Origin of the sequence: Actinomadura sp. GTD37, assembly GCF_041951365.1 — a bacterium.
Lineage (GTDB): Bacteria > Actinomycetota > Actinomycetes > Streptosporangiales > Streptosporangiaceae > Spirillospora.
This window is the reverse complement of the sequence record NZ_JBGNUS010000015.1, coordinates 56,172-105,428: the sequence shown is the minus strand read 5'-3', so window position 1 is coordinate 105,428 and position 49,257 is coordinate 56,172. Positions and strand designations below refer to the sequence as shown.

48 protein-coding genes and 1 rRNA gene (1 of these 49 cut by a window edge) are annotated in these 49,257 nt (G+C 73.4%); 25 read left to right on the top strand and 24 right to left on the bottom strand.

Going from position 1 to position 49,257, the window contains the following annotated elements:
- Nucleotides 1-116, top strand: a 5S ribosomal RNA gene (gene rrf / locus ACA511_RS39850).
- Between the two features lie 307 nt (nucleotides 117-423).
- Here the strand turns inward: rrf and ACA511_RS39845 are convergent.
- Nucleotides 424-885, bottom strand: a complete 462-nt coding sequence (locus ACA511_RS39845; RefSeq protein WP_375029940.1) for a tetratricopeptide repeat protein — start codon at nucleotides 883-885, stop codon at nucleotides 424-426.
- Between the two features lie 434 nt (nucleotides 886-1,319).
- On the opposite strand from ACA511_RS39845, the gene ACA511_RS39840 reads away from it, so the two are divergent.
- Nucleotides 1,320-1,727 (top strand): hypothetical protein, encoded by a 408-nt coding sequence (locus ACA511_RS39840; RefSeq protein ID WP_375029939.1) that lies wholly within the window; start codon nucleotides 1,320-1,322, stop codon nucleotides 1,725-1,727.
- Nucleotides 1,728-1,868: 141 nt separating this feature from the next.
- The gene (locus ACA511_RS39835) at nucleotides 1,869-3,080 is read left to right on the top strand and encodes a lipase family protein (RefSeq protein WP_375029938.1); all 1,212 of its coding nucleotides are present in this window, start codon (nucleotides 1,869-1,871) and stop codon (nucleotides 3,078-3,080) included.
- 89 nt (nucleotides 3,081-3,169) lie between these two features.
- On the opposite strand, the gene ACA511_RS39830 is transcribed toward ACA511_RS39835, so the two are convergent.
- The 3 genes from ACA511_RS39830 to ACA511_RS39820 all read right to left on the bottom strand — a co-directional run bounded on the left by ACA511_RS39830 (nucleotide 3,170) and on the right by ACA511_RS39820 (nucleotide 5,521).
- Nucleotides 3,170-3,838, bottom strand: coding sequence for an NADPH-dependent F420 reductase (locus tag ACA511_RS39830; protein WP_375029937.1), 669 nt, complete (start codon nucleotides 3,836-3,838; stop codon nucleotides 3,170-3,172).
- Nucleotides 3,839-3,909: 71 nt separating this feature from the next.
- On the bottom strand, nucleotides 3,910-4,845 hold the full coding sequence (locus ACA511_RS39825; RefSeq protein ID WP_375029936.1) for an SDR family oxidoreductase: 936 nt from the start codon (nucleotides 4,843-4,845) through the stop codon (nucleotides 3,910-3,912).
- Nucleotides 4,846-4,897: 52 nt separating this feature from the next.
- On the bottom strand, nucleotides 4,898-5,521 hold the full coding sequence (locus tag ACA511_RS39820; RefSeq protein ID WP_375029935.1) for an NADPH-dependent F420 reductase: 624 nt from the start codon (nucleotides 5,519-5,521) through the stop codon (nucleotides 4,898-4,900).
- Between the two features lie 149 nt (nucleotides 5,522-5,670).
- On the opposite strand from ACA511_RS39820, the gene ACA511_RS39815 reads away from it, so the two are divergent.
- Complete coding sequence (locus ACA511_RS39815) at nucleotides 5,671-6,564, top strand: LysR family transcriptional regulator (protein ID WP_375029934.1); 894 nt, start codon at nucleotides 5,671-5,673, stop codon at nucleotides 6,562-6,564.
- 188 nt (nucleotides 6,565-6,752) lie between these two features.
- Here ACA511_RS39815 and ACA511_RS39810 read toward each other — a convergent pair whose 3' ends face one another.
- Together ACA511_RS39810 and ACA511_RS39805 are read right to left on the bottom strand one after the other, a co-directional pair.
- Nucleotides 6,753-7,133 (bottom strand): VOC family protein, encoded by a 381-nt coding sequence (locus tag ACA511_RS39810; RefSeq protein WP_375029933.1) that lies wholly within the window; start codon nucleotides 7,131-7,133, stop codon nucleotides 6,753-6,755.
- 139 nt (nucleotides 7,134-7,272) lie between these two features.
- A complete protein-coding gene (locus ACA511_RS39805) occupies nucleotides 7,273-8,049 on the bottom strand; it encodes a class I SAM-dependent methyltransferase (RefSeq protein WP_375029932.1) in 777 nt (258 codons plus the stop codon).
- 332 nt (nucleotides 8,050-8,381) lie between these two features.
- On the opposite strand from ACA511_RS39805, the gene ACA511_RS39800 reads away from it, so the two are divergent.
- The gene (locus ACA511_RS39800; protein ID WP_375029931.1) at nucleotides 8,382-9,257 is read left to right on the top strand and encodes a DUF6597 domain-containing transcriptional factor; all 876 of its coding nucleotides are present in this window, start codon (nucleotides 8,382-8,384) and stop codon (nucleotides 9,255-9,257) included.
- Nucleotides 9,258-9,399: 142 nt separating this feature from the next.
- Here ACA511_RS39800 and ACA511_RS39795 read toward each other — a convergent pair whose 3' ends face one another.
- The 4 genes from ACA511_RS39795 to ACA511_RS39780 all read right to left on the bottom strand — a co-directional run bounded on the left by ACA511_RS39795 (nucleotide 9,400) and on the right by ACA511_RS39780 (nucleotide 11,862).
- On the bottom strand, nucleotides 9,400-10,356 hold the full coding sequence (locus ACA511_RS39795) for a PHB depolymerase family esterase (RefSeq protein WP_375029930.1): 957 nt from the start codon (nucleotides 10,354-10,356) through the stop codon (nucleotides 9,400-9,402).
- A gap of 20 nt (nucleotides 10,357-10,376) precedes the next feature.
- On the bottom strand, nucleotides 10,377-10,637 hold the full coding sequence (locus ACA511_RS39790) for a hypothetical protein (protein ID WP_375029929.1): 261 nt from the start codon (nucleotides 10,635-10,637) through the stop codon (nucleotides 10,377-10,379).
- Nucleotides 10,638-10,777: 140 nt separating this feature from the next.
- Nucleotides 10,778-10,990 carry a DUF397 domain-containing protein gene (locus tag ACA511_RS39785; RefSeq protein WP_375029928.1) on the bottom strand — a complete coding sequence of 71 codons (213 nt, stop codon included), beginning with the start codon at nucleotides 10,988-10,990 and terminating at the stop codon, nucleotides 10,778-10,780.
- The gene (locus ACA511_RS39780; RefSeq protein WP_375029927.1) at nucleotides 10,987-11,862 is read right to left on the bottom strand and encodes a helix-turn-helix domain-containing protein; all 876 of its coding nucleotides are present in this window, start codon (nucleotides 11,860-11,862) and stop codon (nucleotides 10,987-10,989) included. The genes ACA511_RS39785 and ACA511_RS39780 overlap by 4 nt, the downstream gene beginning before the upstream one ends.
- Before the next feature lie 212 nt (nucleotides 11,863-12,074).
- Between ACA511_RS39780 and ACA511_RS39775 the strand changes: the two genes are divergently transcribed.
- The 6 genes from ACA511_RS39775 to ACA511_RS39750 all read left to right on the top strand — a co-directional run bounded on the left by ACA511_RS39775 (nucleotide 12,075) and on the right by ACA511_RS39750 (nucleotide 20,327).
- Nucleotides 12,075-12,476, top strand: coding sequence for an ATP-binding protein (locus tag ACA511_RS39775; RefSeq protein ID WP_375029926.1), 402 nt, complete (start codon nucleotides 12,075-12,077; stop codon nucleotides 12,474-12,476).
- Nucleotides 12,477-12,515: 39 nt separating this feature from the next.
- Nucleotides 12,516-13,817, top strand: a complete 1,302-nt coding sequence (murA, locus tag ACA511_RS39770) for a UDP-N-acetylglucosamine 1-carboxyvinyltransferase (RefSeq protein ID WP_375029925.1) — start codon at nucleotides 12,516-12,518, stop codon at nucleotides 13,815-13,817.
- Nucleotides 13,818-13,897: 80 nt separating this feature from the next.
- Complete coding sequence (locus tag ACA511_RS39765) at nucleotides 13,898-14,056, top strand: hypothetical protein (protein WP_375029924.1); 159 nt, start codon at nucleotides 13,898-13,900, stop codon at nucleotides 14,054-14,056.
- Nucleotides 14,057-14,105: 49 nt separating this feature from the next.
- A complete protein-coding gene (locus ACA511_RS39760) occupies nucleotides 14,106-14,969 on the top strand; it encodes a hypothetical protein (protein WP_375029923.1) in 864 nt (287 codons plus the stop codon).
- A gap of 109 nt (nucleotides 14,970-15,078) precedes the next feature.
- On the top strand, nucleotides 15,079-16,680 hold the full coding sequence (locus ACA511_RS39755) for an acyl--CoA ligase family protein (RefSeq protein WP_375029922.1): 1,602 nt from the start codon (nucleotides 15,079-15,081) through the stop codon (nucleotides 16,678-16,680).
- A gap of 107 nt (nucleotides 16,681-16,787) precedes the next feature.
- Entirely contained in the window at nucleotides 16,788-20,327 is a 3,540-nt protein-coding gene (locus tag ACA511_RS39750) for an aconitate hydratase (RefSeq protein ID WP_375029921.1), read from the top strand.
- Here the strand turns inward: ACA511_RS39750 and ACA511_RS39745 are convergent.
- Nucleotides 20,321-20,728 (bottom strand): DUF2795 domain-containing protein, encoded by a 408-nt coding sequence (locus tag ACA511_RS39745; RefSeq protein ID WP_375029920.1) that lies wholly within the window; start codon nucleotides 20,726-20,728, stop codon nucleotides 20,321-20,323. The genes ACA511_RS39750 and ACA511_RS39745 overlap by 7 nt on opposite strands.
- Before the next feature lie 94 nt (nucleotides 20,729-20,822).
- On the bottom strand, nucleotides 20,823-22,223 hold the full coding sequence (locus tag ACA511_RS39740) for a cytochrome P450 (RefSeq protein WP_375029919.1): 1,401 nt from the start codon (nucleotides 22,221-22,223) through the stop codon (nucleotides 20,823-20,825).
- Between the two features lie 146 nt (nucleotides 22,224-22,369).
- On the opposite strand from ACA511_RS39740, the gene ACA511_RS39735 reads away from it, so the two are divergent.
- A complete protein-coding gene (locus ACA511_RS39735; RefSeq protein WP_375029918.1) occupies nucleotides 22,370-22,558 on the top strand; it encodes a DUF5302 domain-containing protein in 189 nt (62 codons plus the stop codon).
- Between the two features lie 51 nt (nucleotides 22,559-22,609).
- On the opposite strand, the gene ACA511_RS39730 is transcribed toward ACA511_RS39735, so the two are convergent.
- The 3 genes from ACA511_RS39730 to ACA511_RS39720 form a co-directional block, all read right to left on the bottom strand.
- Entirely contained in the window at nucleotides 22,610-23,248 is a 639-nt protein-coding gene (locus ACA511_RS39730; protein ID WP_375029917.1) for a pyridoxamine 5'-phosphate oxidase family protein, read from the bottom strand.
- Nucleotides 23,249-23,317: 69 nt separating this feature from the next.
- The gene (locus ACA511_RS39725; RefSeq protein ID WP_375029916.1) at nucleotides 23,318-24,355 is read right to left on the bottom strand and encodes an MBL fold metallo-hydrolase; all 1,038 of its coding nucleotides are present in this window, start codon (nucleotides 24,353-24,355) and stop codon (nucleotides 23,318-23,320) included.
- A gap of 81 nt (nucleotides 24,356-24,436) precedes the next feature.
- A complete protein-coding gene (locus tag ACA511_RS39720) occupies nucleotides 24,437-25,357 on the bottom strand; it encodes a hypothetical protein (protein ID WP_375029915.1) in 921 nt (306 codons plus the stop codon).
- A 102-nt stretch (nucleotides 25,358-25,459) separates the two neighbouring features.
- Between ACA511_RS39720 and ACA511_RS39715 the strand changes: the two genes are divergently transcribed.
- The 3 genes from ACA511_RS39715 (at nucleotide 25,460) to ACA511_RS39705 (ending at nucleotide 28,027) form a co-directional block, all read left to right on the top strand.
- Nucleotides 25,460-26,104 (top strand): PadR family transcriptional regulator, encoded by a 645-nt coding sequence (locus ACA511_RS39715; RefSeq protein WP_375029914.1) that lies wholly within the window; start codon nucleotides 25,460-25,462, stop codon nucleotides 26,102-26,104.
- A gap of 157 nt (nucleotides 26,105-26,261) precedes the next feature.
- Nucleotides 26,262-27,239 (top strand): ABC transporter ATP-binding protein, encoded by a 978-nt coding sequence (locus ACA511_RS39710; RefSeq protein WP_375029913.1) that lies wholly within the window; start codon nucleotides 26,262-26,264, stop codon nucleotides 27,237-27,239.
- A complete protein-coding gene (locus ACA511_RS39705; RefSeq protein WP_375029912.1) occupies nucleotides 27,236-28,027 on the top strand; it encodes an ABC transporter permease in 792 nt (263 codons plus the stop codon). The genes ACA511_RS39710 and ACA511_RS39705 overlap by 4 nt, the downstream gene beginning before the upstream one ends.
- A gap of 21 nt (nucleotides 28,028-28,048) precedes the next feature.
- Here the strand turns inward: ACA511_RS39705 and ACA511_RS39700 are convergent, their stop codons facing one another.
- Complete coding sequence (locus tag ACA511_RS39700) at nucleotides 28,049-29,365, bottom strand: M20/M25/M40 family metallo-hydrolase (RefSeq protein WP_375029911.1); 1,317 nt, start codon at nucleotides 29,363-29,365, stop codon at nucleotides 28,049-28,051.
- A gap of 450 nt (nucleotides 29,366-29,815) precedes the next feature.
- Between ACA511_RS39700 and ACA511_RS39695 the strand changes: the two genes are divergently transcribed.
- From ACA511_RS39695 to ACA511_RS39660, 8 genes are all read left to right on the top strand, one after another.
- Entirely contained in the window at nucleotides 29,816-31,423 is a 1,608-nt protein-coding gene (locus ACA511_RS39695) for an ABC transporter substrate-binding protein (RefSeq protein WP_375029910.1), read from the top strand.
- A gap of 6 nt (nucleotides 31,424-31,429) precedes the next feature.
- The gene (locus tag ACA511_RS39690; protein WP_375029909.1) at nucleotides 31,430-32,356 is read left to right on the top strand and encodes an ABC transporter permease; all 927 of its coding nucleotides are present in this window, start codon (nucleotides 31,430-31,432) and stop codon (nucleotides 32,354-32,356) included.
- A gap of 7 nt (nucleotides 32,357-32,363) precedes the next feature.
- Complete coding sequence (locus ACA511_RS39685; RefSeq protein WP_375029908.1) at nucleotides 32,364-33,326, top strand: ABC transporter permease; 963 nt, start codon at nucleotides 32,364-32,366, stop codon at nucleotides 33,324-33,326.
- Nucleotides 33,327-33,334: 8 nt separating this feature from the next.
- The gene (locus ACA511_RS39680; protein ID WP_375029907.1) at nucleotides 33,335-34,360 is read left to right on the top strand and encodes an ABC transporter ATP-binding protein; all 1,026 of its coding nucleotides are present in this window, start codon (nucleotides 33,335-33,337) and stop codon (nucleotides 34,358-34,360) included.
- Complete coding sequence (locus tag ACA511_RS39675; RefSeq protein ID WP_375029906.1) at nucleotides 34,344-35,363, top strand: ABC transporter ATP-binding protein; 1,020 nt, start codon at nucleotides 34,344-34,346, stop codon at nucleotides 35,361-35,363. The genes ACA511_RS39680 and ACA511_RS39675 overlap by 17 nt, the downstream gene beginning before the upstream one ends.
- Before the next feature lie 43 nt (nucleotides 35,364-35,406).
- Entirely contained in the window at nucleotides 35,407-36,267 is an 861-nt protein-coding gene (locus ACA511_RS39670; RefSeq protein ID WP_375029905.1) for a spermidine synthase, read from the top strand.
- A gap of 85 nt (nucleotides 36,268-36,352) precedes the next feature.
- Entirely contained in the window at nucleotides 36,353-37,126 is a 774-nt protein-coding gene (locus tag ACA511_RS39665; RefSeq protein WP_375029904.1) for an SDR family oxidoreductase, read from the top strand.
- A gap of 42 nt (nucleotides 37,127-37,168) precedes the next feature.
- A complete protein-coding gene (locus ACA511_RS39660) occupies nucleotides 37,169-39,202 on the top strand; it encodes a SpoIIE family protein phosphatase (RefSeq protein WP_375029903.1) in 2,034 nt (677 codons plus the stop codon).
- 22 nt (nucleotides 39,203-39,224) lie between these two features.
- Here ACA511_RS39660 and ACA511_RS39655 read toward each other — a convergent pair whose 3' ends face one another.
- The 8 genes from ACA511_RS39655 to ACA511_RS39620 all read right to left on the bottom strand — a co-directional run bounded on the left by ACA511_RS39655 (nucleotide 39,225) and on the right by ACA511_RS39620 (nucleotide 47,458).
- Nucleotides 39,225-40,370 (bottom strand): hypothetical protein, encoded by a 1,146-nt coding sequence (locus ACA511_RS39655; RefSeq protein WP_375029902.1) that lies wholly within the window; start codon nucleotides 40,368-40,370, stop codon nucleotides 39,225-39,227.
- Nucleotides 40,371-40,430: 60 nt separating this feature from the next.
- Entirely contained in the window at nucleotides 40,431-42,008 is a 1,578-nt protein-coding gene (locus ACA511_RS39650) for a SpoIIE family protein phosphatase (protein ID WP_375029945.1), read from the bottom strand.
- Between the two features lie 5 nt (nucleotides 42,009-42,013).
- Entirely contained in the window at nucleotides 42,014-43,735 is a 1,722-nt protein-coding gene (locus ACA511_RS39645; protein ID WP_375029901.1) for an ATP-binding protein, read from the bottom strand.
- A 3-nt stretch (nucleotides 43,736-43,738) separates the two neighbouring features.
- On the bottom strand, nucleotides 43,739-44,788 hold the full coding sequence (locus ACA511_RS39640; RefSeq protein ID WP_375029900.1) for an anti-sigma regulatory factor: 1,050 nt from the start codon (nucleotides 44,786-44,788) through the stop codon (nucleotides 43,739-43,741).
- Nucleotides 44,776-45,186, bottom strand: a complete 411-nt coding sequence (locus ACA511_RS39635; RefSeq protein ID WP_375029899.1) for an ATP-binding protein — start codon at nucleotides 45,184-45,186, stop codon at nucleotides 44,776-44,778. Before ACA511_RS39635 ends, ACA511_RS39640 begins: the two co-directional genes overlap by 13 nt.
- Nucleotides 45,183-45,596 (bottom strand): STAS domain-containing protein, encoded by a 414-nt coding sequence (locus tag ACA511_RS39630; RefSeq protein ID WP_375029898.1) that lies wholly within the window; start codon nucleotides 45,594-45,596, stop codon nucleotides 45,183-45,185. Before ACA511_RS39630 ends, ACA511_RS39635 begins: the two co-directional genes overlap by 4 nt.
- Nucleotides 45,596-46,429: an STAS domain-containing protein gene (locus ACA511_RS39625; protein WP_375029897.1), complete on the bottom strand. Its 834-nt coding sequence runs from the start codon at nucleotides 46,427-46,429 to the stop codon at nucleotides 45,596-45,598. The genes ACA511_RS39630 and ACA511_RS39625 overlap by 1 nt, the downstream gene beginning before the upstream one ends.
- 189 nt (nucleotides 46,430-46,618) lie before the next feature.
- Nucleotides 46,619-47,458 (bottom strand): DUF4253 domain-containing protein, encoded by an 840-nt coding sequence (locus ACA511_RS39620; protein WP_375029896.1) that lies wholly within the window; start codon nucleotides 47,456-47,458, stop codon nucleotides 46,619-46,621.
- A gap of 179 nt (nucleotides 47,459-47,637) precedes the next feature.
- Here ACA511_RS39620 and ACA511_RS39615 point away from each other — a divergent pair, with 179 nt between their 5' ends.
- Both ACA511_RS39615 and ACA511_RS39610 read left to right on the top strand, forming a co-directional pair.
- Complete coding sequence (locus ACA511_RS39615) at nucleotides 47,638-48,858, top strand: sensor histidine kinase (protein WP_375029895.1); 1,221 nt, start codon at nucleotides 47,638-47,640, stop codon at nucleotides 48,856-48,858.
- Nucleotides 48,846-49,257: the 5' portion of a LuxR C-terminal-related transcriptional regulator gene (locus ACA511_RS39610; protein WP_375029894.1), read on the top strand. Its footprint extends 227 nt past the window's final position; only the first 412 of its 639 coding nucleotides appear in the window; the start codon lies at nucleotides 48,846-48,848; its stop codon lies off the right edge, out of view. The genes ACA511_RS39615 and ACA511_RS39610 overlap by 13 nt, the downstream gene beginning before the upstream one ends.

Genomic DNA, 49,257 nt, shown 5'->3' with positions numbered 1-49,257 from the left:
TCGGTGGTTTTGGCGAGGGGGAAACACCCGGTCCCATCCCGAACCCGGAAGTTAAGCCCTTCAGCGCCGATGGTACTGCATGGGAGACTGTGTGGGAGAGTAGGACACCGCCGGACTCATATTGCAGAAAGGGCCCCGCCGACACGGCGGGGCCCTTTCTCATTTAATGGCATTTACTTCGGGGGTGTCGGCGCGGGCTGGCCCGCGCTGGATGACATCGAAATGGACGAACGTCCCAGCGAGTTGATTAAGCTGGCTGGTATTCGGCCGTCATGCCGGTGGTGAGGACTGGGAGACAGTCGCTCATCGAGGGCGACTTCTTCGCGTTTGTGCGCTCTCGGTGGACGTGACCGAGGTGCGATCGCCAGGGATGGCGGTGGTGTTGTCGGTGCGCTGGCGATCGTCTGCGGAAGCGGGCTTGCTCTACTGCTCCATCAGAGTCTTCGCATAGTTGGCGAGGGAGCGGTTGTAGCGCGGCAGGTGGCGTGAGAGGGCCTGGAGCGCAAGGCCGGCGGCCTCTCGTTCGCGTCCGAGATCGGTGAGGGCGAGGGCCAGGAACGCGGTGACGGCGTCGTCGAGTTCGTCCGAAACGGTGTCGCGTTCGGCGGTCAGCAGGGCCATGCTCTCCTCCGCCTGTCCGAGATTGCGGAGAGTGCTCGCGAACTGGATCGTGGCCGGACGGCGGCGCTCCCCGTCCAAGCCGGCGGCGAACGCGCTCCTGTAGTGGGCGGCGGCCTTCGCCTCCTCGCCGATCGAGTCGTATGCCGAGCCCAGTTCGTACTCGGCGACCGGGTTACCGGCCGGCAGTTCCCCGGTCAGTTCTTTGACCTTGGCGAGGAAGCTTGCGGGCTCATGGTCGTCGAAGGCGGCCCAGAGATCGGCCATCCGCCGTTCCCAATCCGGGCCTGGAGCGATCATGTCCGAGAGGATACGGGGCAGAGAGCCTACGGGTCGGTGCAGCGCCGAGGACGCAACGCTCGTGCAACGTGCGGTGCGGCAGGATTGGTCCGCTCGACCTCGGTCGGGCGTATGGCCGCACCGGTGCCAACCCACACATTTGCACCGGTGCGGTCACCATCCGAGCGGACCCGTCGAGCTGTCGGCCTGACGGCCAGGTGCTGCGGCACCTCGGAGGGGCAGCGCTAGGCCGAAGAGATCGTCCGGACGCGGGCCGCTTCGTCCACGTCCGACGAGCGCTTCTGTTGCCTTTCCGCCTTCGCCGACGAGGACACCGTCGTCCAGTGGCCATGGCTCCGGGACGGGGCCGCGCTGCTGGCCGCTGCGCTGTGCGAGACCGGGCCGGACGTCAATGGCTGGGCGTGGCGGCGTCCTTCTACGTGTGTCGGTTCGCCGATGAGACCCTCATCCACCGGGCTGACGCGACGTTGGCCCTGGGCCGGGAGTTCACCGTTCCGGGCGACGTAGCGGCGGACGCGCTGGGCGAGTGGATGGAACTCGGTTCGCTGCCCATGCTGTTCGACATCAGGCCCGAGCAGCGGGAGCTGCTCGGGCCCGGCCGTACTGTTCACCTGCATGCGACCGACACTTCGGCCGAGTGGCTCATCGAGCTCGCCGGCGACGCGATCGCGTGGCGGCGCGCCCATGAGAAGGCCGTCGGCCGAGCTGCTGCTTGCTTGTTTGCCGGAGGCGTCCGGTCGGCGGGCTGGAGATCTTCGGTGACGCGCAGCTGCTGGGCTTTTTGCTGGGGCGCGTCCGTTCTCGGCTGATGGCGCGGACGGGCCGCGCCGTGGGATTGTCAGCGGAAGGCGATCCGGCCGCGGCGGGTTGTTGAGATCGCCGCATATCAACATGAGGCGCGACGAGTCACAGTCAGGGGGGTCCCCTGCCACCCACCCCCGGAGTGACCGATGAGACTCGCCGTGGTCCCGTCCCTGCTGGCGATCATCACTGCCGCCGCGCTGACCGCCGCCGCCCCCGCCTGGGCGGACGATCCGCCCGCCGGGTCGGTGCCGCCGGACCAGGACCCGTTCTACTCCGCGCCCGGCAACATCGGCACCTACGCTCCGGGCCAAGTCGTCGCGAGCCGTAAGATCACCCCGAAGGCCGGAGACCTGGCCGACACCGCCGACGCCTGGCAGATCTCCTACCGGACGAACGACTCGCACGACCGCGCCGAGCTGACGGTCACCACGCTTCTCGTCCCGAGGAAGGCGTGGACCGGCGGCGGCGGACGTCCCGCCGTGTCGGTGCAGGCGGCAGAGGACTCCACCGGGACGCAGTGCGCCCCGTCCTACGGGATCTCCTCGGGGTCCCTCGTCGCCGCGTCGTCCGTCCTGTTCGCCGCCCCGCTCCTCGACAAAGGCTGGGCTGTCGCCATGCCCGACTTCGAAGGGCCGAAATCGGTGTTCATGGCGGGGCCGCAGGCAGGCCACGCCGTCCTCGACGGCATCCGCGCGGTGAAGAACTTCGGCACGGGCGGAGTCGGAACCGGCGACCAGTGGGCGCTGAACGGCTACTCCGGCGGCGCCCAGGCCACCGGATGGGCCGCGGAACTCCAGCCGTCCTACGCGCCCGACGTGAAACTCGCGGGTGTCACCATGGGCGGCACCCCCGCCGACCCGGGTGCGGTGGCCCGATCCCTGGACGGCGGCCTCTTCTCCGGATTCGAAGCGGCCGCCACCGTCAGCCTCGACACCGAGTTCCCGGAAGCGGGCATCCAGAATCTGCTCAACGACAAGGGACGGCAGGCGATGGCGGACGCGCGCAACAAATGCGTGACCGACCTGCTGACCGGGTTCCCGTTCAAGAAGCTCGCCGATTACAGCACCGTCCCCGATCCGCTGTCGGTGCCGTCGGTGGCGGCGATGCTGAAGAAGAACACCATGGGCTCGGACGCGCCCGCCGCACCGGTCTTCAACTACCACGCGAACACCGACGAGATCGTGCCCGTCGGGCAGGCGGACGCCCTCGTCAAGGCATGGTGCTCGAAGGGCGCGACCGTTCAGACCGTCCGGGACGCCATCGGCGAGCACGCGCTGGAGGCCGTCGTCCGCAACAACGACGTGGTGACCTTCCTGTCCGACCGCTTCGCCGGCAAGCCCGCCGCCACCACCTGCTGACCCGAGGGCGGAGGCGCCGGAGCCCGCGACCGCGTGACGGGCAGGGCAGCGAGATTCCGGGGCCTGCCGCGGGCCGCGTCGACTTGCGGTTACCGGGTTGCGGTGGCCAGTGCTGCGCGGATGGCGTGCTCGTCGACCGGCTCGCCCTTCTCGTTCGAGAACGGCCCGTACGGGGTCCCCCAGACCGGCGTGCCCGTCGCCTGCCGCCAACTGTCGGCCAGCGGCCCCGCGTCCACGACGCTGTAGCCGAGGGATTCGATGAATTCGGTCACCGCCGTCTTCGCGTGCGCGGAGTCCCCGGCGATCGGCAGGTACGAGCGGTCGGCCGCTCCCGCCGGGCGGGCGAGTGACAGCAGGTGCTTGTAGAAGATGTTGTTGAACGCTTTCACGACCAAGGCGTCCGGGATGTATCGCAGCAGCAGTTCGCTCGAAGTGAGCGACGTGCCGTCGAGTTCGGGGATGTGCCCGTCGCGTTCCGGGCCGTAGTTGCAGGTGTCGATGACCGTCTTCCCTACCAGTGGCTTGGCGGGCAGGTCGGGGAACGCCTTGACCGGCACCGAGACCACGACGATGTCACCGGCCGCGGCGGCCTCCCCGCTCGTCGCCGCGGACGCCCGGGGCCCCAATTCCGCGACCGTGTCCGCGAGCGTTTCGGGACCGCGCGAGTTGCTGAGCACGACCTGGTGCCCGGCCTCGATGGCGAGCCGCGCGATGGTACTGCCGATGTGTCCGCTTCCGATGAATCCCACAGTCGTCATATTCTCCGCGTCCTTCAGAAGAGCCGTATCTTTGTTATTTGCCGGACTCGTGGCGAGGGGGACCCTCGCTGTCAGCCTGTGGGGAAGTAATGGCCGTTGTCCAAATCGGCGAGCAAGCCGGGCTGGGCGGGTTCCCAGCCGAGGGTCCGGCGGGTGATGAGATTGGACGCAGGGTAGCTCTGCGTGACGATGTTCGCGAGGAACCCGAAGTAGCCCGGCACCATCAGTACGTCCGCGGGAACGCTCATGGCGGGCAGGCCCAGACGGCTGCCGATGGCCTCGGCGATCTCGCGGAGCGGGATGGCGCCGTCCCCGACCGCGTGCCAGTATCTGCCGGCCGGTCCCTTCTCCAGCGCCAAGCGGAACAGGGAGGCGACATCGCGAGCGTGCACGGCGTTCCACACGTTCGCGCCGTCTCCGGGGTAGCCGACGAAGCCCTTCTCCTTCGCGAGCGCGATCAGCTGCACGAGGAAGCCGGCGCGATCGGTCGTGCTGTGCGCGATGTTGGCGATCCGCACGACCGAGGATCGCACTCCGCGCTCGGCGAGGCGGACTACGGCGGTTTCCACGTCGTTGCGGATGCGCAGGGTGCCCTTGTGCTCGTCGCCGCCGGGAAGGGCCGGGTCCTCCTCGGTGGCCGGCCGGCCCAGGTTCCCGGTCGAGCCGATGCTCCCCGCCGCGACCAGCGGCTTTCCGGTTCCCGCGAGTGCCTCGCCGTACGCGAGCATGATCGGGAGTTCTGCGGCGGCCACGGCGTCGATCCCGCCGGACGGAAGCAGTTCCTGCCTCTGCGCGACGTGGATGACGCCGTCGGAATCGGCGGCCGCCTCCGTGAGTCCGTCGAGATCCTCGAGGTCGCCGCGACGCACCTTCGCGCCGAGCGCGGACAGCGTCGCCGCGGCCGTGTCCGACCGGGCCAGGCCGGTGACCTCGTGCCCGGCGGCGACGAGCTCGGGAACGATGTACGAACCGGAATGGCCGGTTCCGCCGGCGACGAAAACGCGCACGCTACTGCTCCTTGTCAATGATGTGGTGCGAGAAGTGGTGGCTCGGGTGCGCTCAGCTGGGAATGCTGACGCCGAGGGCGATGTCGAAGGTCCCCGCGCCGTTGCGGGCCAGGCCCATCAGCAGCGGCCCGACCCCTTCCAGCCAGCGGGCCATCTCCAGGCCGCCGACGTCGAGCGGGCGCAGCCCGAGGCTCTCGATGAACGCCGACACGTCGGCCTTGGCCCGCGCGTCGTCTCCGGCGAAGAACACGTCCAACGGACGCCCCTGGGCCAGCACGTGACCGAAGACCGTGTTGAACGCCTTCACCACGTGCGCACTCTCCGGGACTGCTTTGGCGATCTCCTGCGCACCGGACGTGCCTTCAGGGGTGACGACCCCGGTGGCGTCGGCGTTGAACGTGTTGGAGATGTCGATGATGAACTTGCCGGCCAGCGCGTCCCCGTACTGGGCGACGACCGGCACGGCGCCGGCGTATGGCACGGCCAAGACGACGATGTCGCCAACCGGGACGGCGCCGAATGTCCCGACCGTGGCCCCGCCGCCGAGCGTCGCGGCCAGGTCCTTCGCCTTGGCCGCGTCGCGGCCGATGATCTCGACGGCGTTGCCGCCGGCGACCGCGCGTGCGGCTATGGCGTGGGCCATGCCGCCCAGGCCGATAATGCTGACGCTACTCATTGGTCTGCCTTCTTTCTGGAACTGAATAAGACGCTGTGCCTGGTGCCAACCGGTTGTGCCCCTTGTGCCATTCCCGTGGGTGGGTCGGTATCCGATACCTCTTTCAGCCGCTGCGATACCCTGGAGGCATCGCCGGACCGGGAGGCTTCATGGATCTGGACCTGCGCAAGGTGCGCTATTTCGTCGCCGTCGCCGACAGGCTGCACTTCGGCCGCGCCGCCGACGAGCTGCACATCGCGCAGCCGGTGCTCAGCCGGCAGATCCGCGCGCTGGAAAAGGATCTCGGCACCCCGCTGCTGACAAGGGACAGCCACGGCGTGGCGCTGACCGACGCCGGCAGGCAGTTGCTGGCCGACGCCGGCCCACTGCTGGCCTCCGCGGACGCGGTCCGCCGCCGGGTGGCCGTGGCCGCGCGCGGCGGCCGGCGGCTGGCGGTCGGCTTCCGGACCGGCATCCCGGTCATCCCGGCGGCCCGGGCGTTCGAGGCCCGGCATCCGGACGTGGTCGTGGACGTGCAGCGGATCGAATGGGACGACCAGGCCCCGATGCTGCTCGACGGCCGCATCGACGTCGGCTATGTGCGGCTGCCCATCGACGAGACCGGCCTGCGCGTGATCCCGCTGTACACCGAGCCGCTCATGGTGGTGCTGCCCGCGGGCCACCGGCTGGCCGGCAAGGAGGAGGTCACCGAGGTCGACCTGGCCGGTGAGCCGCTGGTCTGGCATGCCGGTCCGAGCACACAGCCCACCAGGCGCCCGCATCCCGACTCCGGGGTCCGCGTGCGCGGCGTGGAGGAAAAACTCGAGCACGTCGCGGCCGGCCGAGGCATCTCGTTCGTGGGACGCTCGGAGACGCTGTTCTACTCACGTCCGGACATCAGCTACGTGCCCATCCCCGAACTCGCGCCCGACCAGGTGTGCCTCGCGATGGCGGCATCGCGCACCTCGCCGCTGGCCGAAGACTTCTTCGCCGCGGCGCAGTCGACGGCCGAGATCACGTCGGAATGCGGCAACCACGAGACCTATTCAGACGATCGCGTATAAGCGTAGAGCGATGGCGGAGACGTACTGGACACCGTTCGTGCTCGGCTTGTTGCGGTTGTTTCGGGACGTATAGGCGTCTAGAAACCGCCTCGTCCCCGGCCGTGATATCGCATTGGCCCCACGCGGATTGCCGGATGCCATGGTGCTCGCGCGAGGTCGTCGGGGGAGCAGGTGTCGGCGGCCCAGCCCTACGCGGGTTCGTCCCGGAGGGCGGCCGTCCTGGCGTCGGCGAGGCAGAAGGGGTGGCCGGCCGGGTCGATGAAGACGCGGAATCGGTGGCCGCCTGGCTGGTGCTCCGCGAGTTCGGCGCCGGCGCGCAGAACGCGTTGCTCCGCCGCGTCCAGGTCGTCGACGCTGAAGTCGAGGTGGACCCTGCGCGGTGCGGCCGGGTCGGGCCATCGGGCGGGACGCGGGTTGGCGACGCGCTGAAAGTCGAGCCGGACGCCGCCCCCGATCGTCAGGGCCGTGAAATCGTCATTGCCGGAATAGCGGTCGCCACCGAGGAACTGCTGGTAGAAGCGAGCCAGGCTGGTGGGGTCGGGGCAGTCGATGGTCACTGCGAACAGCATCACGGGAGAACCCTTCGAAGCTCGGTGAGACGCTCTTGGCACTGGCCCATGATGCGCGCACACCGCTGCGCCGCCTCCACGCGATTGCCCCGGCGGCAGGGCGTGGCGGTTGGCCACCGCGTTGCGGCGGGTTTCTCGGTCAGGGGGCTCGTTCCGCTAGATAGCAGCGGAAGAGGAGGCCCATGCGCACGGTTCCGTCGGCGCGTGTCCGCGGCGCGAAGAAGGACCGCAGTGCCGATTCGACGGTCGCGCGGCCGGAGTGCCGGACCGCCGCGGTGACCGGTCCGGCCGGCAACTGGGCGGCGACCGCCTCGTCCTCGTCCTCGAAGACGACGTCGAAGGTGATGTCGGCCGTCGCCACGGATGCGTAACCGGCTTCGAGCAGCGCGCCGCGGGTCGCGTCCGCGTCGGCGAGGTCGAGGGCGCCGAGGTCGGGCACGTGGCCGCGCGGGGCGAGCGGGTTGATCAGCGCCGCGCTCTCGGCCTGTTCGGGACCGGCGCCCACCGTCACGACCGCCCGGCCGGAGGGAGCGGTGACGCGCGCCATCTCGGCGAGCGCACGGCGCGGGTCGGCGGCGTAGAGCGCGGAGTTGAACGCGGTGACGACGTCGAAGGCGGCGTCCTCGAACGGCATCCGCGCGAGGTCGCCGGTGATGTAGCGCGCTGCCGGACGGCGGCGGCGCGCGTACTCGATGAGTCCCGGGGCCGCGTCCAGCCCGGTGACGTCCGCGCCGCCCTGGGCGGCCAGCTCGGCGAACAGGCCCGCTCCGCAGCCCGCGTCGAGGAGCCGCGTCCCGGGGAGAAGACGAAGGCGCCCGAGCACGCGCTCGTACAGCGGACGGATGCGGCCCTCCGCGACCTCGGCCCAAGCCCGCGGATCACTGCTCCAGAGCTCGCCTTGAACGGACGCGCTCACCGGTCGTCCCCCGTTCGCTGGACTCGCGTGTCGATGTCGTGGTGCCGGGGTGCTGGACGGGACGCGGGGTTGCAGGCATCGATCACGGACTCGTCGTCCCGGCGGTGCGGGAGAGCGGTCGGCGGCGCCTGACCGGACCTGCGTGCGTCGAAGCCGACCGTACTGATGGCCGGTATGGAGTACTGCCGTGTGGCGAGTGCTGATGGCCCCGTCGGGTACGGGGGCGGGTTGCTGAACATGGCTGAACCGTAGGGCCGGGCCCGCCGCGCGTTCTTGAACAAACCGGGCGTCCTTCTCGCGGTGGGCCACCGGGGGCGGGCACACTGGGGCGCGTGACCGGCGAAGCGTTCTCCGCGCCTGCCGCCAGTGGGCAGAGCCATGTCGAGCGTGCGCCCGTCCCGGCGCTGCGCGGGCTCGTGTCCTCGGTCTGGGTGCAGCAGGTCGGCGGCGATGCCGCGCCGTACGTTCACCGGCGCATCCCCAACGGCGCCGCCGAACTCGTCTGCAGGGTCGGATCGGCGCCGCAGGTGATCGGCCCGCTCACCGAGCCGCTGGTCGAGGTGCTCGCGCCGGGGACCACCGTGGTCGGCGTGCGCTTCTTGCCGGGCGCCTTCCCGGTGATCGCGGGGCGGTCGGCGGCGGAGATGGCAGGGCTCGTCCTCGACGCCGACGAACTGTGGGGCCGCTCGGCCGCGGCGCTCGGCGATGTGGTCGCCGCGGCGGCCTCGCCCGGAGAGGCGCTCGCCGCCGTGCAGTTCCACGTGCGCGAGCGCGCCGGAACGCCCCCTGATCGGCTCGTGTCCGAGGCGGTGCGCGGCCTCATGCCGTGGCGGACGTCCGATGTGATGTCGCTGAGCGCGTCCCTGCACATCTCCGAGACGCAGTTGCGGCGCCGCTGCCGGACGGCGGTGGGGCTCGCGCCGAAGGTGCTGCACCGGATCCTGCGCTTCCAGGGTTTTCTCGCGCTCGTCCAGCAGGCGATCGCCCAGGGCCGCGCGCCGACGGCCGTCGGGCTCGCGCTGCTCGCCCGCCGCGTGGGCTACGCCGACCAGCCGCACCTCACGCGCGAGTGCGTCCGGCTCACCGGCGTCCCGCCGCGGGCGCTCCTCGCCGAGACGCACCGGACCTGCGCGAACGGGCACGACCACTCGGCATCGTTCGCGCCCGTCCTGCGCGCCGAGCCTGAGGGACGCCGTCCCCAGGGATAGCACGGCGCGGACGGACCCGCCCTTATGGTGCCTGTCCGTGCCGAGGCTCGCAGGACCGACCAGTTCGATGCCCGTCCGGTGCTGGGAGAAGGGCCTTGCCCGTCGACTCTCCCGGCAGGCAAGGCCCCATCAGACCTTCAGGTCAGCACTTCACCCAGTAACCGGGATCGGTCTCCTTGATGGTGCTGGTGGTGTAGAGGTTCCACAGCCCCAGGTTCTGGTCGGAGCCGTTGGCGTAGGCGTAACCCATGGACTGGTGCGCTCGTCCGGCGGTGGTGTGCGCGTAGTTGGACGCGGTCACACACGCCGGAGTCGGGGTCGGTGTGGGCGTGGGTGTGGTCGGCGGCGGCGTGCTGGTGCCGCCGCTCATGGCCTTGGCCATGTTGACGACGGCCGTCATCTGCGGGCCGGTCTTGAGCGGGTACTGGGCGGACTGGTAGCCCCACCAGTCCCAGCAGCCGCGCGGGTTGCTCAGCCCGGACGCGGTGGCCTGCGGGTACAGGACGATCATGCCGTTGGTGTCGGCGTACTCGTTCAGATACGCCTTGTCCATGAAGGTGTCGCCGATGTTGCCGTAGTACTGGTAGCAACCGTGCAGCGCGACCATCAGCTTGCAGGACGACTGCTCGCAGGATTGCGGGACGTAGGCGAACCCTTCGTTGCCCATGCTGACGGAGGTGGCGTTCCCACCGGGGACGTAGTCGTTCTGGTCGAACTGGATCAGCCGCCCGGTCAGGGACGAGGCGGCGGGCCGCACCGTCCCGAACAGGTGGGTCAGCATGTCGCCGACGGGGTCGCCGCCGCAGTTGTTGATCCAGGGCGACTGGGTGACCGAGCAGGAGCCGGGGCCGATCGGGCTGACCCAGGCATGCCCGGCCGCCGAGTCGTGGTCGTAGACGACGTCGGCGCCCAGGTCGCGGTAGTAGGTGGCCAGGTCGTCGTTGACGTCCTCGGCGACGGTGGTGTCGGACGTGCCGTGGTACAGCCACACCGGGTCGCCGGACAGGTTCGCGACCGGGTCGACGGTGCCTGCCGAGGCGCGGTCGCGAGTCAGCTGTTCGAGCTGGGCCGGTGTTTTGCGGGGCAGGTAGGTCGCCATACAGGCGTTGAGCGCGGTGCTCAGGCTGTTCTGCGCGCAGTCGTAGGCGCCTGCGGAGAAGATGCCGGTTCCTGGAACAGCGACGAGTAGGCGACATGGAGTTGGTTGGCCATGAAGCCGCCGGACGACACCCCGCTGACGTAGGTGGAGCTGATGTCGTACTTGGCGAGCGGGGCGGTGGTCGGCGGCGGGACGGCGGCGTGGACGACGGACAGGGAGGTCGTTGCCAGGGCTGCGGCCGCGACGGCGGCCCAGATCCCTTGCCTGATCCTCAGGCGCATGGGGGCTCCCAGGGGTGGGGTGGGTGCCGCCATCGTCGGAATCTCTCGCGCCGCCCACCAGAGCGCGCGAAAACACAATCCCGTAGATCAACATGGCGACGAGCGCCACGCGCGCCGAGCCGCTGGCCGTCTGATCAGCCTCAGCGGACCGTGCCCCGCTTGATGCGGGCGAGGAAGGTCGTCCACTCGTCGGAAGTGAAGTGGAGCGCGGGGCCGTCCGGATCCTTGGAGTCGCGGGCGGCGATGGTTGAGGCGTTCGTAGCCGCGACCTCGACGCACATCGTGTCGTTCTCACCGCTCGTGCTGTAGCTGCTCTTGCGCCAGCACGGAGAGTGGCGAACTTTTGCGGTCATGGCCGTCCTTCCTTTAGCGGGGGCTGCAGGTCGGCCGCCAATCGCCTGATCAGCGCTGCGGTCGCGTCGCCGTCGAGCGCGATCGAACGAAGGGCCTCGAACTCCACGATATAACGCTGGACGATCCGGGCGTCGTCGGCGAAAAGGCCTCCGGAAGCCTGGTCGGTGTGGACGATGTCACCTCCCAGAGTCGGGGCGAAGACAACGGTGAAGCTGCTGCCCGCAGGGTGCGCCCCGGCGCTGAACGGAAGGATGCGCAGATCAATGTGAGCCAGCTCCGCCATCGTCGCGAGGTGGTGCAGTTGCTCTGCCATCACTGCCGGGCCGCCGACCATTTGCCGTAGGGCGCCCTCCAACATGATCGCGTTGAAGGCGGGCGGATCCGGGCGATGCAGGATTTCCTGCCGCCGCATCCGGATCTTGGTCGCCCGCTGGATCCTGTGGCTGGGAAGTCGGGTTGCATTCGCAGCGAAGAGCGCGGCCGCGTAATGACTCGTCTGTAGCAACCCAGGTATGAACAGGGACTCGAAGGTCCGGATGGAAGTTGTCTCGTTCTCCAGGCTGATGACGTCTTTCAGTGCCGCCATGTCCTTGCCGTAGTTCTGCCACCAGGCGTGCTTGCTGGAGGCCCGTGTGAGGGCGAGCAGGGCGGCGCGGCGGGTGGGGTCGGTGATGCCGTAGGCGTCCAGGATGGGCGGTAGGTCGCGTTCGGGGAGTTTGACCTGGCCTTTCTCGATGCGGCTGATCGAGGAGACGGAGCGTCTGAGGAGTTCGTGGGCCTTCTGCAAAGTGAGGTTCTGTTCGAGTCGGATGTGGCGCAGTTCGAGCCCGAGGCGCACGGTGCGCACGTCCGGGGGCGGTTCACCAGGCATTGGTTCTCTCCCTCCGTGGCCGTCCGATTTCATTCTGTATTGATCGGCCGGCGGGCGGGGGTGAACGTCAAGATCGGAAAATTCCCGGGCGGGGAATTCCCGTTGTCGGGGGATCGGAGGGCTTGATCGGGCTCGTTTATCCATGCTGGCGCTGGCCGCTTCACGGAGCGTGATGCGGCGAATTCGCGAAGTGTCGGACATGGGAGGACGAGATGGCGGCCATGGTGGTGCTCGGGGCGCTGACGGTGGATCGGGACGCGTCGTCCGTGGCGTTGCTGCGCCGGTACGTGGACGGGGCCCTGGAGTTGGAAGGGATCGATGCGGAGGACGTGCGGCTGATCACGAGTGAGCTGGGCACGAACGCGGTCGCGCACGGGGCGGGGGAGCGGATCACCCTGCTGCTGACCGGGAACGACGCGTACGTCCGGGTGGAGGTCGGTGATGGCGGGGGAGGGGAGCCGGCGGTCCGGGAGGCCGGGTCCGGGGAGGAGTGCGGGCGCGGGCTGATGATCGTCGAGGCGGTGGCGGAGCGGTGGGGCGTGCGGCGCGGGGAGGCGGAGACCTGCGTCTGGGCGGAGGTCGTCCGCAGGGAGCGGATGCCTGGGTTGCGGTGAATTCGGAAGGTGGTCGGCGGGACGCCGTAGGCTGCTCGGGTGACTGAGAAGCTTTGGCAGATCGAGCCGTCGGGGCCGCTGCGCGGGGACGTCACCGTGCGGGGAGCGAAGAACGCGGTCAGCAAGCACATGGTCGCGGCGATGCTGGGGGACGGGCCGAGCACCATCGGCAACGCGCCGGACGTCGGCGAGGTCGGCATCACGGCGGGGATGCTGGAACACGTCGGGACGACCGTGGAGCGGTCCGGCGGCGAGGTGACGGTCGTGCCGGGCCCGGTGGCGGACCCGAGCGTCGGCAAGGCGTTCACCGGGCTGAACCGCATCCCCATCCTGATGCTGGGGCCGCTGCTGCACCTCGCGGGCGAGGCGTTCGTGCCGCTGGTCGGGGGCGACCCGATCGGCCGGCGGCCCGTCGACTTCCACGTGGACGCCCTGCGGGCCTTCGGGGCCGAGATGACCTATGCGGCCGACGGGATCCACGCGCGGGCGTCGCGGCTGGTGGGCGCGCGCATCGAGCTGCCGTACCCGAGCGTCGGCGCGACGGAGACCGTCCTGCTGGCGGCCGTGCGGGCCCAGGGCAAGACCGTCATCCGGAACGCGGCGACGGAGCCGGAGATCATCGAGCTGGCGCTGTTCCTGCAGCGGATGGGGGCGCGCATCTCGTTCGCCCCCGACCGGCGGATCGTGGTGGAGGGCGTCGAGCGGCTGAGCGGCGCGCAGACGCGGCTGGACGGCGACCGCATCGAGGCGTTCTCCTACCTGGTGGCGGGGCTCGTCACCGGGGGAGAGGTGCGGGTGCACGGGTGCCCGCAGGACCGGCTCGTCACCGCGATCACGACGCTGACCCGGATGGGCGCCGAGTTCGAGATCACCGACGACTGGATCATGGCGTCGGCGCCGGGCGGGCTGCGTCCGGCGGCGGTCCAGACCGACACCCACCCGGGGTTCGCGACGGACTGGCAGACGCCCCTCATGGTCCTCTTCACGCAGGCCGAGGGCATGTCGGTGCTGCACGAGACCGTGTACGAGAACCGGCTCGCGTACGTGCCGGCGCTGCAGAGCATGGGCGCGGAGATCGAGGTCTACGACACCTGCCTGGGCGGCCCGGCCTGCCGGTACCACGACACGGCGGCGCTGCACTCGGCGGTCGTGCGCGGCGTGAGCAAGCTCCGGGGCGGGGACGTGACCATGCCCGACATCCGGGCCGGGTTCTCGGCGGTCCTGGCGGCGGCGGTCGCGGAAGGGCCGTCCACGCTCAGGGGCGTGCACCACATCGAGCGCGGCTACCACCGCCCGGTGGAGCAGTTCCGCGCGCTGGGCCTCGCGCTGCGGGCGGGCTGACCGGCGTCCGCGGCGGTCCGCGCCCCGACGAGTTCGACATCACCCGCGCGCCCGCACGGCACCTGGCGTTCGGGCACGGCGTGCACGCCTGCCCGGGTGCGCAGCTCGCCCGCGAGCAGGTCCGCGCCACGCTGGAGGTCCTCTCCCGGGAGCTGCCGGGGCTGCGGCTCGAAGGGCCGGTGGAGATGCTGCCGAGCCTGATCCACCGGTCGCCCGCGGAGCTGTTCCTTACCTGGTGATGGCCGAAACCTGCAAGACGGGCGCGGAGCCGGCGGCCAGGCTGGAGCCATGGACCTCACCAAGGCATCGGACTTCATGGCCACGCACGCGCGGCCGCTCGACCGGCGGCGCTTCGAACTGCTGACCGGCGGCGGCGACCGCGACGCGCTCCTCGCCGCCCTCAACGCCCACCGGAACCCCGACGGCGGCTACGGCCACGGCCTCGAACCCGATCTGCGGTCGCGGACGAGCCAGCCGGGCCCCGCGCTGCACGCGTTCGAGGTCTTCGAGGAGCTGGCCCCCGCCACGGCCCCGGAGGCCGCCGCGCTCTGCGACTGGCTGGAGTCGGTGACGCTGCCGGACGGCGGCCTGCCGTTCGGGCTGCACGTCCCCGACCCCGCCGGGTGCGCGCCGTTCTGGGCCGGCGCCGACCCGGAGACGTCGTCGCTGCAGATCACCGCGGTCGTCGCGGCGATGGCGCAGCGCGTTGCCGTCCACGACAAGGCGGTCGCCGGGCACCCCTGGCTCGACCGTGCCACCCGCTACTGCCTCGACGCCCTGCGCGCGAAGGACGATCTGCACGCCTTGGAGTTGGCGTTCGCGTTGTGGCTGGCCGACGCCGTCCACGACACCGAGGCGATCGCGCTGCTCGGCGAGCACATCCCGGAGAGCGGCCTCGTCCACGTCCAGGGCGGGCTGGAGGACGAGATGATGCGGCCGCTCGATTTCGCGCCCTACCCGGGGCGTCCGGCGAGGGCGCTGTTCAAGGAGGAGGCCGTGCGCGCCGAGCTGCGCCGTCTCGAAGACCAGCAGCAGGACGACGGCGGATGGCGCGTCGACTTCGCCTCCTACTCGCCCGCCGCGGAACTGGAATGGCGCGGCTACGCGACCGTGAAGGCCGTGTCCATCCTGACCCGCAACGCGGAAGGCTGACGGGCCCGGCAAAGGTCGCGGCACGCCCCGCGGCCGGCTCCCCGCCGCGGGGGCGGGTGCGTGGGATCCTTGACCCGCAGGCCACAACCGACGGCACCGGAGGCTCCCGATGGACAACGGCCCGGGCTACACGGCGCTCACCCCGCTCGCGTTCCTCGGCAGGTCGGCGGAGGTGTTCCCCGGCAAGACCGCCTACGTCCACGGGGACCGCCGCGCCACGTACGCCGAGTTCGCGGCCGAGGCGACGCGGCTGGCGCACGCGCTGAGGGCGTCCGGGATCGAGCCCGGGGACCGCGTCGCCTACCTGGCGCCGAACGTGCCCGAGCTGCTCGCGGCCCACTTCGCCGTGCCGCTGGCCGGGGCCGTCCTCGTCGCGATCAACACGCGGCTCGCGCCGGCGGAGATCCGCTACATCCTCGACCATTCCGGCGCGAAGGCGCTGGTCGTGGACGCGGCCCTGCACCCGTCCGTCGCGCCGATCGCCGACACCCTTCCCCAGGTCGTCACGGTCCCGGCGGCGGGCGTGGACGGCGACCCGGCGGTCGGCGGCATCTCCTACGGCGAACTCCTGGCGCGCGGCTCGGACGACCCGCTGCCCTGGGGCGTCCAGGACGAGAACGCCGCCATCTCGATCAACTACACGTCCGGCACCACGGGACGTCCCAAGGGCGTCGTCTACACGCACCGCGGCGCCTACCTGAACGCGCTCGGCGAGGTCGTGCACTCGCGGCACACCCCCGCCAGCGTCTACCTGTGGACGCTGCCGATGTTCCACTGCAACGGCTGGTGCACGCCGTGGGCGCTCGCCGCGATCGGCGGGACGCAGGTGTGCCTGCGCGCCGTCGCCGCCGCGGAGATCTGGCGGCTCATCGACACCGAGGGCGTCACGCACCTCAACGGCGCGCCGACCGTGCTGGTGACGATCGCGAACGCGGCGGAGGCGCATCCGCTGGAGCACCCGCTGACGGTGACGACGGCGGGCGCGCCGCCCAGCCCGACGGTCATCGGGCAGATGGAGCGGCTCGGCGCGGGCATCGTGCACGTCTACGGGCTGACCGAGACGTACGGGCCGTACTCGGTGTGCGAGCCGCAGCCCGGCTGGCCGGAGCTGGCAGCCGGCGACCGCGCCCGGCTGCTGGCCCGGCAGGGCGTCGGCATGATCCAGACGGACGGGCTCCGCGTCGTCGACGACGACATGGCCGACGTCCCGGCCGACGGGGAGACGCTCGGCGAGATCGTCATGCGCGGCAACAACGTGATGAAGGGCTACCACCGGGACGAGGAGGCCACCGCGAAGGCGTTCCGGGGCGGCTGGTTCCACTCCGGCGACCTCGGCGTCCGCCACCCGGACGGCTACGTCGAGCTGCGCGACCGGTCCAAGGACATCATCATCTCCGGCGGAGAGAACATCTCGACGGTCGAGGTCGAGCGGGCCATCGACTCGCATCCCGCCGTCCTGGAGGTCGCCGTCGTCGCGGTGCCGGACGACGAGTGGGGCGAGCGCCCCAAGGCGTTCGTCGTGCTCCGCGACGGGCACGCCGTCACCGGGACGGAACTGGTCGAGCACGTCCGGACGAGCCTCGCCCGGTACAAGGCGCCCGACTCGGTGGAGTTCGTGACCGAGCTGCCGAAGACGTCCACCGGGAAGATCCAGAAGTTCCAGCTCCGCGAGCGGGAGTGGGCCGGGCGGGAGCGCCGCGTCCAGGGCTGAAACCCCCGCCGCATCGGGCCTCCCGGCCGCGTGAGGACGCGCGCTTCCGGGGAAGTGTTCCCTGGGCGGGGGCCGGGCCGCCGGCCGCCGGTCGAGAGGGGAGCGTGATGGCGCCCACCGGGAGGCCCACCGGGAACGTGCTGATCGTGGGGGCGGGCCCGACGGGGCTCCTGCTGGCGGGAGACCTCGCCGCGGCGGGCATCGGCTGCACGGTGCTGGAACGCCGCGCCGCGGAGACGACCGACCTGACGCGGGCGTTCGCCGTGCACGCCCGCACGCTGGAGATGCTGGACGCGCGCGGCCTCGCCGCCGAACTGGTCGCGACGGGCGAGCGGGTCGGCGCGCTGCGGCTGCTCGGCTCGGCGTCCCTCGACCTCTCCCGGCTGCCCGGCCGGTTCCCGTTCGTCCTCGTCACGCCGCAGTACGAGACGGAGCGCGTGCTGCGGGAGCGGGCGCTCGCGGCCGGCGCGGAGATCGTGCACGGCGCCGAGGCCGTCGGGCTCCGCCAGGACGCCGCGGGCGTGGACGTCGACGTCCGGACGGCCTCCGGCGAGACCGTGACGCGCCGCGCGTCCTACGTGGTGGGCGCGGACGGGGTCCGCAGCACCGTCCGGCGGGAGCTCGGGCTGCCGTTCCCCGGCAAGGCGGCGGTGCGGTCGGTGATGCTCGCGGACGTCCGGCTGGACGAGGCGCCCGCCGACGTCCTGACCGTCGGCGCGGCCGGCGACGCGTTCGCGTTCGTCGCGCCGTTCGGCGACGGCTGGTACCGGGTGATCGCCTGGAACCGCCGGCACCAGGCGCCCGACTCCGAACCCGTCGACCTGGCCGAGCTGCGGGACGTGGTCCGCCGCGCGCTCGGCACCGACCACGGCCTGCGCGACCCCCGCTGGACGTCCCGGTTCCACAGCGACGAGCGGCAGGTCCCCCGGTACCGGACGGGCCGGGTGTTCCTCGCCGGGGACGCCGCGCACGTCCACTCCCCGGCGGGCGGGCAGGGCATGAACACCGGCATTCAGGACGCGGCGAACCTCGGCTGGAAACTGGCCGCCGAGCTGTGGGGCTGGGCGCCGTCGTGGCTGCTCGACAGCTACCACGAGGAGCGGCATCCGGTCGGGCGGCAGGTGCTGCGCGGCAGCGGCGCGCTGCTGCGGTTCGCGCTCGCCGAGCCGCGCTGGCTGCGCGCGGCGCGCGGCGCCGCGGCGTGGGCGGCGACGCGCGTCCGGCCGGTCGCGCGGCGGGCGGCGGGGGCCGTCTCCGGCATCGGCATCGCCTACCCGGCGCCGCGCGGATCGCACCGGCTGGCCGGGCGGCGCGCCCCGGACGTCCCGCTCTCGGGCGCCCCGGGCCGGCTGTCGGAACTGCTCGGTGACGGGATGTTCGTGCTGGTCGTCGCGGCGAACGACCCGGCCGTCAGCTACCTGGCGAGCAAGCGGTGGCCGGGCCGGGTGCACTGCGCCGTGGCCGGCGGCGCGACCCGCACGACCGCGCTGGTGCGCCCGGACGGCTACATCGCGTGGGCCACGGACGAGACCGCTCCGGACCGGCGCGCCGCCGAGATCCGCGACGCACTGAACCACTGGTGCGGGCAGGCCGCCGACCGGGCCGCCCACGAGCCGCGCCGGACCGGTCCCGGGGCACGGCGGCCCCGGGCACGGCCCGCAGGGGAGGAGCTGACCATGGCCGGCGGCACGGAGGGACGGAACGTCGCCCGCAAGCTGATCGCGTCTCATCTGGTGAGCGGCGAGACGACGCCCGGCGCCGAGATCGGGATCCGCGTCGACCAGACCCTCACCCAGGACGCGACCGGCACGATGGTGATGCTGGAGCTGGAGGCGCTCGACCTGGACCGCGTCCGGACGGACGTGTCCGTCCAGTACGTCGACCACAACCTCCTCCAGGCCGACGAGCGCAACATGGCCGACCACATCTTCCTGCGGTCCGCCGCCCGCCGGTACGGGCTCTGGTACTCCAAGCCCGGAAACGGCGTGTCGCACCCGACGCACATGCAGCGGTTCGGCGTGCCGGGCGCCACGATGGCCGGCTCCGACTCGCACACGTGCGCGGCCGGGTCGCTCGGCATGCTCGCGATCGGCGTCGGCGGGCTGGAGGTCGCGATGGCGATGGCGGGGGAGCCGCTGCACGTGACGATGCCGGAGATCTGGGGCGTCCGGCTGACGGGCGAAACGCCGCCGTGGGTGAGCGCCAAGGACGTGATCCTGGAGATGCTGCGGCGGCACGGGGTGCGCGGCGGCGTCAACCGGATCATCGAGTACCACGGCCCCGGGCTGGCCTCGCTCACCGCGATGGACCGGCACGTCATCGCCAACATGGGCGCCGAGCTGGGCGCGACGACGACGGTGTTCCCCTCCGACGAGCGGGTCCTGGAGTTCCTGCGCGCGGAGGGGCGCGAGGACGACTTCACCGAGATCACCGCCGACCCCGGCGCGTCCTACGACGTCACCGAGGAGATCGACCTTTCCGAGCTGGTGCCGCTCATCGCCCGCCCGGGCTCGCCCGGCGACGTCGTCCCGGTGCGGGACGTCGCGGGGGAGGAGGTCCACCAGGTCGTCGTCGGGTCGTCGGCGAACCCGGGGCTGCGCGACTTCGCGTCCGTCGCGGCGATCGTGCGGGGACGGCAGGCGCACCCGCGGGTGTCGCTGGACGTGAACCCGACGTCCCGGCAGATCCTCGTCGACCTCACCCGGATGGGCGCTACGACCGACCTCGTGCAGGCCGGCGCCCGCATCCACCAGACGGGCTGCATGGGCTGCATCGGCATGGGGCAGGCGCCCGCGATCGGCCGCAACAGCCTGCGGACCGTCCCCCGCAACTTCCCCGGACGCTCCGGCACCAAGGACGACCTGGTCTGGCTGTGCTCGCCCGAGACGGCCGCGGCCGCCGCCCTCACCGGCCGGATCACCGACCCGCGCGACCTCGGCATGGCGGCGCCGGCCGTCCGGCTCCCCGAGAGGTCCAGCGTCAACACCGCGATGCTCGAAGCGCCGCCGCCCGCGGACGAGGCGCGCCGCGTCGGCCTGGACAAGGCCCCCAGCATCGGCGTCCTGCCCGAGCTGGACCCGCTCCCGGACGAGTTCGAGATCCCCGTCGCCATCAAGGTCGGCGACGACGTGTCCACCGACGAGATCCTCCAGGCGGGCGCGCGGGCCCTGCCGTTCCGCAGCGACATCGCGAGGCTGGCCGACTTCGCCTTCGTCCGGCTCGACGAGGGCTACCCGGAACGGGCCAGGGAGGCCGGGCCGCACGCCGTCGTCGGCGGCCGCAACTACGGGCAGGGCTCGTCCCGCGAGCACGCCGCGATCGCGCCGCGGTACCTCGGGCTGCGGCTCGTCCTGGCCCGCGGCTACGCGCGGATCCACTGGCAGAACCTCGTCAACTTCGGGATCCTGCCCCTCGAATTCGCCGACGGGGCCGACTACGACCGCGTCCGGCAGGGCGACGTCCTGCGTGTCGCGAACGTCCGGGACGCGTTGCGGGCCGGGAACGGGATCGACGTCCGCAACACCACCAGGGACGAGACGTACCGGGCGCGGCACCGGCTGTCGGGACGCCAGCGGGACCTGGTCGCCGCCGGCGGCCAGATCCCGCTGCTCCGCGAACGCCGGGCCGGCCGGCGCGCCGGTCAGTAGCGGCGCTCCTCCCGGCCGTAGCCGAGCTCCTCGGCGACGTCCGCGACGTTCTCGTACTCGCGCTTCGGCAGCGTCCGCAGCTGCTCGACGGCGTCGTCGGGGGCGCCGCCCTCGGCGGCGTGCCGGATCAGCTCGTTCGGCCGGGCCGGGTAGCGGGCCCCGGCCAGCATCCGGGCGAGGGCGCTGCGGCCCTCGACGCCCTGCGCGCTCATCCCGGGGGGCGAGCCCTCGCGGTCCCCGGCGACCGCCCGCGTCGGGTCGTCGGGGGCGTCGTCGGAGAACGGCTCGGGCTCCTTGAACTCCTCGGCGTGCGTGGAATGGCCGCCGCTGACCATGCCGTGGGTCTCCCGGGCGATCTCGTCGTCGGCCTTCGGCCCGTGCTTGCCGCTCATCTCTGGCATCGTTCGTCCTCCCTGCGCGCCTCCCGGGGGAACGTTCCCGGGCCGCCGGGTCCAAACATGCGGCCGATCTTGCGGAGGCCGCCGCCCGGCGGGCCTACGACAGCCGCATCAGGCGCAGGACGCGCCGCGCCAGCGTGTTCGCCCCGCCCTCGTCCGCCGCCTTCTCCGCGGGCGCCGCCGCGGCCTCGGCGGGCGCGGCGGGCCGCGGCTCCGGCGGGTCCCCGGCGAGCTCGTAGTTGACCGGCAGCGACCGCAGCCCCCGCATCAGCGGGGACGAGCGCCACGGCAGCTGGTCGGCGGGCAGCGCGAGCCGCAGCGCGGAGAACCGGTCGAACAGCCGCTCCACCGCGATCGTCGTGATCGTGGTGGCGAGGTCGCGGCCGAGGCAGGCGTGCGGCCCCGCGCTCCAGGCCAGGTGGGCGCGGGAGCTGTAGATGGAGTCCGGCGTGGTGGACGCGGTGAACGCCGGGTCCAGGTGCGCGGCGGCGGGCGACACCATGACCGCGTCGCCGGCCGCGATCTGGAACCGGCCGAGGCGGACGTCGGACTTGGCCCACCGGAACGACAGGTTGGCCATCGGCGGGTTCGCGGCCGACGCCCGGTTGATCGCCTCCTGGATCATCCCGGCGGACATGCTGTCGCGGGCCCCCGTCGCGCCGATCAGCACCTCGGTGATGGTGTTGCAGATCAGGTTCCCCGTCACGTCGCCGACGAGGCCCGTCATCATCGCCATCTCCTTGGTCAGCTCGTCGGCGGTCAGGTCCGGGACCGCGGCCAGCATGTAGGACGGCAGGTCGGCGCCGGGGGAGGCCGCCCGCGCGGCGCACACGTCGGCGACCCTGGCGGTCAGCCGCTCCGCGGCCTCCTTCGCCTCCGGGCCGGCGTCCATGACCCGCCACAGGTCGATGATCAGCTCGTCGTCGCCGTCCGCGCCGGTGCCGAGCAGCCGCCCGATCACCATCAGCGGCAGCGGCCGCGCGTACTGGGCGGACAGGTCGGCCAGGCCGGCCGGGCCGCCGTTCTCCGACAGCACCGTGATCAGCTCGTCGGCGTGCCGGCGGACGGCCTGCTCCAGCGCCTTGGCCTCCGGCCGGGTGCGGTCCTGGAAGGGGCGCAGGCCCTCGCTCCAGGCGCTGCGCAGCCGGGTGGAGTCGGCGCCGTCGCGGAACGCCGAGTTGCCGGACTCCACCACGGGCAGCATCGGCCAGTCCGCCGGGACCGCGCCGTCCCGGTACCGGTGCCAGCTCTCGACCCGCCTGCTCCAGACGCCGCGCGTGTCGCGCAGGATGTCGAGCGTCTGCGCGTAGCCGATGACGAGCCATGCCGGGACGCCGAGGACGTCCACCGGCGCGACGGGACCGTACTCCTCGCGGAGCTTCTCGTAGAAGACCGCGGGGCGGGACTCGTAGTCGCGGTTCAGCAGAGGGTGGACGGCGAGCGCGTCCAGCGGGGGGTGTGCGGGGGCGGGGTCTGCCTGCGGCGTCTGGGGCTCCACGTGCACAAACTTTAGGAGAGATCGTTCTCCACTGGCGTGGTTTGCGGTGGAATCGCCCTAGATGATCTTCCGGGCGGGCCCGGATGGCCGACCACTCCGGCGGTATGTGAGGCTGGAGGTTGCCCCTAAGAGAGCTGGAGGTCCGCATGGCCGACTCGTCAGGAGAACCCGCCGACGGTGAGGACGAGGTGAAGCGCAGGTTCCGGGAGGCCCTGGAGCGCAAGCGCGGAGCCGCGGGCAAGAACGCCGGCTCGACCGGCAGGAGCGGCTCGAAGGTGCGCGGCAAGCACGACCGCGCCGACCACCAGCGCCAGTTCCGCCGCAAGAGCGGCTGACCCGCCCGCCGACCCCCGCGCCCACCGCGCGGGGGTCCACCCGACCGCCGTTCAGGCGCCGTACAGCTTCTTGGAGTAGTTGCCCTCGGAGTAGTGCCGCTCCAGCTGCTTCAGGTCCTCCTCGGTGTACTGGACGTCCTTCACGATCCGGGCGTGCGACGGGAGCGCCTCCGGGTCCCAGGTCTCGGGCTTCCAGATCTTCGACCGCATCAGCGCCTTCGCGCAGTGGAAGAAGATCTGCTCGACGTCCACGACCAGGGCGAGGGCCGGGCGGTTGCCCTGCACGACCATCTCGTCGAAGAACGGCGCGTCCCGCAGCAGCGTGGCCCGGCCGTTGACGCGCAGGGTCTCGCCCCGGCCGGGGATCAGGAAGATCAGCCCGACCCGCGGGTTGCTCAGCACGTTCATGAACCCGTCGGCGCGGCGGTTGCCCGGACGGTCCGGGATGGCGATCGTCGTGTCGTCGATGACGTGCACGAACCCGGGCGGGTCGCCCTTGGGGGAGACGTCGCAGTTGCCGTCCGCGTCACTGGTGGAGATCAGGCAGAACGGTGTGCGGGCGAGCCACGCCCGGTCCCAGGCGTGCAGCGTCACGCGCTCCTTGTCGATCGCCCGCCGCATCGGCGCGCCGAGCAGCGCGCGCAGCTCCTCCGGGGACGTGATCGCAGTGGACTCGGGGGCGAGCGTCATCGCCGCTCCTTCCGCCGGGGAAACGGAAGATCAGCGTAACCCGGCGGTATCCGGGCGGGGGAGGGCGGGTCAGCGCCGCGGCGCGTAGCGGCGGACGCCGTTCTCCTCGTGGGCGTCCAGGACGTCCCGGTCGGCGAGGACGTCGAGGTGCGCCTCGATCTCCAGGACGGCCAGCATCCGGCTGAACGCGTCGAGGTCGGCGAGACTGCGCCGGCGGCGCGTCCACGGCATGGCCTCGGCCACCTCGAACGCCGTGCCGAGCCCCGCCCGGACCTGCGCGGCGGCGGCGTCGAGCCGCTCGGCGTGGTGCTCCAGCAGCTCGTCGATCCGGGTGTGCGTGCTCGGCCGCACCGGGCCGTGCGCGGGGAGCAGCAGCGCGTCCGGCATGCCGCGGACCAGCCGCAGCGACTCCAGGTAGCTGCGCAGCGGCCGCCGCTCCGGCTCGGTCTCCAGCCCGATGGACGGCGTGATGTGCGGCAGGATGTGGTCGCCCGCGAACAGCAGCCCGGCGGCGGCGTCCCGCATGACGATGTGGCCGCGGGTGTGGCCGGGCGTGGCGAGCACGTCCAGGTCCCGTCCGGTGAGGGCGACGCGCTCGCCGTCGTCGAGCCAGGCGTCCGGCAGCGTGTGCGGGACGTCCTCCTCGGAACGGTCCACCGGCATGCCGGCGATCTCGTCGGCGAGCGCGGCGGCGCCGCAGCGGCGGAGCATCTCGACCTGCCGGGGATGCAGGCCGCGGCTGACGTCGAACGCCTCGATGGACGCCCGCTCGCCGCGGCCGATCCGCACCCGCGTCCCGAACGACTCGCGCAGCGCGAGCGCCTGCGAGTAGTGGTCCCAGTGCGCGTGGGTGACGAGGAACTGCGCCACGTCGGCCAGCCCGTGGCCGAGCGAGCGGAGGGCCTCCTCCATCGACGCGCGCGTGTCGGGCATCGCCCAGCCGGAGTCGATGACGACCAGGCCGTCGGCGTCCTCGACGACGTACACGTTGACGGCGTGCAGCGACGGGATCGGCAGCGCCAGGGGAATCCGGTGGACCCCGGGCGCCACCGGATGGGCGCCCGGTTCGGTCCAGTCAGTCGGCTGCTCCACGACCGGTGCCGTCACCGCGCGCCTCCCTGATGCTCGAATCACGTTCTAGTCGAACCTACTTCATCCCCGGCCCGCCGTTCGCTCCCCGGCCGGCCCTCAGCTGTGACGTGCGTCGCGGTCGGCGGCGCGGCGGGCCTCGGCGGCGGCCGTGCGCGCCTCGCGCGCCGCGTCCTCGGCCCGCGCCCGGTTGCGCTCTGCGCGCTCCGCCCGGCGGGCCGCCGCGTCGCGGTCGGCGACGGCGCGGTCCAGTTCGCGGCGGAGCCTGCCCGCCACGGCGGACGCCTCGTCCGCCTCGCGCCTCGCCTTGTCCGCCCGCTCCGCGCGCTCGGCCAGCTTGCGCTCGGCCTCCTCGGCGCGCCTGCGCAGCGTCTCCGCCCGCCGGGCCCGGGCCGCGCTCGTCCGCGTGACGTTCGTCTCCGGCCGCTCGCGCTTCCGCTCCTCCCCGGGCTCCGGCTCCGCGCGCTCCTCCCCGGCCGGCGGCCCGGCGGCCGCCTCCCCGGGCTCCGGCTCCGCGCGCTCCTCGCCGTCCGGGGGCGCCATGGGGAACCCGGCGGGGACGAAACCGGTGTGGCTGCGCGGCTGCGGCAGCCGTCCCGCGCGGACCTCCTCGGCGATCGCCTCGTCCACGGTGGCGGCCTGGAGGGTGTCCTCGACCTCCCGGACGGCCTGCTCGCGCAGCGCGCCGCCCGCCTCGGCCGCGAGTTCGCCCGCGGTGCGCACGAGCGAGGCGACCAGGTCGGCGCGGCGCTGCTCCAGGTCGCGCAGGCCGCCGCCGGAGCCCCACGCCGACCGCAGCTCGGCCCCCACGTCCAGCAGCCGCTCCAGCTCGCCGGCGGCGGACCGGCTGAGCAGGTTCACCGCCCACGCCGACAGCGTCGGGCGGCGCAGCGCTCCGATCCGCCCGGCGAGGGCGGCGTCGCCGCCGTCCTTCGCCTCCCGCGCGAGCCGCTTGCGCGTCGCCACGAACCGGGCGGGCGGGACGCCGTAGAGCTCGCCGGCGGCACTGGAGAAGTCCACGCCCGATCCCTACCCGCCCGCGCGCCCCGCGGATCCGGGTGGACGGCACGAAGCGCGGCCGCCTATACTCGTCTACGAGTACTCGTTTGCGAGGAGGGCGAGATGGCCAAGCGGCGCAAGGTGAGCAACCTCCTGGGGCTCGCCGTGCTGTCGACGGTCTCCGCCAGGCCGATGCACCCGTACGAGATGGCCGCCCTGATGCGCGCGCGCGGCAAGGAGCGCGACATGGACATCAAGTGGGGCTCGCTTTACACCGTCGTGGGCAACCTGGAGAAGCACGGTTTCCTGGCCGTCGAGGGAAGCGTCCGCGAGGGGGCGCGGCCGGAGCGCACCGTCTACCGCATCACCGACGCCGGGACGCGGGAGCTCGCCGACTGGGTCCGCGAGCTGATCACGGTGCCCGACCGGGACGTGCCGCGCTTCGAGGCCGGGCTGTCGGTCCTCGGCGCCCTGGCGCCGGACGAGGTGACCGGGCTGCTGCGCCGGCGCCTCGACACGATGGAGCGGCAGATCGCGGGCGACGAGGCCGCGCTGGCGGCCGAGACCGAGGTCCCGCGCATCTTCCTGATCGAGGAGGAGTACGACCTCGCCATCAGGCGCGCCGAGGCGGCGTGGGTGCGCGGCTTCCTCGCCGAGATCGAGGACGGCACGCTGCCCGGCCTCGACCTCTGGCGCGCGTTCCACCGGACCGGTGAGATGCCGCCCGAGATCGCCGCACTGGCGGAGAGGGGAGCCCCCGAGGAGTAGCCGGCGAGAAGGCCCGGCGGTGGTGCGGCAACACCACCCCCGGGCCGGAGAACCCACCACCGAGAACCCACGCGGAGCGGGGCCTGGCGGCGAGAACGCGACTCCAGCCTATCCGGGACCCCTCCGTCGAGCACGTTGCGCTGCAACGGAGGAGACCATGGCGCATGCCATCGAGGCCGAGGGCCTCGTGAAGAACTACCCCGGCGACGTCCGGGCCCTGGACGGGCTGTCCATCACGGTCGGGCCGGGCGAGATCCTCGGGCTGCTCGGCCCCAACGGGGCGGGCAAGTCCACCACCGTCAAGATCCTGACCACGCTGATCCGGCCGGACGCGGGCACCGCCGCCGTCGCCGGGCACGACGTCCTGCGCAGGCCCGACCGGGTCCGGCGCGTCATCGGCGTCGTGTCGCAGAAGTCCGGCGCCGACCCCGAGGCGAGCGGCCGCGACAACCTGGTGCTGCAGGGCCGCCTGTACGGGCTGGGCGGCGCGCGGGCCCGCGGCCGTGCCGCCGAGCTGCTCGCCCGGTTCGGCCTGGAGGACGCGGCGGGCCGCGCCGTGAAGACCTACTCGGGCGGGATGCGGCGGCGCCTCGACGTCGCGCTCGGGCTCGTCCACCGGCCGCAGGTCCTGTTCCTCGACGAGCCCACCACCGGGCTCGACCCCGAGGCCCGCGCGTCCATGTGGGCCGAGATCGCCCGGCTCGCCGGCGACGACGCCCTGGCGATCCTGCTGAGCACCCACTACCTGGACGAGGCCGACCGGCTCGCGCGGCGGCTCGCGATCGTCGACCGGGGCCGCGTGGTCGCGGAGGGCACCCCCGACGCGCTCAAGGGCGAACTGCACGGCGACGCCGTCCACGTCGAATGGCGGGAGGCGCCGCCGGAACCGGTGGTGCGGGAGGCGCTCGGCCGGCTGCCCGGCGTCCGCGAGATCACCCTGGACGGCCCGCGCCTCAGCGCCCGGAGCGGCGACGGCGCCGCCGCCGTGCCGGCCGTCCTCGCCGCCCTCGACCAGGCCGGCGTCCCGGCCGCCGCGGCGACCGTCGCGCGGCCGTCCCTGGACGACGTCTACCTCCGCTACGCCGGGCGACGCATCGCCGGCGCCGAGCCCGCCACCGCAGGAGGCGCCCGATGACCGCCCTGCCGATCCGAGACCGGCTGACCGGGACCTGGTGGATGACGCACCGGCGGCTGTCGGCGCTGCTGCGCAACCCCGCCGTCCTCGTCCTGACGCTGGCGCAGCCGATGGTCTGGCTGTTCCTGTTCGGCCAGCTGTTCCAGAAGGTCGCCGAGCTGCCCGGGTTCGGTGCGCAGTCCTACCTGGACTACATCGTCCCCGGCGTCGTGATCATGAACGCGGTGTCGCTGAACTCGTTCGCCGGGATGGCGACCATGGACGAGATCGAGCGCGGCACCCTCGACCGCTTCCTCGTCACCCCGGTGCGCCGCGGCGCCCTCGTGAACGCGGGCGTCATCGAGCAGGCCCTCAGCACGGCGTTCCAGTCCCTGGTGATCATCCTGCTGGGGTGGGCGGCCGGCGCGGACTACCCCGGCGGGCCCGGGGGGCTCGCCGTCCTCGTCGCGGCCGCCGTGCTGATCGGCGTCGTCCTCGCCGCCCTGTCCAACACGCTCGCGCTGCTCGTGCGGGACCGCAACACCATCATCGGCCTGAACGTGATGCTGCTGCTGCCCCTCACCTTCCTGTCGTCGGCGTTCATGCCCGAGGGCCTGATGCCCTCCTGGATCGGGCACGTCGCCGCCGCCAACCCGGTGAGCTGGGCGCTCGACGGTGCCCGCGCGGCCCTGTCCGCCGACCCGGACTGGGCCTCCGCCGCGCTGCACGGCTCCTGGCTGCTGGCGCTGACCGCGGCGACGGTGGCGCTGGCGACCTACTCGGTCAGGAGCTACCAGAAGTCCCGATGACCGACCCCGCCCGCCGACGGGTCAGCGGGTGTCGAGGAACCGGTCGAGGACGCGGGTGCCGAACGCCAGGCCGTCCAGGGGGACGCGCTCGTCCACGCCGTGGAACATCCCGAAGTAGTCGAGGTCCGGCCCGAGCAGGAGGGGGGCGAAGCCGAAGCTGGTTATGCCGATCCGGTGGAACGACTTCGCGTCCGTGCCGCCCGCCATCACGTACGGGACCGGGCGGGCGAGCGGGTCCTCGGCGCGCAGCGCGCCCGCGAGCGCGGCGAACGTCGGACCGGCCGGGTCCGCGGCGGGCGCCTCCTCGTAGTTGATGAACTCGCGGGCGACCTTCGGGCCGAGCAGGCGGTCGACCGTGGCGAGGAACTCCTCGCCGGTGCCGGGCAGGTAGCGGCCGTCGACCTGCGCCGTCGCCGTCCCCGGCACGACGTTCACCTTGTACCCGGCGTCGAGCCGGGTCGGGTTGGCCGAGTTGCGGACCGTCCCGGCGAACAGGTGGCCGGCGCGGCCGAGGCGCACCGCCTCCGCGTCGAGGCGGTCGTGGTCGATGGCGGTGCCGAGCGCGTCCGCGAGCCCGTCCAGCAGCGCCCGCACGCCCGGGGTCAGCCGGACGGGCCACTCGTGGGCCGCCAGCCGGGACACGGCGTGCGCGATCTCGGCGACGGCGTTGTCGGGCGCCGGCTTGGACCCGTGGCCGGCGGTCCCGCGCGCCGTCAGCCTCATCCAGGTGGTGCCGCGCTCGCCCGTCGCGATCGGGTAGATCCGCGTCCCGCCCTCGTCCACGCTGAACCCGCCGGACTCGCTGATCGCCTCCGCGCACCCCTCGAAGACCTCCCGGTGCTCCCGCGCCACGTACCGGGACCCGTACTCGCCGGTGCACTCCTCGTCCGCGAGGAACGCCAGCACCAGGTCGCCGCGCGTGCGCCGCCCCTCGCGCAGCCGCCGCCGCACGACCGCGAGCGTCATCGCGAGGCTGCCCTTCATGTCGACCGCGCCGCGCCCCCACACGCACCCGTCGCGCACCTCGCCGGAGAACGGCGGCACCGCCCAGTCGGCCGCGTCGGCGGGGACCACGTCGAGGTGCCCGTGGACCAGGAAGGCGGGATGGGACGGGTCGGCTCCGGCGATCCGCGCCAGCACGCTCGCCCGCCCCGGCGCCGCCTCCACGATCCTCGCCTCGACGCCGGCCTCGTCCAGCAGCCCGGCGACGTACTCCGCCGCCGGCCGTTCCGGACGCGCCACCCCCTCACCCCGGTTGGTGGTGTCGTACCGGATCAGATCGGAACAGATCCTCCCCGCCTCGCCGCCCGCGTCGCTGCACGTCTCGTCGTCCGTCATGCCTCCGTCACCCTTTCCGCGGCCCGCCTCGTTCGCCGCGCCCCCGTCAGCCTCAGTGCCGCCCGCCCTGCTCGCCGTTCCCGTGTCGGGTTCTTCGCCGGCCCGGCTGCCTGACCGGCCCTCTGGTACCGCTCTCGCGTCCGTGCCGGGCGTGGGTGCGCGGGCGGCCCGATGTGCGTCCGGGGCCGGGCCGAGGGCGCGGACGGGCTCGCGTCGCGATGACGGTTCATTTTGCCCGGGCGCCCGCCCGTGTCAACGGGAGGCGGTTTCGAGCGGTGTCTCGGCTCGCGGCGGACGCGGCACTGCATGATCAAGAACGTCTCGATCCGGTTTCGACTCCGTCAGCGATGTGTCCAAACGGTCACCACGAGTACGACGCTGCGAGCAATCTAGGTGCGGCGGGCGGCCGAGCGTCCGCGGCGCGACGACGCGACTGGGCCGAGGAGGAGCATGACCAGCCAGAGGGGTGCGCGGTGGAAGGTCGCGGGGGTCGTCGCGGTGGCGCTCACCGCGTCGCTGGGGCTGTCGGGCTGCGGCGGCGATGAGGCGGGGGCGGGCGACGGGACGTTCACCGTCGGGCACTCCGAGCCCGATCACCTGGTCCCCGCCAACACGACCAGCAGTTACGCGTTCGACGTGATCACCGAGCTGTTCGACAACCTGATGACGCTCACCGAGGACGGGAAGGCCGTGCCGCTGGCCGCCGAGTCCGTCGCCTCCGACGACCAGACGGTCTGGACGATCAAGGTCAGGCCGGGGCAGAAGTTCCACAACGGGGAGCCGGTGACCGCGCAGAGCTTCGCGGACGCGTGGAACAACGCGGCGTACGGGCCGAACGCCATGGGCGCCAACGACTACTTCTCGTACATCAAGGGGTACGAGGAGATGAACCCCGAGGACGAGAACGCCAAGCCGAAGGCCGACACGCTGTCGGGGGTCGAGGTCACCGGCGCGGACACCATGAAGGTCACGCTCAACGCGCCGTTCAGCCAGTTCCCGCTGCTGCTGACGTACCCGGCGTACGCGCCGATGCCGAAGGCGGGCCTGAAGGACCTGAAGGCGTTCGACGAGCACCCGATCGGCAACGGCCCGTACGAGATGGACGGGAACTGGGAGCGCAACAAGCAGGTCGAGCTGGTCGCCTCCCCGGGGTACGCGGGCCCGCGCAAGCCGAAGAACAAGGGCGTCACCTGGAAGAGCTACTCCAGCGCCGACACCGCCTACACCGATCTGCGGGCCGGCCGGATCGACGTCCTGCAGACGATCCCGTCCGCCAAGGTCCCCGAGGCCAAGCGGCTGCTCGGCGACCGGTTCCTGTCCCGCAAGATGAGCACGACCGACTACCTGGGCTTCCCGCTGTTCGACAAGCGGTTCGACGACCCGGACCTGCGCAAGGCCATCTCGATGGTCATCGACCGCCAGGGCATCAACAAGGCGGTCTACAACGGCGACTTCTTCCCCGCGGACTCGCTCATCCCCTCCATCATCCCGGGCCACCGCGACAACGCGTGCGGCGAGCCGTGCACCTACGACCCGGCGAAGGCCAAGCAGCTGTTCGACAAGGCCGGCGGGTTCAAGGGGACGATGGAGCTGTACTTCTCCAACTCGCAGCCGACCTACGCGCAGTGGATGCGGATCGTCGCGAACTCGCTGCGCGACAACCTCGGCATCACCGACATCCAGTTCCGGCAGGTTCCCGCGTCCGACTACTTCTCCATGCTGAGCGACCGCAAGGAGAAGGGCCCGTACCGGCAGAACTGGGAGGCCGACTACCCGAGCCCGCAGAACTACCTGGAGAACATGTGGGGCTCGGCCGGCAACCGCATGGGCTGGAAGAACAAGGAGTTCGACGACCTCATCGCCGAGGCCAACCGGACGGCCGACCAGCAGCGGGCCCTCGCGCTCTACAACCAGGCCGAGGACATCGCCGTCCAGGAGATGCCGATGATCCCGCTCTGGACGTGGGCGGGCCAGGGCGGCCGCTCGAAGAACGTCGGCGACGTCACGATCACCCCGTTCTCCACGGGCCTGGTCGCCACCGAAGTGACGGTGAAGTAGCAGGCGATGTGGCGCTACGTCCTACGGCGGCTCCTGCAGGCGGTCCCCGTCTTCATCGGCACGACGCTGCTCATCTACGTGATGGTGTTCGCGCTGCCGGGCGACCCGATCCAGGCGCTCGCGGGGGACAAGCCGGTCCCGGAGAACGTCCTGCGGACGCTCCGGGACCGGTACAACCTGAACGACCCGCTGCTGGTGCAGTACGCGAAGTACATGTGGAGCCTCCTCCAGGGCGACCTGGGCGAGAACTACACCGGCCAGAGCGTGTCGGAGATGCTCGGCGGGCGGTGGACGGTGACCGCCCAGCTCGCCCTCACCGCCTGGATCTTCGAGCTGGCCATCGGCGTCGCGCTCGGGACGTGGGCGGGCCTGCGGCGCGGCAGGTTCGCCGACACGCTCGTCCTCAGCGGGACGACGCTGGTGATCGCGGTGCCCGTGTTCGTCCTCGGGTACGCGGCGCAGCTGCTGTTCGGGCTGCACTGGCAGATCTTCCCCACGGCCGGGACGGACGACGGCTGGCCGATGAGCTACCTGCTGCCCGGCATCGTGCTCGGCTCGCTCGGCCTGTCGTACGTGGCGCGGCTGACGCGCACCAGCCTGTCGGAGAACCTGCGGGCCGACTACGTGCGCACCGCGAACGCCAAGGGGCTGTCGCGGGCGCGGGTGGTCGGCCGGCACGCGCTGCGCAACTCGCTGATCCCGGTGGTCACCTACCTGGGCGTCGACTTCGGGAACCTGATGGGCGGCGCGGTGGTGACCGAGGGCATCTTCAACCTGCCGGGCATCGGGCAGCAGGTGTTCCAGTCGATCCAGCTGAAGGAGGGCCCGGTGGTGGTCGGCGCGGTCACCGTGCTGGTGCTGGTCTTCCTGCTGGTCAACCTGGTCGTGGACCTGCTGTACGGGGTCCTCGACCCGCGGATCAGGTACGAGTGAGGCGCACATGACGATCAAGGAGCCGGACGCCGGGCCGCCGGTCCCGGAACCGGAGCCGGTCCCGGACGCGGGGGCGCCGGGGACGAGCGCGGCCGCGGTCGCCGTCGTCGGCGGCGAGATCGGCCGGGCGTCGCTCTGGCACGACGCGTGGCGCGACCTGCGCCGGCGCTGGGTGTTCTGGGGGTCGGCCGCGGTCCTCGCGGCCGTGTCGGTGATGGCCGCCGTGCCGAGGCTGTTCACCGCCGGGGACGTCAACGAGGGCTGCGACCCGAACGACGCCAAGCTCGGCCCGTCCGGCGGCCACTGGTTCGGCACCGACCTCGCCGGCTGCGACTACTACGCGCACGTCGTGCACGGCGCGCGCCCGACGCTGCTGATCGGCGTCGCGGTCACCGTGTTCGCGCTGGCGATCGCGCTCGTGTTCGGGCTGCTCGCCGGCTACTACGGCGGCCTCGTGGACACGCTCATCGCGCGGCTCACCGACATCTTCTTCGGGCTGCCGTTCGTGCTGGGCGCCACGGTGATCCTGGTGGCGTTCCCCTCGCACGGGGTGTGGGCGATGACGCTGGTGCTGGTGCTGCTCGGCTGGACGACGATGATCCGCATCATGCGGGGGCAGGTCATCGCGGTCCGGGACGCCGACTACGTGCAGGCGTCGCGGCTGCTCGGCGCGTCCGACGCGCGGATCATGGCCCGGCACATCCTGCCGAACGCGATCGCGCCGGTGATCGTGGTCGCCACCCTCAACGTCGGCAACGTGATCGTGGGGGAGGCCACGCTGGACTTCCTCGGCGTCGGCCTGCAGTACCCGGAGGTGTCCTGGGGGCTCCAGCTGGGCCAGGCGAAGGACTCCTTCATCGAGAACCCCCACCTGCTGGTCTTCCCCGCCGTGCTGCTGTCGGCGACGGTGCTGAGCTTCCTGATGCTCGGCGACGCCGTCCGCGACGCCCTCGACCCGAAGCTGCGGTGACGACGACGATGCTCACGGATGTGAAGGACGACCCGGCCCCCGGGCCCGCGCCGCTGCTCCGCGTCGACGACCTGCACGTGCGGTTCCGCGTGCGCGGCCAGGACGTCCACGCGGTGAACGGCCTGTCGTACACCCTCGACGAGGGGGAGACGCTCGCGATCCTCGGCGAGTCCGGGTCGGGCAAGAGCGTCGCCGCCCAGGCCGTCATGGGCATCCTGGACGTGCCGCCCGCCCGCGTCGAGCGCGGATCGGTGCGGCTGCGCGGCGAGGAGCTGCTCGGCCTGCCCGAGCGGCGCCGCCGCGCCTACCGCGGCGACCGCATCTCGATGATCTTCCAGGACGCGCTGACCGCGCTGAACCCGGTGTTCACCGTCGGCGACCAGCTCCGCGAGATGTACCGGGTGCACCGCGGGCTCGGCCGGCGGGCCGCCCGGGAGAAGTCCGTCGAGCTGATGGAGCGGGTGCGGATCCCGTCCGCCGCGAAGCGGCTCGGCGACTACCCGCACCAGTTCTCCGGCGGCATGCGCCAGCGCATCATGATCGCGATGGCGCTGGCGCTGGAGCCGGACGTCCTCATCGCCGACGAGCCGACGACCGCGCTGGACGTGACCGTGCAGGCGCAGATCATGCGGCTGCTCGCCGGGCTCCAGGAGGAGCTGCGGATGGGCATGGTGCTGATCACCCACGACCTCGGCGTCGTCGCCGGCGTCGCGGACCGGATCGTCGTCATGTACGCGGGGTCGGTCGCCGAGCAGGCGCCCGCCCGCGAGCTGTACGCGCGGCCCGCGCACCCGTACACCAAGGGGCTGCTCGCGTCGGTGCCGCGGCTGGACCGGCGCGGCGCGCCGCTCGTCCCGATCAAGGGCGCGCCGCCGAACCCGGCGGCGCTGCCGCCCGGCTGCCCGTTCCAGCCGCGCTGCCCGCGCGCCGAGGCGCTCTGCGCGGCCGAGCGGCCGCCGCTCGTCACCGTCGCGCCCGGGCACGAGGCCGCCTGCCACTTCGCCGAGGAGGTCCACGGTGCCGGACCCGAGTAAGGGCCCGATCCTCCAGGTGGAGGGGCTCGTCAAGCACTACCCGGTCACCCGCGGCGTGCTGGTCAAGCGCGCGGTCGGCCACGTCAAGGCCGTGGACGGCGTCGACCTGGAGCTGCGCCGCGGCGAGACGCTCGGCGTCGTCGGCGAGTCCGGGTGCGGGAAGTCGACGCTGGCGAAGCTGCTGCTCGCCGCCGAGCGCCCCACCGCCGGGACGGTCCGCTTCGACGGCCGGGACGTGTTCGCGCTGCCGAAGCCCGAGCTGCGGGCCCTGCGCCGCCGCATCCAGATGGTGATGCAGGACCCGTACTCCTCGCTCGACCCGCGGATGACGGTCGGCGACATCGTCGGCGAGCCGTTCGCGATCCACCCGGACGCCGCCCCGAAGGGCGAGCGGCGCGCGCTCGTCCGCGAACTGCTGGAGCTCGTCGGCCTCGACCCCGGCCACGTCAGCCGGTACCCGCACCAGTTCTCCGGCGGGCAGCGCCAGCGCGTCGGCATCGCCCGCGCCCTCGCGCTGCGCCCCGACGTGATCGTGTGCGACGAGCCGGTGTCGGCGCTGGACGTCTCCGTCCAGGCCCAGGTGATGAACCTGCTCGCCGAACTGCAGCAGGAGCTCGGCCTGGCGTACGTGTTCATCGCGCACGACCTGGCCGCCGTCCGGCACATCTCCGACCGCGTCGCCGTCATGTACCTGGGCAAGGTCGTCGAGACCGGCGACGAGACGCAGATCTACGAGCATCCGACGCACCCGTACACGCAGGCGCTGCTGTCGGCCGTCCCGGTCCCGGACCCGGACGCGCCCGGCTGGTCGGACCGGATCCGGCTGGAGGGCGAGCCGCCGTCGCCGCTGGACCCGCCGTCCGGCTGCCGCTTCCGCACCCGCTGCTGGAAGGCGCGCGACATCTGCGCCGAGGAGGAGCCGCGCCTGGAGGAGCGGGAGGGGTCGGCCCATCCCAGCGCGTGCCATTTCGCCGCCGAGGCCGCGCTCACCGAGCGAACCTGACGGCCGCCGGGTGCCCCGGCGGCGGGATCCGTAGGGTGGGGGCATGGCACGCAAGGGCAGGCACGGTCCCCGGCCGCGCACCTACCGGATCGCGGGCGGGGAGGCCGAGCTGCTGCGCGACGCCGACCGCGACGGCGGCTGGATGCTGCTCGTCGGCGGAGTGCCCCAGTCCTATGTGGACCTGTCCGACCCCACCTACCTCGACTTCGAGTACATGCGGCTGATCGGCGACGTCGTCGACTCCGCCGGCCCGGAGGGCGAGGCGTTCGACGCCGTGCACATCGGCGGGGCCGGCTGCACGCTGCCCCGCTACATCGCCGCGACCCGGCCGGGCTCGCGGCAGGTCGTGCTGGAGCCGGACGCGGAGCTGGTGCAGCTCGTCCGCGAGCAGCTGCCGGTCAAGGGCGTCCCCGGGCTGCGGATCCGCGTCACCGACGGGCGCAGCGGCATCGCGGCGCTCGCCGACGACGCCGACGACCTGGTGGTGACGGACGCGTTCGCCGAGGCGTCGATGCCGCCCGAGCTGGCCACCCGCGAGTTCGTCCTGGACGCCGCGCGGGTGCTGCGGCCCGGCGGCGTCTACCTGGTCAACGTCGCCGACGGGTTCCGGCTGCCGTTCGCGCGCAGGGTGACCGCCACGGTACGGTCGGTGTTCGGGCACGCCGTCCTGATGGGCGACCCGGGGGTGCTGCGCGGCCGCCGGTTCGGCAACCTGATCGTGGCCGCGTCGCAGGAGCCGCTGCCGGTCGCCGAGCTGACCCGCCGCGCGGCGGGCGGCATCGTCCGGGCCCGGGTCGTGGCCGGCGGCGACCTCGCCGCGTTCTGCGCGGGCGCGGCGCCGCTGCACGACGGCGAGGAGATCGTCGCCCCGGTCCCGCCGCCGCAGGTCTTCGGACCGTCCTGACGGGGGCGCGGCCGCGATGTCACATTCCGGGCGCCTGTTCTGTCGCTCTTGCCGGAGGCGTCCTTCATCCACCTAGGAGGAACCGATGATTCTGGTGACAGGGGCCACCGGCACGCTGGGCGGGCCCGTCGTGCAGAGGCTGCGGGAGGCCGGGGCGGACGTGCACGGGCTCAGCCGCCGCGAAAGGGAGCCGGAGCCCGGCCTCACCTGGCACAAGGGCGACCTCTGGACCGGCGACGGCGTCGACGCGGCGGTCGAGGGCGCGGAGACGATCGTGCACTGCGCCAGCGACCCGCTCCACCCCAAGCGGGACCTGCCCGCCGCCCGGCGGCTCGTCGAGGCCGCGCGCCGGCAGGGCGCCCCGCACCTGGTCTACATCTCGATCGTGGGCGTCGACCGGATCCCGTACGGCTACTACCGCACCAAGCACGCGGTGGAGCGGCTCGTCGAGGACTCCGGGCTCCCGTACACGATCCTGCGGGCCACCCAGTTCCACACGCTCCCGAACGCGGTCTTCGACATCCTCACCAAGGTCCCCGGCGTGGTCGCCGTGCCGCGGGGGCTGCGCGACCAGCCGATCGACGCCGCGGAGGTCGCGGCGCGGCTCGCCGACCTGGCGCTCGCCGCCGGGCCCGCGCGGCGCGTCGCCGACATGGGCGGCCCGGAGGTGCTCACCGTGGAGGAGATGCTGCGGGACTACCTGGCCGCGCGCGGCCTGCGCCGCCCCGTCCGGGTGCCGCTGCCGCTGCCGGGGAAGGCCGGGCGCGGGTTCCGGGACGGCCACCACCTCACCCCGGACCACGCCGTCGGGAAGCGGACCTGGCGGCAGTTCCTGGAAGAGGCCCACGGGCCCCGTTAAGGACAGGCCGCCGCTCCCGTATCGGCCTCATCCGGTCGCGCCATGTCCCATAATCGAGCGATGGAGTCGTCCACCCGAATTCTCATTCTCGGCATGGATTCGTCGGGGAGGATTCTGCAGTTCGACCGCAACGCCGCCGCCGTGCTCTCCCGGAACGCGGACGACCTGCTGGGCCGCCACCTGGACGAGATGTTCCCCGGCGCGCGGGAGCCGCTGCTGGAGGCGCTGAAGGCGGGCCGGGAGCGCACCGCCATGCTCGCCGTGGAGACCCCCGCGAGCGGCACGCTGGACGCGGTCGTGACCGTCCACCCGATGAGCGGCGGCGCGGCCGACCCGGCGGCGCCCGGTCTCGCGGCACTCGCCGTCATCCGGGTGCCGGTGCCGCTCGCCGACCGGTTCGTCGACCCCGCCGTCATCCGCCGGGCGCTGCTCGACGACGCGCTCCCGCGCATCGGCTCCACCCTCGACCTGGAATTGCTGGCCCGCGGCCTGATGGACGTCCTCGTCCCGCATTTCTGCAACTCGGGCGCGCTGCTGCTGGCCGAGAGCCACATCGACGCCGACGAGCCGCCGGAGGGCCCGGACGGGCCGCAGCTGCGCCGCATGGCGATCGGGTTCGACGACGAGGACACGGCCTGGGACGCGACGTTCCCGACCGGCGAGTCGCTCGTCTACCCGCCGGGCACGCCGCACGCGCTGTGCCTGGAGTCCGGCGAGCCGGTGCTGCGCGCCCTCGGCGGCGAGGGCGCGGCCAGGCTCGCGGGCGCGTGGCGTCGCCCGCCGGTCGCCGACCTGCTCAAGGGCGCGTCGATGCTGTTACTCCCGATCGTGTCCGCGGCGGGCGTGCTCGGGTTCTTCGTCTGCACCCGCAACGCGGCGCACCGGCAGTTCGACGCCTACGACGTCGAGATCGGGATGGAGTTCGCCAACCGGGCGTCCATCTTCGTGGAGAGCGCCCGCCAGTACTCGCGCGAACGCGCCACCGCGCTCACCCTGCAGCGCAGCCTCCTGCCGACGGGCCTGTCGGCGCCGTCGCCGGTCGAGGTCCACCACCGCTACCTGCCGGGCAGCCGCCGCATCGAGGTCGGCGGCGACTGGTACGAGTCGATCGCGCTGCCCGGCGCCCGGGTCGCGCTGGTGGTCGGGGACGTGGCCGGCCACGGGGTGAAGGCCGCCGTCACGATGGGGCGGCTCCGCACCGCCATCCACACCCTCGCCGGGCTGGAACTGCCGCCCGCCGAGGCCCTGGAGCGGCTCGACTCGCTGATGCGGACGCTCGGCGAGCGCGAGCCGCACTTCGCCACCTGCGCCTACGTCGTCTACGACGCGGTCAGCGGGCAGTGCGAGGTGGCGAGCGCCGGGCACCTGCCGCCGCTGCTCGCCCCGCCCGGCGGCGAGCCGGTGTACCTGCCGGTGCCGCCCGCGCCGCCGCTCGGCGTCGGCGGCGACGGCCCGATCGTGACCCGCGAGTTCACCGTCGAGGACGGCACCCTCCTGTTCCTCTACACCGACGGCCTGGTGGAGAACCGCGCCCGCGACATCGACGACGGGCTGGCCCGGCTGCTCGCCACGTTCGGGCCGGGCGCCGCCGCCCGCCCGCTGGAGGAGCTGTGCCAGGCGGCGCTCGACGGCGTCTACGACGACCAGCACCGCGACGACATCGCGATGCTGATCGCGCGGCTGGCGCGCATCCCGGCCGACCACCACGCCACCTGGGAGCTGCCCGCCGAGCCCGCCGCCGTCCGGCGGGCCCGCGGCCTCGTCCGGGACCGGCTCGCCCGCTGGGACCTCGACGAACTGGTCCACCCCACCATGCTGCTGGTGTCGGAGCTCGTCACCAACGCGATCCGGCACGCCGGCGGCCGCATCACGCTGCGGCTCGTGCGGGAGGGCGGCCTGGTCTGCGAGGTCTTCGACTCCTCGGACGGGCGGCCCCGCATCCGCCACCACGACGACGAGGACGACATGCTGGAGTCGGGCCGCGGCCTGCACGTCGTGGGGCGGCTGGCGCAGCGCTGGGGCGTGCGCCGCACCACCGGCGGCAAGGTCGTCTGGTGCGAGCAGCGGCTCTCCTGACCGCGGCCCGCCCGCCGCGCGGCTAGCGCAGCACCGAGATGTGCACGTGGTCGTAGTGGTTCTGGGTGATGCTGCCGCGGTCCTCCATCGGCCGCCAGCCGCCGCCGCGCACGTTCCAGATGTGCTGCCGCCAGATGACGTAGGAGATGCCGAGCCGCCGCGCGTTCGCGACCGCGTACCGGGCGACCTGCTCGCCGTGCCGCTGCGCGCCGGCGCTCGGCATCCGCCCGCCGGTGCTCTCCATGAAGTCGCAGGCGCGGCCGTCGCCGTGGTCCTGCGGGTCGCCGGTGGAGCGGTAGCAGCCGATCGTCGGGAACGGGCCGAACAGTCCCGCGATCTCCAGCAGGACGGTCCGCATCGTGGGCGTCATCCTGTTGCCGGTGATGGGGGTCCGGTCGCCGGCCGCCCCGTCCGGCCGCCCGGTGAGCTGCGGGCGGCCCTTCTGCTTCGCCGGTGAGGCCGGTTTCCGCGGCCGCGTCAGCGCCGCGACCTTCGTGCCGCGCGGCAGGACGTCCCGCAGCCGCTTCGTCAGCTTCGCGACGTCGGCCTTCGGGGCGCTGATGAGGAGCGCGTTCCCGTCCGGCAGCCCGAGCGCGCGGGCCTGCTCGCGGGACACGACGGCGTCGACGTCGCCGATGCCCATCGACGCGTACGCGCCGACGCGCACCTGCCCCGGGGCGGAGCTGCGGCCCGCCGCGACGACCGCGCCGAGCGGCAGCGTCCCGTCGCGGCTCTGCTCGAACGAGACGGCCAGCCCGCCGGACGCGACCGTCTGCCACAGCTGGTCGGACTCGGCGGTCGCCTCCGGGACGAACGCCCGGAACGTCGACGGGTCGACGCCGAGCAGCCCCATCGGGCGGCCGCCGACGCCCGTCCGGGCGGCGTCCACCACGGTGAGGCCGGCGACGCCCTTCAGCCGCCGGACCCGCTCGACGGCCCGCGGCGGCAGCGGCGACGTCCCGGCGGCCAGCAGGTGCGGCGTGTAGCGGCGGGCCAGCGGCGCGACCGCCGGGGCCTGCGGCGCGGCGCCCCGGTCGACCGACACGAGGTCGCCGCCCCGGTCCGGCTCGCCGCCCGCCCGGACGGCCAGCACGGTGACGTCGGCCGCCAGCGTGAGCGCGATCGCCGCCCCGATGAACGCGGAGAGAGCCCCGCCGCTCCGTCGCATCCGCCCCGATCCCCTCGCCGTCCCTGGCGGCATCGTAGGGGAGTGCGGCGCGGCGCGGTATCAGCGGCCGCCGTCCGCACGGCGGAGGACGACCAGGGCGACGTCGTCCTCGCGGTGCCCGAACTCGGCGATGACGCGGTCGCTGAAACGCTCCAGATCGTCCTCGACGTGGGCGGCGACGATCCGCAGCCGCTCCATGTTGTCGGTGAGCGGGACACCGCGGTCCTCGATCAGCCCGTCGGTGAGCAGCACGACGGCGCCGCCCGGCGGGACCACGGTCTCCTCGACCTCGACGCCGTCCGCCGGGAAGCCGAGGATCACGCCGCCGCCCCGGCCGTACCGGGCGACGCCGGCGTGGACGTGCAGCGGCGGCAGGTGCCCGGCGCTGGCGATGTGCAGCCGGCCGCTGCCGGGGTCCAGCGTCATCAGGCACATGGTGACGGTCTGGTCGTCGTGGTAGCGCTCCATCACGCCGTTCAGCAGCCGGAGGATCTGGACGGAGCCGTGGCCCTCGGCGGCGAACGCGCGCAGCGCGTGCCGGACCTCCGCCATCACCGTCGCGGCGCGCAGCGAGTGCCCCTGCACGTCCCCGATGGCCACGAGGACGCGGTCGCCGAGGTCGAGGACCTCGTAGAAGTCGCCGCCGACCTCGGCCTGGTCGCCGGCCGGCTCGTAGCGGACCGCGAACTCCCAGCCCGGCACCGCGGGCAGCGACGCGGGCAGCAGGCTGCGCTGCAGCGTCAGCGAGATGGTGTGCTCCTCGGTGTAGGTCCGGAGCGCGGCGAGCGCGAGCGCCACGGCCTGCCCGAGCTGGCGCAGCAGGTTGACCTCGGCGTCGCCGGGCGCGCCCGCGGCCTCGATCGCGATGGCGATCGGCGGGTGGCCGTGCTTCAGCCGCGACACCACCAGCAGGGCGTCGTCGTGCAGCACGGTGTCGGGCACCAGTCCCCGCCAGTCCCGCAGCGGCGCCCGCGTGGTCTCGGTGCCGGTGTCGTCGCCGAGCCCGGTGACGTCGGTGAGCCGCTCGATGAGGCCCGGCGGGTACTCGCGGAACCGGGGGCCGCAGCCGTCCTCGACGGCCCGCCGCGGCCGGCCGCCCGGCGGGACGATGAACACGGCGGCCGGCACCTCGAAGATCGCGCGGGCGCCGCGGGCGGCGACCTCGGCGAGGTCCTCGAACGACGCGGCCGCGTTGATGGCCAGGGACGTGCGGGTGAACTCGGCCATGCGGGAGGTCATCCGCTCGGCCTGCCGCCGCGCCTCGTAGTAGCGCAGCACCGCCTCCACCGTGGCGATGAACTCGGCCGGGTCGATCGGGTCGGTCATGTAGGCGTCGGCGCCGCGCCGCAGCCCGTGGGTGCGGTCGGCGACGTCCACGGCCTGCGCGGAGATGTGGATGACCGGCAGCGAGCTCGTGCCGGGTTCGGCCTTGATGCGCTCGCTGACCTCGATGCCGCTCATGTCCGGGAGTTTGACGTCCAGCACCACGAGGTCGATGTCGTGCGCGGCGAGCCGCTGCCAGGTCTCCGCCGCGGACGCCGCCTCCACCACCGTGTGCCCGGCGCGGCGCAGCCACTGCCCGACGATGTACCGCTTGGTGTCGTTGTCGTCGACCACCAGCGTCGTCCACGTCCCCATGCCGGTCACCCGCCCCTCCGGCCTTGCCGGGTCCTGGCGGCGCGCACGGCCGCCGCCAGCGTCTCGGGGCCGACCCTGTCCTTGTTCAGCACCGCGTCCGCGCGCTCCAGCCGCGGGTCGTCCCGCCCGGCCACGTCCGCGGAGGTGACCAGGACGACCGGCGTCGCGGCGGGCAGCCCGGCGAGGACGTCGTAGCCGTCCATGCCGGGCATGCGCAGGTCCAGCAGGACGAGGTCGGGCGGGTCGGCGCCGGCCGCGGCCAGGGCGGCGCGCCCGTCGCCGGCCTCGCTGATCCGGTCGGCGGCCGCGGCCACCAGGTCGCGCATGGTCCGGCGGGCCGGTTCGTCGTCGTCCACGATCAGGACGTGGCCCAGGCCGAGATCGCCCAGGACCCGGTACGGCGGCAGCCGCACGGTGACCGTCGTGCCCTCGCCGACGGCGCTGTCCAGGAACAGCTCGCCGCCGAGCGCGCGGGCCAGCCGGCGGGCGTAGGGCAGCCCCAGCCCCGTGCCGCCCGCGGTGCTGCCGGGCACCCGGTGGAACTCCTCGAAGACGCGCTCCCGCTCGGCGGGCGGGATGCCGGCGCCGGTGTCGGCCACGACGAACTCCACGTCCCCGCCGGCGGGCCGCACGGTGAGGCGGACCTCGCCCTCGTCGGTGAACTTCAGCCCGTTGCCCACGAGGTTCCGCAGGATACGGGAGAGCATCTCCGCGTCGGTGACGAGGCCGGACGGCGCGCCCGCCGCGTCCACGACGAGCGACAGGCCGGCCTGCTCCGCCATCGGGGTCAGCAGCTCCGACAGCTCCGCCAGCAGCGCCGGGACGTCCACCGGCGCGGGGTGCGGCTCCAGCCGCCCCTGCTCCGCCTTGGCCATGTCCAGCAGCTCGTTCACCAGCGACAGGAGCGTCCCGCCGGTGTAGCCGATCAGGGTGATCTGCTGCCGCTGCTCCTCGGTGAGCGGGTCGGCGTCCGGGTCGAGGAGCAGCCGGGTGAGCCCGATGACGCCGTGCACCGGCGTGCGCAGCTCGTGGCTGATGCTGGCCCAGAACCGGTTCTTGGCCTCGCCCGCCTCGCGCAGCTGGTCGGACTTCTCCTCCAGTTCGGCGTACAGCGCCACCACGCCCCGGTTGGTCTCCTCCAGCTCGGCGGAGAGCTCGCCGTACAGCGCCATGACGCCGTGGTTGGTCTCCTCCAGTTCGGCGTTGAGCGCCCGGAGCTCCTCGCGCTGCCGCCGGACGTCCTCCAGCGCCTCGACCAGCTCGGCGTTCTGCGTCCGCAGCTCCTCCAGCGCGGGCACCGGGGCCAGCCGCCCGAGCCGCGCCCGGAGGCCGTCCAGCTCGGCGCCGCCGGGCGGTTCGGCGCCGACGGGCAGGTCCTTGCGGAGCCGGACGCGGACGCCGTCCTCCCCGGCGGCCTCCTCCTCGACGCGGCTCAGCAGGCGCGCCGCCGCGGTGCGGCGGGCGGCCTCCCGGTCCGCGCCCGGCCGCGGGACGAAGTCCAGCTCGATGACCAGCCCCGGGCGCGGCCCCGCGTCGAGCAGGAACACGACGGACACGTGGTCGGCGGACGCGTACAGCTCCCGGCCGACCTCGCTGAGCGCGGTGGCCACGCGGACCTGGTCCTGGTGGTCGAACCCGATCGCGCCCGCGACCTGCCGGCCCGCCTGCCGGACGGCGAAGACGCCCTCCTCGTCGTCGATCCCGATGCGGAGCAGATCCTCGGCCATCGCTCACCTCCGCCCGGACGTCGTGATCGCCAGCACCGACCGGTCGTCGTGGCGGACGCCGGCGTCGCGCAGCAGCGTCGCCGCGACCAGCAGCGGGTCGCCGAAGTCCAGGCCCGGCCGGTCGGCGAGGCTCCAGCGGGAGGTGAGGCCGTCGGAGTGCAGCACCACCGCCGCGCCCGGCGGCAGCGGGTAGGCGTGCTCGCGGATCCGGCCGGCGTTCGTCCCGGCGATCCCGGGCACCGAGACCAGGCCCTGCCTGCGTTCCGGCCCGACGATCCAGCCGGCGACGTTCCCGAGTCCGGCGAACCGGACCCGCCCGGCGGCGGGCTCGACGGCGGCGACCGCGACGGCGCCGCCCCGGGTGGCGGTCATCCGCTCCCGGATCCGCCGCAGCATCTCGGCGGGCGAGACGGGCAGCGCCGTCCCGTGCGCCGCGCGGACGGCCGCCGAGGCCGCGCGCGCCGCCAGCGGGCCGTGCCCGAGGCCGTCGCAGAGCATCGCGTAGACCGTGCCGTCCACGAGCCGGGCGGTGTAGGCGTCGCCGCATTCCACCTCGTCGCCGATCGGCACCGTCAGGCCGGCGAACGGGGGCCGCGCCGCGTCCGGTCCGCCGGGCGGGCGGAACCGCGCGTACAGGACGGTGCCGGGCCCGGGCAGCGAGTACAGGCCGCTGCGGTCGGCGAGCCGTTCGATCGAGCCCAGCCCGAGGCCGAGCGTCCCCCGGGTCGAGAAGCCGTTCAGCACGGAGACCGGCACGTCGGCGATGCCCGGGCCCCGGTCGATGGACACGAGCTCCAGCACGGCGTCGCCGTCGTCGCGCACGATGCGCACCAGCATCTCGCCCTGCCGGGCGTGCCTGACGAGGTTCGTCGCGGCCTCGGTCGCCGCGAGCCGCACCTGCTCGAGGCGCTCCCCGGCGAACCCGAGCCGCTCGGCGAGCGCGGTCGCGCGCCGCCGCACCCCCGCCGCGGCGCTCTCCTCCTCGACCCGCACCAGCAGCGACTCGGCGGGGGACGGGCTGGTCGTCCAGCCGTCCCCGGTCAGCGCAGCCATTTGGCTACCATCACCGTGGTGCCCTTCCCCGCCTCGCTCGTCAGGCTGAACTCGTCGCTCAGCCTGCGCGCCCCGGACAGGCCGAGGCCGAGGCCGGTGCCGCTCGACCAGCCCTCGCTGAGGGCCTGCTCCACGTCCGCGATGCCCGGCCCGGTGTCGCGGAAGACGATGCGGATCCCCTCGCGGCCGCCCTCGCCCTTCTCCCGCTCCACCCGCATCGTGCCGCCGCCGCCGTGCGCGTAGGTGTTGCGCGCCAGCTCGCTCGCCGCCGTCACGATCTTGGTCTGGTCGACGAGCGACAGGCCGGCCGCCGCCGCGGCGGCGCGCACCAGCTGCCGGACCCGCACCACGTCGTCGCCGGACGCGATCGGCACCTCCTCGCCGGGCGGGGATGTCACGGCCCGCCCGCCGGCCGGTCCGCCGGGCCGGCGCCGGGCGGCGCGGGGACGGCGCCGGGCCGCCCGGCGCCGAGCACCCGCATGCCCTTCTCCAGGTCAAGCGCGGTGCGGACCCCGCCCAGCGAGAGCCCGAGCTCCACCAGCGTGATCGCCACGGCGGGACGCATCCCGACCACCACCGTCTCGGCGTCCATGAGCCGCGCCATGGACGCGATGGTGGCGAACATCCGGCCGATGAACGAGTCGACGATGTCCACCGCGGTGATGTCGATGATCACGCCGTCCGCGCCGGTGGCGGTGATCCGCTCCGCGAGGTCCTCCTGGAGCGCCAGGACGGTCTGGTCCTGGAGGTCGACCTGGATCGACACCAGCAGGACGTTCCCGATCTTGAGGATGGGCACGCGCTCCATCAGGCGTCCGCCTTCCGGACCACGCGCACGCCGCTGCGGTCCAGCGCGTACGCGAGCGCGTCGGCCAGGTCGGCCTTCGTGATGATGTCGCCGAACTCGATGCCGAGCGTGACGATCGTCTGCGCGATCTGCGGCCGGACGCCGGAGATCACGCACTCGGTGCCCATCAGCCTGGCCGCCATGACGGTCTTCAGCAGGTGCTGGGCGACCTCGGTGTCCACGGCGGACACGCCGGTGATGTCGATCACCGCGAACCGGGAGCCGGTGTCCACCAGCGTCTGCAGCAGCGTCTCCATGACCACCTGGGTGCGGGCCGAGTCCAGGGTGCCGACGAGCGGGACGCCGAGGATCCCGCCCCACAGCTTCACGACGGGGGTCGACAGCTCCAGCAGCTGCTCCGCCTGGTCCGCGATGATCTGCTCGCGCGCGGCCGCGTAGGTCTCGAACGTCGCCAGCCCGAGCTCGTCGACATAGGCGGAGAAGTCGATGAGCTCGCCGTAGGCCCTGCGGTCCTTGGAGGCGCGGACCTGCTCGTACAGCGCCTGCTTCAGCGCGAACACGCCGATCGCGGTCTCGGACGGGCTGAACCCCTGCCGGGCCTGCTCGCGGGAGATCTCCGCCACCTCCGCCCGCAGCTCCCCGGCGGCCGTGCCGTCGCCGCCGAGGGCCCGCTCCACGAGCCCGTACAGCCCGTTCAGCTGGGACCGGAGCTCGCTCTGCGTGAGCCGCCCGCGGACGACGGTGCCGACGAGCTCGGCCCAGCGTTCCAGCACCGGCTCACGCCAGGCGCGCAGCAGCTCCGTGATGTACCCGTCGCCTGATCCGTCGGTCATGGCAGCGCCCCCTCCGTGCCCCCGGACCGGCCGGCCGCTCCGGGGTGCCGCCGGCGCGGGTCACCCGGGGACCCCGTGCAGGCCGTGCCACCCGGTGCTCACCCGCCCCACCGTAACCGCCCGCCGGGCCGGTACCGGCACAGATGACCTGGACGTTCACGCGGCATGACCACCTTTTGGGACGGCCGGTCAGTCCCACCAGAACGACCAGTGGGTCTTGCCGCGGATCTCCTCCGCGTACCCGGCGAGGGTGCCGGGGCCCTGGAAGAGGATGTCGGGGCAGAACGCCCAGTGCTCGGCCGCGACGTGGACGGCGTGCCGCGTGCTGACCGGCGGCGCGGACACGCTGAGGTCCAGCGTGTTGAACCCGAGCCCGACGACGCGGGCGCCGAAGCGGTCCTCCCAGCTGCGCAGGACGGCCGCCATCGGCGCCGTCCACTCGTTGTGGTTGAGGGCGCCCTGCCAGCCGGTGGCGGCGAGCGCGTCCGCGCCCCGCTCCACCGCGACCAGGCCGAGCGACGGGCCGCGCCGGGCGAGGACGCGGGCGTAGCGGTCGGCCACGGCGCCCGGGTCGTCGAGCGGCACGCCCTCGGGGGCGGGACCGGGGCAGTGCCGCCCGTAGGGGGCGAGGTCCTCCAGGTCGCCGTCGGCCGCCTGCTCGGCGAAGTCGGTCCAGACCTCGTACATGAACGCGTGCGGATGGTAGTTGGCGACCTCGCCCACCGGCTCGGGCGCGATCTGGCCCGCCGCCCAGGGCTGGTCGCTCTCGTCCATCAGCAGCGGCCAGAGGCCCGACCGGTCGTGCTCGGCGCGCAGCGCGGCCCACAGGTCGCCGCGGACCGGGTCGTCGCTCAGCCAGAACGCGGGCCGCAGGAGGGGCCGCCGCTGCGGGTAGCCGGGATCGGGCCAGACGAGGTCCCCGTCGGGCAGCGGCACCGACAGCGTCCGCCCGGGGGCGTCGTCTCCGACGCCGCCGTCGAACAGCTGCGGCAGGTCGCCCGGCAGGTGCCGGACCTCCACATCATCCATTTCACGCCGTTCCGGTACAGAGCATGCCAGTGGCGATCGTAACGGCGGCGGGGCCGTGTCCGCTTCGGCTTGCCGAGTCGGCTCGTGCCGGGGCCGCGTGCCGGTGTAGCGGGCTACACCCCCGAAGGGGTGGCGGGCCCTGGTGCGCGGGTGTGCGCGGTCGCTTACGGTGAGCTGACATGAGGAGCGCACTGAAACGCAGCGCGGCGGCGACCGGCGAGCTGGCCGGCGCCCTGCGCACCGCCCTGCCGGCGCTGCTCGGGCTCGTCCCGCTGGCGGTCCTCCTCGTGCTGATGCCCGTCGTGCTGCCGTGGCTGCCGTCGGCCGTGCGGCCGCTGCGCGCCCTCGCGAACGCCGAGCGGCGCCGGGCGGGACGGCTGCTCGGGCGCGAGATCCCCGCGCCCTACCGGCCCCTGAGCGGCGCGGGGCCGGCGGCGGCGGGCCGCCTGCTCAGGTCCCGGGCCGTCTGGCGGGACGCGGCCTGGATGGCGGTGCACGGCCTCACCGGCCTGCAGGCCGCGGTGCTCGCGATCGGGCTCTGGCCCGCGATCCCGTTCGCGCTGTCGCTGCCGCTGTGGTGGTGGGCGGCGCCCGAGGGGTCCCAGTCGGCGATCATCGCGCTGGACTCGTGGCCGAAGGCGCTGACGATGCCGTTCGTCCAGGGGGCGCTCGACCTCGCCGCCCTGCTGTGGCTGGTGCCCCGGCTCGTCCGCTGGCAGGCCCGGCTCGCCGCCGCGCTGCTCGGCCCGACCCGCCGCACGAGCCTCTCCGAGCGGGTCGAGGAGCTGACCGAGACCCGCGCCGAGGCGCTGGAGGCGCACGGCGCCGAGCTGCGCCGCATCGAGCGCGACCTGCACGACGGGACGCAGGCGCAGCTCGTCGCCGCCGCGCTGCGCCTCGGTCTGGCCGACCGCCGGTTCGGATCCGACCCGGCCGCCGCCCGCGCGCTGTTCCTGGAGGCCCGCGACGGAATCGAGGAGGCCCTCACCCAGCTGCGCACGGTGATCCGCGGGATCTACCCGCCGATCCTGTCGGACCGGGGCCTCGCCGGGGCGCTGCGCGCGCTCGCCGCCGGGCAGCCGATCCCGGTCGAGATGGACGTCGAGGACGGGCGGGCGCCCGCCGCCGTCGAGGCCGCCGCCTACTTCGTCGTCGCCGAGGCCCTCACGAACGTCGCCAGGCACAGCGGCGCCCGGCACGGCCGGGTCACCGTCCGGCGCGAACCTGCCCGCCTCACGATCCGGGTGCGGGATGATGGCAAGGGCGGGGCCGATCCGGAGCGGGGCAGCGGCCTCGCGGGCATCCGCCGCCGCGTGGCGGCGCTCGACGGGACGACCCGCATCGACAGCCCCGACGGGGAAGGGACGACGCTCGAAGTGGACCTGCCGTGCGGATCGTGATCGCGGAGGACAACGTCCTGCTCCGGGAGGGGCTCGTCATGCTGCTGGAGGCGGGCGGGCACGAGGTCGTCGCCGTCGCCGGCGAGGGCCCGGGCGTGCTGCCGGCGCTGCTGGAGCACCGTCCCGACGCCGCCGTCCTCGACGTCCGGCTGCCGCCCGGATTCCGCGACGAGGGGCTGCGCGCCGCGATCGAGGCCCGCAGGCGGATCCCCGGCCTGCCGCTGCTCGTGCTGTCGCAGTACGTCGAGGAGACCTACGCCGCCGAGCTGCTCGCCGGCGGCGCCGAGGGCATCGGCTACCTGCTGAAGGACCGCGTCGGCCGCGTCGACGAGTTCCTGGACGCGCTGGCCCGCGTGGCCGCCGGCGGCACCGCCCTCGACCCCGAGGTCGTGTCCCAGC

Excerpts from the sequence above, each read along its gene's own strand:
- ACA511_RS39845 (WP_375029940.1), bottom strand. The coding sequence starts at position 885 with ATGGCCGATCTCTGGGCCGCCTTCGACGACCATGAGCCCGCAAGCTTC.
- ACA511_RS39835 (WP_375029938.1), top strand. The coding sequence starts at position 1,869 with ATGAGACTCGCCGTGGTCCCGTCCCTGCTGGCGATCATCACTGCCGCC.
- ACA511_RS39830 (WP_375029937.1), bottom strand. The coding sequence starts at position 3,838 with ATGACGACTGTGGGATTCATCGGAAGCGGACACATCGGCAGTACCATC.
- ACA511_RS39820 (WP_375029935.1), bottom strand. The coding sequence starts at position 5,521 with ATGAGTAGCGTCAGCATTATCGGCCTGGGCGGCATGGCCCACGCCATA.
- ACA511_RS39815 (WP_375029934.1), top strand. The coding sequence starts at position 5,671 with ATGGATCTGGACCTGCGCAAGGTGCGCTATTTCGTCGCCGTCGCCGAC.
- ACA511_RS39810 (WP_375029933.1), bottom strand. The coding sequence starts at position 7,133 with ATGCTGTTCGCAGTGACCATCGACTGCCCCGACCCCACCAGCCTGGCT.
- ACA511_RS39795 (WP_375029930.1), bottom strand. The coding sequence starts at position 10,356 with ATGGCGACCTACCTGCCCCGCAAAACACCGGCCCAGCTCGAACAGCTG.
- ACA511_RS39790 (WP_375029929.1), bottom strand. The coding sequence starts at position 10,637 with ATGCGCCTGAGGATCAGGCAAGGGATCTGGGCCGCCGTCGCGGCCGCA.
- ACA511_RS39785 (WP_375029928.1), bottom strand. The coding sequence starts at position 10,990 with ATGACCGCAAAAGTTCGCCACTCTCCGTGCTGGCGCAAGAGCAGCTAC.
- ACA511_RS39780 (WP_375029927.1), bottom strand. The coding sequence starts at position 11,862 with ATGCCTGGTGAACCGCCCCCGGACGTGCGCACCGTGCGCCTCGGGCTC.
- ACA511_RS39775 (WP_375029926.1), top strand. The coding sequence starts at position 12,075 with ATGGCGGCCATGGTGGTGCTCGGGGCGCTGACGGTGGATCGGGACGCG.
- ACA511_RS39760 (WP_375029923.1), top strand. The coding sequence starts at position 14,106 with ATGGACCTCACCAAGGCATCGGACTTCATGGCCACGCACGCGCGGCCG.
- ACA511_RS39755 (WP_375029922.1), top strand. The coding sequence starts at position 15,079 with ATGGACAACGGCCCGGGCTACACGGCGCTCACCCCGCTCGCGTTCCTC.
- ACA511_RS39750 (WP_375029921.1), top strand. The coding sequence starts at position 16,788 with ATGGCGCCCACCGGGAGGCCCACCGGGAACGTGCTGATCGTGGGGGCG.
- ACA511_RS39745 (WP_375029920.1), bottom strand. The coding sequence starts at position 20,728 with ATGCCAGAGATGAGCGGCAAGCACGGGCCGAAGGCCGACGACGAGATC.
- ACA511_RS39735 (WP_375029918.1), top strand. The coding sequence starts at position 22,370 with ATGGCCGACTCGTCAGGAGAACCCGCCGACGGTGAGGACGAGGTGAAG.
- ACA511_RS39730 (WP_375029917.1), bottom strand. The coding sequence starts at position 23,248 with ATGACGCTCGCCCCCGAGTCCACTGCGATCACGTCCCCGGAGGAGCTG.
- ACA511_RS39715 (WP_375029914.1), top strand. The coding sequence starts at position 25,460 with ATGGCCAAGCGGCGCAAGGTGAGCAACCTCCTGGGGCTCGCCGTGCTG.
- ACA511_RS39710 (WP_375029913.1), top strand. The coding sequence starts at position 26,262 with ATGGCGCATGCCATCGAGGCCGAGGGCCTCGTGAAGAACTACCCCGGC.
- ACA511_RS39705 (WP_375029912.1), top strand. The coding sequence starts at position 27,236 with ATGACCGCCCTGCCGATCCGAGACCGGCTGACCGGGACCTGGTGGATG.
- ACA511_RS39700 (WP_375029911.1), bottom strand. The coding sequence starts at position 29,365 with ATGACGGACGACGAGACGTGCAGCGACGCGGGCGGCGAGGCGGGGAGG.
- ACA511_RS39695 (WP_375029910.1), top strand. The coding sequence starts at position 29,816 with ATGACCAGCCAGAGGGGTGCGCGGTGGAAGGTCGCGGGGGTCGTCGCG.
- ACA511_RS39690 (WP_375029909.1), top strand. The coding sequence starts at position 31,430 with ATGTGGCGCTACGTCCTACGGCGGCTCCTGCAGGCGGTCCCCGTCTTC.
- ACA511_RS39685 (WP_375029908.1), top strand. The coding sequence starts at position 32,364 with ATGACGATCAAGGAGCCGGACGCCGGGCCGCCGGTCCCGGAACCGGAG.
- ACA511_RS39680 (WP_375029907.1), top strand. The coding sequence starts at position 33,335 with ATGCTCACGGATGTGAAGGACGACCCGGCCCCCGGGCCCGCGCCGCTG.
- ACA511_RS39670 (WP_375029905.1), top strand. The coding sequence starts at position 35,407 with ATGGCACGCAAGGGCAGGCACGGTCCCCGGCCGCGCACCTACCGGATC.
- ACA511_RS39665 (WP_375029904.1), top strand. The coding sequence starts at position 36,353 with ATGATTCTGGTGACAGGGGCCACCGGCACGCTGGGCGGGCCCGTCGTG.
- ACA511_RS39660 (WP_375029903.1), top strand. The coding sequence starts at position 37,169 with ATGTCCCATAATCGAGCGATGGAGTCGTCCACCCGAATTCTCATTCTC.
- ACA511_RS39655 (WP_375029902.1), bottom strand. The coding sequence starts at position 40,370 with ATGCGACGGAGCGGCGGGGCTCTCTCCGCGTTCATCGGGGCGGCGATC.
- ACA511_RS39650 (WP_375029945.1), bottom strand. The coding sequence starts at position 42,008 with ATGGGGACGTGGACGACGCTGGTGGTCGACGACAACGACACCAAGCGG.
- ACA511_RS39645 (WP_375029901.1), bottom strand. The coding sequence starts at position 43,735 with ATGGCCGAGGATCTGCTCCGCATCGGGATCGACGACGAGGAGGGCGTC.
- ACA511_RS39640 (WP_375029900.1), bottom strand. The coding sequence starts at position 44,788 with ATGGCTGCGCTGACCGGGGACGGCTGGACGACCAGCCCGTCCCCCGCC.
- ACA511_RS39630 (WP_375029898.1), bottom strand. The coding sequence starts at position 45,596 with ATGGAGCGCGTGCCCATCCTCAAGATCGGGAACGTCCTGCTGGTGTCG.
- ACA511_RS39625 (WP_375029897.1), bottom strand. The coding sequence starts at position 46,429 with ATGACCGACGGATCAGGCGACGGGTACATCACGGAGCTGCTGCGCGCC.
- ACA511_RS39620 (WP_375029896.1), bottom strand. The coding sequence starts at position 47,458 with ATGGATGATGTGGAGGTCCGGCACCTGCCGGGCGACCTGCCGCAGCTG.
- ACA511_RS39615 (WP_375029895.1), top strand. The coding sequence starts at position 47,638 with ATGAGGAGCGCACTGAAACGCAGCGCGGCGGCGACCGGCGAGCTGGCC.